The sequence below is a fragment of the Roseitalea sp. MMSF_3546 genome, from assembly GCF_030732865.1.
Lineage (GTDB): Bacteria > Pseudomonadota > Alphaproteobacteria > Rhizobiales > Rhizobiaceae > Roseitalea.
In genome coordinates this window covers 1-48,712 of sequence record NZ_JASHKB010000028.1, presented here as the reverse complement: position 1 = coordinate 48,712, position 48,712 = coordinate 1, and the positions used below count along the sequence as shown (strand labels likewise).

Annotated in this window: 49 protein-coding genes and 1 pseudogene; 33 read left to right on the top strand and 17 right to left on the bottom strand. The window is 65.3% G+C overall.

The features are described 5' to 3' along the window. Positions 1-39 precede the first annotated feature (39 nt). From RBB34_RS17255 to RBB34_RS17235, 5 genes are all read left to right on the top strand, one after another. Positions 40-561 carry a hypothetical protein gene (locus tag RBB34_RS17255; protein ID WP_306120490.1) on the top strand — a complete coding sequence of 174 codons (522 nt, stop codon included), beginning with the start codon at positions 40-42 and terminating at the stop codon, positions 559-561. Further along, positions 558-758 (top strand): hypothetical protein, encoded by a 201-nt coding sequence (locus tag RBB34_RS17250; RefSeq protein ID WP_306120487.1) that lies wholly within the window; start codon positions 558-560, stop codon positions 756-758. Before RBB34_RS17255 ends, RBB34_RS17250 begins: the two co-directional genes overlap by 4 nt. Continuing rightward, positions 751-1,179, top strand: a complete 429-nt coding sequence (locus RBB34_RS17245; RefSeq protein WP_008887425.1) for a DUF6362 family protein — start codon at positions 751-753, stop codon at positions 1,177-1,179. Before RBB34_RS17250 ends, RBB34_RS17245 begins: the two co-directional genes overlap by 8 nt. A gap of 1,142 nt (positions 1,180-2,321) precedes the next feature. Beyond that, complete coding sequence (locus RBB34_RS17240; RefSeq protein ID WP_306120486.1) at positions 2,322-3,653, top strand: DNA methyltransferase; 1,332 nt, start codon at positions 2,322-2,324, stop codon at positions 3,651-3,653. Then, entirely contained in the window at positions 3,650-4,015 is a 366-nt protein-coding gene (locus RBB34_RS17235) for a hypothetical protein (RefSeq protein ID WP_306120485.1), read from the top strand. The genes RBB34_RS17240 and RBB34_RS17235 overlap by 4 nt, the downstream gene beginning before the upstream one ends. A gap of 444 nt (positions 4,016-4,459) precedes the next feature. On the opposite strand, the gene RBB34_RS17230 is transcribed toward RBB34_RS17235, so the two are convergent. From RBB34_RS17230 to RBB34_RS17220, 3 genes are all read right to left on the bottom strand, one after another. Then, a complete protein-coding gene (locus RBB34_RS17230) occupies positions 4,460-5,149 on the bottom strand; it encodes a hypothetical protein (RefSeq protein WP_306120484.1) in 690 nt (229 codons plus the stop codon). 121 nt (positions 5,150-5,270) lie between these two features. Next, positions 5,271-5,792, bottom strand: a complete 522-nt coding sequence (locus RBB34_RS17225) for a DUF3489 domain-containing protein (RefSeq protein ID WP_306120483.1) — start codon at positions 5,790-5,792, stop codon at positions 5,271-5,273. Positions 5,793-5,887: 95 nt separating this feature from the next. Continuing rightward, the gene (locus RBB34_RS17220; protein WP_306120482.1) at positions 5,888-6,160 is read right to left on the bottom strand and encodes a hypothetical protein; all 273 of its coding nucleotides are present in this window, start codon (positions 6,158-6,160) and stop codon (positions 5,888-5,890) included. A 118-nt stretch (positions 6,161-6,278) separates the two neighbouring features. On the opposite strand from RBB34_RS17220, the gene RBB34_RS17215 reads away from it, so the two are divergent. The 26 genes from RBB34_RS17215 (at position 6,279) to RBB34_RS17090 (ending at position 29,559) form a co-directional block, all read left to right on the top strand. After that, positions 6,279-6,827, top strand: a complete 549-nt coding sequence (locus tag RBB34_RS17215) for a hypothetical protein (protein WP_306120481.1) — start codon at positions 6,279-6,281, stop codon at positions 6,825-6,827. Continuing rightward, positions 6,778-8,772 (top strand): phage terminase large subunit family protein, encoded by a 1,995-nt coding sequence (locus RBB34_RS17210; protein WP_306120480.1) that lies wholly within the window; start codon positions 6,778-6,780, stop codon positions 8,770-8,772. Before RBB34_RS17215 ends, RBB34_RS17210 begins: the two co-directional genes overlap by 50 nt. A gap of 2 nt (positions 8,773-8,774) precedes the next feature. Then, entirely contained in the window at positions 8,775-8,981 is a 207-nt protein-coding gene (locus RBB34_RS17205) for a hypothetical protein (RefSeq protein ID WP_093362814.1), read from the top strand. Continuing rightward, positions 8,981-10,525, top strand: a complete 1,545-nt coding sequence (locus RBB34_RS17200; RefSeq protein WP_306120479.1) for a phage portal protein — start codon at positions 8,981-8,983, stop codon at positions 10,523-10,525. The genes RBB34_RS17205 and RBB34_RS17200 overlap by 1 nt, the downstream gene beginning before the upstream one ends. Positions 10,526-10,538: 13 nt before the next feature. Continuing rightward, entirely contained in the window at positions 10,539-12,605 is a 2,067-nt protein-coding gene (locus tag RBB34_RS17195; protein WP_306120478.1) for a prohead protease/major capsid protein fusion protein, read from the top strand. An 83-nt stretch (positions 12,606-12,688) separates the two neighbouring features. Continuing rightward, entirely contained in the window at positions 12,689-13,024 is a 336-nt protein-coding gene (locus RBB34_RS17190; RefSeq protein ID WP_306120477.1) for a DUF2190 family protein, read from the top strand. Further along, a complete protein-coding gene (locus RBB34_RS17185) occupies positions 13,024-13,335 on the top strand; it encodes a hypothetical protein (RefSeq protein WP_306120476.1) in 312 nt (103 codons plus the stop codon). Before RBB34_RS17190 ends, RBB34_RS17185 begins: the two co-directional genes overlap by 1 nt. Before the next feature lie 5 nt (positions 13,336-13,340). Beyond that, positions 13,341-13,973, top strand: coding sequence for a DUF6441 family protein (locus RBB34_RS17180; protein ID WP_306120475.1), 633 nt, complete (start codon positions 13,341-13,343; stop codon positions 13,971-13,973). Between the two features lie 51 nt (positions 13,974-14,024). After that, the gene (locus RBB34_RS17175; protein WP_306120474.1) at positions 14,025-14,873 is read left to right on the top strand and encodes an alpha/beta fold hydrolase; all 849 of its coding nucleotides are present in this window, start codon (positions 14,025-14,027) and stop codon (positions 14,871-14,873) included. Between the two features lie 302 nt (positions 14,874-15,175). Beyond that, positions 15,176-15,631 carry a hypothetical protein gene (locus RBB34_RS17170; RefSeq protein ID WP_306120473.1) on the top strand — a complete coding sequence of 152 codons (456 nt, stop codon included), beginning with the start codon at positions 15,176-15,178 and terminating at the stop codon, positions 15,629-15,631. Between the two features lie 125 nt (positions 15,632-15,756). Continuing rightward, a complete protein-coding gene (locus RBB34_RS17165; protein ID WP_306120472.1) occupies positions 15,757-16,194 on the top strand; it encodes a hypothetical protein in 438 nt (145 codons plus the stop codon). 24 nt (positions 16,195-16,218) lie between these two features. Beyond that, entirely contained in the window at positions 16,219-17,157 is a 939-nt protein-coding gene (locus tag RBB34_RS17160; RefSeq protein WP_306120471.1) for a phage tail tube protein, read from the top strand. 2 nt (positions 17,158-17,159) lie between these two features. Then, positions 17,160-17,597 carry a hypothetical protein gene (locus RBB34_RS17155; protein ID WP_306120470.1) on the top strand — a complete coding sequence of 146 codons (438 nt, stop codon included), beginning with the start codon at positions 17,160-17,162 and terminating at the stop codon, positions 17,595-17,597. 68 nt (positions 17,598-17,665) lie between these two features. Then, a complete protein-coding gene (locus tag RBB34_RS17150; protein WP_306120469.1) occupies positions 17,666-17,824 on the top strand; it encodes a hypothetical protein in 159 nt (52 codons plus the stop codon). Further along, complete coding sequence (locus tag RBB34_RS17145) at positions 17,817-20,231, top strand: phage tail tape measure C-terminal domain-containing protein (RefSeq protein WP_306120468.1); 2,415 nt, start codon at positions 17,817-17,819, stop codon at positions 20,229-20,231. Before RBB34_RS17150 ends, RBB34_RS17145 begins: the two co-directional genes overlap by 8 nt. Further along, positions 20,231-20,857, top strand: coding sequence for a DUF2460 domain-containing protein (locus RBB34_RS17140; RefSeq protein ID WP_306120467.1), 627 nt, complete (start codon positions 20,231-20,233; stop codon positions 20,855-20,857). Before RBB34_RS17145 ends, RBB34_RS17140 begins: the two co-directional genes overlap by 1 nt. Further along, positions 20,854-21,204, top strand: coding sequence for a hypothetical protein (locus RBB34_RS17135; RefSeq protein ID WP_306120466.1), 351 nt, complete (start codon positions 20,854-20,856; stop codon positions 21,202-21,204). The genes RBB34_RS17140 and RBB34_RS17135 overlap by 4 nt, the downstream gene beginning before the upstream one ends. After that, entirely contained in the window at positions 21,197-21,328 is a 132-nt protein-coding gene (locus tag RBB34_RS17130; protein ID WP_306120465.1) for a hypothetical protein, read from the top strand. The genes RBB34_RS17135 and RBB34_RS17130 overlap by 8 nt, the downstream gene beginning before the upstream one ends. A gap of 4 nt (positions 21,329-21,332) precedes the next feature. Continuing rightward, positions 21,333-21,989, top strand: a complete 657-nt coding sequence (locus RBB34_RS17125; RefSeq protein ID WP_306120464.1) for a lysozyme — start codon at positions 21,333-21,335, stop codon at positions 21,987-21,989. 4 nt (positions 21,990-21,993) lie between these two features. After that, a complete protein-coding gene (locus RBB34_RS17120) occupies positions 21,994-22,224 on the top strand; it encodes a hypothetical protein (RefSeq protein WP_306120463.1) in 231 nt (76 codons plus the stop codon). A 204-nt stretch (positions 22,225-22,428) separates the two neighbouring features. Further along, a complete protein-coding gene (locus tag RBB34_RS17115) occupies positions 22,429-22,671 on the top strand; it encodes a hypothetical protein (protein ID WP_306120462.1) in 243 nt (80 codons plus the stop codon). Continuing rightward, the gene (locus tag RBB34_RS17110) at positions 22,668-23,552 is read left to right on the top strand and encodes a DUF2163 domain-containing protein (RefSeq protein ID WP_306120461.1); all 885 of its coding nucleotides are present in this window, start codon (positions 22,668-22,670) and stop codon (positions 23,550-23,552) included. The genes RBB34_RS17115 and RBB34_RS17110 overlap by 4 nt, the downstream gene beginning before the upstream one ends. Beyond that, positions 23,549-23,995 carry an NlpC/P60 family protein gene (locus RBB34_RS17105; RefSeq protein WP_306120460.1) on the top strand — a complete coding sequence of 149 codons (447 nt, stop codon included), beginning with the start codon at positions 23,549-23,551 and terminating at the stop codon, positions 23,993-23,995. Before RBB34_RS17110 ends, RBB34_RS17105 begins: the two co-directional genes overlap by 4 nt. A gap of 105 nt (positions 23,996-24,100) precedes the next feature. Next, positions 24,101-27,973, top strand: a complete 3,873-nt coding sequence (locus tag RBB34_RS17100; protein ID WP_306120459.1) for a glycoside hydrolase TIM-barrel-like domain-containing protein — start codon at positions 24,101-24,103, stop codon at positions 27,971-27,973. A 53-nt stretch (positions 27,974-28,026) separates the two neighbouring features. Beyond that, complete coding sequence (locus RBB34_RS17095) at positions 28,027-28,407, top strand: hypothetical protein (RefSeq protein ID WP_306120458.1); 381 nt, start codon at positions 28,027-28,029, stop codon at positions 28,405-28,407. 75 nt (positions 28,408-28,482) lie between these two features. Further along, the gene (locus tag RBB34_RS17090) at positions 28,483-29,559 is read left to right on the top strand and encodes a DUF2793 domain-containing protein (protein WP_306120457.1); all 1,077 of its coding nucleotides are present in this window, start codon (positions 28,483-28,485) and stop codon (positions 29,557-29,559) included. Between the two features lie 261 nt (positions 29,560-29,820). Here RBB34_RS17090 and RBB34_RS17085 read toward each other — a convergent pair whose 3' ends face one another. The 8 genes from RBB34_RS17085 to RBB34_RS17050 all read right to left on the bottom strand — a co-directional run bounded on the left by RBB34_RS17085 (position 29,821) and on the right by RBB34_RS17050 (position 41,423). Continuing rightward, positions 29,821-32,793: a type I restriction endonuclease subunit R gene (locus tag RBB34_RS17085; protein WP_306120456.1), complete on the bottom strand. Its 2,973-nt coding sequence runs from the start codon at positions 32,791-32,793 to the stop codon at positions 29,821-29,823. Continuing rightward, positions 32,793-33,857, bottom strand: a complete 1,065-nt coding sequence (locus RBB34_RS17080; RefSeq protein ID WP_306120455.1) for a macro domain-containing protein — start codon at positions 33,855-33,857, stop codon at positions 32,793-32,795. The genes RBB34_RS17085 and RBB34_RS17080 overlap by 1 nt, the downstream gene beginning before the upstream one ends. Positions 33,858-33,873: 16 nt before the next feature. After that, positions 33,874-34,533, bottom strand: coding sequence for a DUF4433 domain-containing protein (locus tag RBB34_RS17075; protein WP_306120454.1), 660 nt, complete (start codon positions 34,531-34,533; stop codon positions 33,874-33,876). 2 nt (positions 34,534-34,535) lie between these two features. After that, on the bottom strand, positions 34,536-35,927 hold the full coding sequence (locus RBB34_RS17070) for a restriction endonuclease subunit S (RefSeq protein WP_306120453.1): 1,392 nt from the start codon (positions 35,925-35,927) through the stop codon (positions 34,536-34,538). 1 nt (position 35,928) lies between these two features. After that, positions 35,929-37,725 carry a DUF262 domain-containing protein gene (locus RBB34_RS17065; protein WP_306120452.1) on the bottom strand — a complete coding sequence of 599 codons (1,797 nt, stop codon included), beginning with the start codon at positions 37,723-37,725 and terminating at the stop codon, positions 35,929-35,931. Between the two features lie 3 nt (positions 37,726-37,728). Continuing rightward, a complete protein-coding gene (locus tag RBB34_RS17060; RefSeq protein ID WP_306120451.1) occupies positions 37,729-39,861 on the bottom strand; it encodes a class I SAM-dependent DNA methyltransferase in 2,133 nt (710 codons plus the stop codon). A 13-nt stretch (positions 39,862-39,874) separates the two neighbouring features. After that, positions 39,875-40,069: a helix-turn-helix domain-containing protein gene (locus RBB34_RS17055; protein WP_306120450.1), complete on the bottom strand. Its 195-nt coding sequence runs from the start codon at positions 40,067-40,069 to the stop codon at positions 39,875-39,877. 199 nt (positions 40,070-40,268) lie between these two features. After that, positions 40,269-41,423, bottom strand: coding sequence for a site-specific integrase (locus RBB34_RS17050; protein WP_306120449.1), 1,155 nt, complete (start codon positions 41,421-41,423; stop codon positions 40,269-40,271). A gap of 219 nt (positions 41,424-41,642) precedes the next feature. Here RBB34_RS17050 and RBB34_RS17045 point away from each other — a divergent pair, with 219 nt between their 5' ends. After that, positions 41,643-43,082, top strand: coding sequence for a DUF6880 family protein (locus RBB34_RS17045; protein ID WP_306120448.1), 1,440 nt, complete (start codon positions 41,643-41,645; stop codon positions 43,080-43,082). Between the two features lie 429 nt (positions 43,083-43,511). Here the strand turns inward: RBB34_RS17045 and RBB34_RS17040 are convergent, their stop codons facing one another. Beyond that, positions 43,512-43,754 carry a DUF2285 domain-containing protein gene (locus tag RBB34_RS17040; protein WP_306120447.1) on the bottom strand — a complete coding sequence of 81 codons (243 nt, stop codon included), beginning with the start codon at positions 43,752-43,754 and terminating at the stop codon, positions 43,512-43,514. 84 nt (positions 43,755-43,838) lie between these two features. Here RBB34_RS17040 and RBB34_RS17035 point away from each other — a divergent pair, with 84 nt between their 5' ends. After that, positions 43,839-44,081, top strand: a complete 243-nt coding sequence (locus tag RBB34_RS17035; RefSeq protein WP_346432550.1) for a helix-turn-helix transcriptional regulator — start codon at positions 43,839-43,841, stop codon at positions 44,079-44,081. On the opposite strand, the gene RBB34_RS17030 is transcribed toward RBB34_RS17035, so the two are convergent. The 5 genes and pseudogenes from RBB34_RS17030 to trbL form a co-directional block, all read right to left on the bottom strand. Next, entirely contained in the window at positions 44,068-44,331 is a 264-nt protein-coding gene (locus tag RBB34_RS17030) for a DUF2274 domain-containing protein (protein WP_306120446.1), read from the bottom strand. The two genes, RBB34_RS17035 and RBB34_RS17030, sit on opposite strands and share 14 nt — an antisense overlap. Beyond that, complete coding sequence (locus RBB34_RS17025; RefSeq protein ID WP_306120445.1) at positions 44,328-45,644, bottom strand: TrbI/VirB10 family protein; 1,317 nt, start codon at positions 45,642-45,644, stop codon at positions 44,328-44,330. The genes RBB34_RS17030 and RBB34_RS17025 overlap by 4 nt, the downstream gene beginning before the upstream one ends. Beyond that, entirely contained in the window at positions 45,634-46,692 is a 1,059-nt protein-coding gene (trbG, locus tag RBB34_RS17020; RefSeq protein WP_306120488.1) for a P-type conjugative transfer protein TrbG, read from the bottom strand. Before trbG ends, RBB34_RS17025 begins: the two co-directional genes overlap by 11 nt. A gap of 83 nt (positions 46,693-46,775) precedes the next feature. Continuing rightward, positions 46,776-47,468: pseudogene (trbF, locus tag RBB34_RS17015) on the bottom strand (conjugal transfer protein TrbF); the annotation flags it as partial. A gap of 21 nt (positions 47,469-47,489) precedes the next feature. Next, on the bottom strand, positions 47,490-48,712 hold a 1,223-nt coding region (gene trbL / locus RBB34_RS17010), incomplete at its 5' end, for a P-type conjugative transfer protein TrbL (protein WP_306120443.1).

Genomic DNA, 48,712 nt, shown 5'->3' with positions numbered 1-48,712 from the left:
CCGTGCCGCCCCGGCCTCCCAATCGAAGAGGAGGTCGTCATGGACCGCTCCCCACACATCGCCCCGGCGCCTCTCACGGCTGCCGGCACTCTCGACCGCTGCATTCTCGCGCTCGATCTCGGCACCAGCACCGGCTGGGCATTGCGCTCGGCCGAAGGGCTGATCACCAGCGGGACCGCCTGCTTCCGCCCCGGCCGCTACGACGGCGGCGGCATGCGCTACCTGCGCTTCACGAACTGGCTCACCGAGATCGACCGGCTGTCGGGGCCGATCGCCGCGATCTGGTTCGAGGAAGTGCGCCGCCACGCCGGAACCGATGCGGCCCATGTCTATGGCGGCCTCATGGCCACGCTCACGGCATGGGCGGAACTGCGGGGCGTACCCTATGCCGGCGTTCCTGTCGGCACGATCAAGCGTCACGCCACCGGCAAGGGCAATGCGCCGAAGGCGGCGATGATCGCCGCTGCGCGGGCCCGGGGTTTCAGCCCCGTGGACGACAACGAGGCTGACGCCATCGCGCTTCTGCTCTGGGCGATCGAGACCAACGGGGGTGTCGCATGAGGTGGCATCCCAAGGGCTACGGCGGCCAGCGCCGAGATCCGGAACAGGTGAAGCGCGACGGCTGGCGCGAGCAGGGTGTGCTTGCCGTATCGCTCGAGGACGCGCGGCTGACCTGGCCGGAACGCGAACTCGTCCGCCAGATCGGCGAAAAGCTCTACGGACCGCGCCCCTCCGACGAGGGAGGGCGCCATGGATAAGTGGACCCCGTCCCTCGTCGAGGCCCGTCTCGCCGAAGCGGCCTTCGTGCTCAAGCGCCTGCCCGAGCCGCGACGGCAGGGCTACTTCAGCACGTGGCCCGAGATCATCCATTCCTTCGCCGACAAGGTTGGCCAGGAGCCGAAGCCCATGCGGGTGCTGCCCTCGCCGCAGGCGATCAGCCGGATGGAGGAGACGCTGACCTGGACCGCCTGCCTCGACCCCGTCGACGGCAAGATCGTCTGGATGCGCGCCCATGGTGAGCGGTGGAAGACCATCTGCTGGACGGTCGGGCTGCAGCGCTCGGCCGCCCACCAGCACTGGCTCTACGGGCTTTGCGTCATCTCGCTGAAGCTCAACCGCCGGCGGTTCAACCGCAACCTGTCGAAGCGGCGCGTGATCGAACTGGCCGGTGGCGCGTAACCCTGCGCGCCACAGGGGAAGGTGTGCGGCGGACAGTTTTCGACGGGACAGAAAAGCGGCTCAGAGGCTAGGTTCGGGATAAGCTCGGGAGAGGCGCGCGCAAGCAAAATTCGGCAGGCGTTGACATCGGTCCGCCTGCCGTTCATCGCTTGCGCTGTCGGATGAGTTCTCTAGCCTACGGACTGTAATGAAAGCGCAAAATGTAGCGGCGATCTCCTTTTGCCTCGGTCTTTGCACAAATCTCGTTCAGGCACAGGACCGGGATTTCCGTTGTCTGCCGGGCTTCGACTACTATGAGCGGGTGGGCACATCTTTGGTGATCTGTGGCTGTGGCTACAACTACCATGCAGAAAGCTCTGATGGCACGCACGTCTGCGCTGGAGGGCTCTATGACTACCGGGTGGAAAGCTCGGACGGCAGCTATGTTGCCTGCGGCGGACTGTATGATTACCGGGCTGAGAGTTCCGACGGTTCGCACGTATGCGCCGGAGGGCTTTATGACTACCGGGTCGAAAGCTCCGATGGTAGCTACGTCGCCTGCGGCGGACTGTATGATTACCGTGCGGAGAGTTCTGACGGGACGCATGTTTGTGCTGGAGGTCGCTACGACTACCGAGTGGAAAGCTCGGATGGAAGTCATGTTGCGTGCGGCGGGCTATACGATTACCGGGCCGAAAGCTCGGACGGGACGTACGTTTGCGCAGGGGGCCTCTACGACCACTATCTGGAGAGCTCTGACGGAGGTCATGTAGCCTGTGGCGGGCTCTACCAAGGTATTCGTGAGAGTTCTGATGGTAGCAGCATATGTTGGGGTGGCTGGGCCCCACAGCGGCGGTGATTTCCTCTCTTCAGCTGACCAAAGTTAACTGAGCTACGGTAGACCCGCTTCTAGCTAAAAGCGGTTCCTTCCGGGCGACTTGCGTATGCTGGCGGGCTTGGCTCGGCATTTCGCCAGCGTCAGGGCCGGATTTTTGGGAAGCCACCCGGAAGCCGGAGCCACCCGCCACCCGCACGAACCCCAATGAACGCTGGCCTTTGGGCCGGATACCCCGAATGCCGCTGGACCCCGCGTGGAGTCCGGCGAGGCATCCGGAGTCCGGAGTCCGGCCGGCATCCACCTGATCGACGGAAACCACCCGCCCATGACGTTGAGCTTCGCCCCCGAGCGGATCGAGACTTGGCCGCTGGCCAAGCTCCAGCCCTACGCGAAGAACGCGAAGGTGCATGGCGCCGACCAAGTCGCGAAGATCGCCGCCAGCATGGCGGAGTTCGGCTGGACCGTGCCGTGCCTCGTCGGCGAGGACGGCGAGCTGATCGCCGGCCACGGGCGCGTCCTGGCCGCCACGCAGCTGGGGCTGAGCGAGGCGCCGGTGATCGTGCTCGGGCATCTGACCGAGGCGCAGCGCCGCGCCTATCGCATCGCGGACAATAAGCTGACGGAACTCGGCAGCTGGGACGAGGCGCTTCTGTCGGCCGAGTTGCAGGACCTGCTCGCAGACGATTATGACCTGTCGCTGGTCGGTTTTTCCGATGGCGAACTCGACAAGCTGCTGGCCTTCGATCCGGACGGGGGCGGTGAAGAAGAAGGTGGCGCCGGGGGCTCCGTGCCGCCGGTGACCATCCCCGAACCGCCGCGTAACCCGGCGTCGCGCGCGGGCGATCTGTGGATCCTCGGGGATCATCGACTGCTGTGCGGGGACTCGACCAGCCACGACGATGTCCGCCGCCTGATGAATGGCGAACGCGCGGTCCTGTTCGCGACGGACCCGCCGTATCTCGTGGACTACGACGGCTCGAACCACCCGACGCGGAACAAGGACTGGAGCCAGTCCTACGGCGTCACCTGGGACGACTCGAGCCAGGGGGCCGATCTCTACGACGGGTTCATCGCCGCCGCCGTGGCAGAGGCGATCACGGAGGATGCGGCTTGGTATTGCTGGCATGCCTCGCGCCGCCAGGCGATGCTCGAAGCTTGCTGGGAGAAGGCCGGCGCCTTCGTCCACCAGCAGATCATCTGGGTGAAGGACCGCGGGGTTCTGACCCGGTCGCACTACCTCTGGAAGCACGAGCCCTGTTTCATGGGCTGGCGCCGCCCGAACCGCCCGCCGAAGGTGGCCGAGCAGACGCTGCCGTCGACCTGGGAGATGCCCAGCTTCGCCAAGGACGAGCGCCCCGACCACCCCACGCCGAAGCCGCTCGACGCCTTCGGCATCCCGATGCGCCAGCACGTCGCCCGTGGCGGGCTCTGCTACGAGCCCTTCTCGGGCTCGGGCTCGCAGATCATGGCGGGCGAGGCCAACGGCCGCCGCGTCTTCGCGATGGAAATCAGCCCGGCTTACGTCGACGTCGCCGTGGAGCGCTGGCAGGCCGAGACAGGCCGCGATGCGATACTCGACGGCGATGGTCGGACCTTCGCGGGGTTAAAGGCCGAGCGGCTGGACCTATCCGCGAAGGAGCAGGATGCAGCCGCATGAAACAGAGCCGGGCCATGTCGCTGGTCGAGGCCGTCGCCAACGTGGCGGTCGGCTACGGCGTCGCGGTCGTGACGCAGATCCTGATCTTCCCGGTATTCGGGCTGCACACGACGCTGGCGCAGAACCTGAAGATGGGCGCGGTGTTCACGGTGGTGAGCATCGCACGGTCCTTCGCCCTGCGGCGACTGTTCGAGGCAATTAGACTATACTCAAATAGGCCGAAGAGCTCCGCGTTTCATGCAACTCCTACTATGGAGAAGACGCCCATTGCGCTATCAGGTCTGGAAGGATCCCCAAGACTTCGCCAGCGCCGCCGTCCCTTTCGGCGACGACTCCACTATACTCCGACAAGGCCGCGTTGAATCCTTCCGGATTGACCTCAAACAAGTATGCCAACTCGTTCAAGGCGAAGACGGCAAGCCGAACAGTGTCGTCTTCAACTGCCGCCGTCTCAGACTGTGCTCGCAGTTGTGCGGGTATCGGAATGACAGGGGACCCGTCACTACCATTGGGGATGTGTCGATCAACTCGATTGTGGTAACCATTCGCGCAGTATACTACGTGATAGCTTCTTACGTCGGTCGGAACTTTAAGCCCAAATTCACCAGTTGAACCGTCCGATATTTGAGCATCGACGGGTGAACTGCCATATTCAGGGCAGCTGCCTTGATCAGTTCGTTGGTTCGGTTCCCAAGCTTTAACATCTGAAGAGACCGGAGCACTACTTCCACGCTCGATAACTCGGCCCGGATGAAAGTTGTCGGCAAACGCTATCGAAGGCAAGTGAGCGCTTGTAAGAAGAGCGACTAGGACAGTTTCCTTAGCCGAAAGAGACCGTACAGGCATAGTGCTACTCCTATGGCAAAGATGGCGAATTTTATCGGGATTAGATCGCTCTCGAAGTAGGGGCCATCTGATGATCCCACGACCTGAATATCGCGTTCAGAGATCAATGTTGGCGTATTGCAGATAACCGTCACTGACTGCGGCGAAACGAAATTGTCTATGCGGAGCGTCCGATCTGGCTGATCCCAATCGATTTCTGTCAGAGATGCGCCAACCTCTCGGATATTGCATTCTACAGGTGGTGGAGGCAGAGACAGAGTGATGTGGTCAGCTTCTTCCCAAGAGGCTGACAAGTGCAGGGATTGCGATCCGTTTAGTGCATCACGCGACGCTGTTATCACTAAACGCTCGGTCTGTAGCCATGCAAGCCCGGCAAAAATGGAAGAGCAAACCAGAATTGCTACAGCGGAAACCGCAAACCTCCAGTAACTTGTCGCTTCGCCCTGCTGCTTTGGCGTGAACCCAACTTCTGGCGCCGGGGGATCAGGTGCCAGAGAGCGAGCCAAAATTTCTTGAGCAAGCACGGCAAGGGCCAACGTCGCGATGAGACGCGGGATCAGATCGAGCCCCGTGAAAGTGTCCCATGTTAGGCCAACTGACGCCGCAACAGCGGCCGGTAGCCCAATATACCTTAAAAAGCGCTCGTCCATCCGAGGACATACTCACTTATCCCAAGGGGTGCGTGACACGACTCTACCTGAACACGCACCTCGTTCATAGAAGCTCCTCCAATGGTTTCCACATCTCCGCAACTGCGAGCAGTGGCTCAGCTCAGGGTGTTTGCGGCAGGCTGTAGACCCGCCCGCGCCCCTCGACCTTCTCCGAGGTGATGCTTAGCCCGAGTTTCTTTTTCAGCGCGCCGGACATGGCGCCCCGAACGGTATGTGGCTGCCATCCGGTGGCTTCGACGATCTCGTCGATCGTCGCACCGCCGTCGGCGCGGAGCATCTCGATCAGCGTCTCCTGCTTGGTGCCCTTGCGGCGCTGGACCGGGGCGGGCGGCGTTTCCGCCGGCGGTGTCTCATCCTGCTCGTCCGTGATCCCGAGGGTGCTGTAGGCGAGCGGGGTGGCGCGCAGCGTGATCGGGCCGCGCTCCTCGTCGTGGCGCCAGACCGTGTTGAGGTCCGTGGCGGCGATTTCCTCGATCAGGCCCTGCTTGAGAAGGCTCTTGCAGACGTTGCCGACGGCGCCGCCCTTGAGGCTGGCGGTGACGGGAAAGACCGCCCCGTCCTCGCGCGCGCAGGCGGTGGACAGGATGACGGCTTGGGCGTCTGAAAGCTGGATCTGGGTCATGGGGTCGTCTCCGTATTCGGGCCCGCGACATGCGGCGCCTTCTACGACCCCAAGCCGCGCAGGGCGCGCGGCGGGAGTTCCGGCAGCGCCGGAGATCAGCGGGCGTGCTCGCCCTCACCAAAGGCGCTGTCGGTGATGCGCTTCAGGAGGCTCGCGTAGTGTTCGAGGGTGCCGACCATGGCCCAGCCCGCCTCGTCGGGATGGCAGTTGAAATGGTCGTCGCTGAGCGCCTGCAGGCGAGCGAGCATCTCGTCGATCTCTGCTTTCTTGCCGATGAAGGCGCTCAGGACTGCCTCGCGATTGCGCCGGGCCTTCTCGGCGCGGAGTTCGTGGCGCGGGGTGGTGATCGGGTTCAGGCGCGTGGTCATCGTGGTGGCTCCGGGTGAGTTGCATCGTCCTTGTGATCGGACGTTCGCTCCACGCGCCTGGCTTATCAACTCGATAAGCGCCTGACTTGGAATGATAATCGGGCTTGCGATGCGGGGCATGAGCGAGCGCCAGTACGCCGCCCATGTCGGGCTGTCGCGCGGCGCGATCCAGAAGGCGAAGGCCGCCGGCCGGCTCGTCCTGCACGAGGATGGCAGCATCGACGCCGCGGCCTCGGACCGGCTTCGGACCGAGACGACTGACCCGTCCAAGACCAGGAAGACGCCGGCGCCGAAGCTGAAGCCCGTGCCCGAGGCGGCGGTCTCGGCTGTCGGCGACACACTGCGGGAACAGGGCATGGCTGCGCCGGTCACGGGCGGCGGCACGACGTTCCTGCAGGCGAAGACGGCGCACGAGGTGTTGAAGGCGCAGGAGCGGCGCATCCGGCTCGCGAAGCTGAAGGGCGAGCTCGTCGACCGCGACCGCGCCACGGCGCTGGTCTTCCGGCTCGCGCGCGAGGAACGCGACGCGTGGGTGAACTGGCCGGCGCGGGTGGCTGCGCTGATGGCGGCGGAGTTGGGAACGGAGACGGCGGCCATGCAGAAGGTTCTGGAGGCCCATGTCCGCGCCCATCTCGAGGAACTCGCCCAGCCCCGGATCGCTCTCTGAGGATATCGCCCAGTTCGACGGCGCGGAGGCGCTGCTCCGGGCCTGGGGCCGCGGGCTCACGCCCGATCCCTGGCTGACCGTCTCGGAATGGTCGGACAGGCACCGCTGGCTGAGCTCGCGTGCGAGCGCCGAACCCGGCCGCTACCGCACCGAGCGCACGCCCTACATGCGCGCGATCATGGACGCGCTCTCGCCCGGCGATCCAACCCAGCGGGTCGTGTTCATGAAGGCCGCGCAGGTCGGCGCGACGGAGGCCGGCAACAACTGGATCGGCTTCGTGATCCACCACGCGCCCGGGCCGATGCTCGCCGTCCAGCCGACTGTGGAGCTGGCCAAGCGGAACTCTCGCCAGCGGATCGACCCGCTGATCGAGGAGAGTCCGGCGCTGAAGGAACGCGTCCGCCCCGCGCGGGCGCGCGACAGCGGCAACACGCAGCTGTCGAAGGATTTCCCCGGCGGCGTGCTGGTGATGACCGGCGCCAACTCGGCGGTGGGGCTGCGCTCGATGCCGGCGCGCTACGTCTTCCTCGACGAGGTCGACGCCTATCCGGCCTCGGCTGACGAGGAAGGCGACCCGGTCGGGCTCGCCGAGGCGCGCTCGCTGACCTTTGCGCACCGGCGCAAGGTCTTCCTGGTCTCGACGCCGACGATCCGCGGCGTCAGCCGGATCGAGCGGGAGTACGAGGCGAGCGACCAGCGCCGGTTCTTCGTGCCGTGCCCGCATTGCGGCGCGATGCAGTGGCTGCGCTTCGAGCGGCTGCGCTGGGAGAAGGGCAAACCGGAGACGGCGGCGTATCACTGCGATGCCTGCGACGAGCCCATCGAGGAGCACCACAAGCCGGCGATGCTGGCTGCGGGCGAATGGCGAGCGACCGCAGAGGCCCGGGACGCGCGCACGGTGGGGTTTCATCTCTCGGCGCTCTATTCGCCGCCGGGGTGGAAGAGCTGGGCCGACATCGCGCGGGACAAGGAGACGGCGGTGGGCTCGGACGAGACCGAGCGGGTGTTCCGCAACACGGTGCTTGGCGAGACCTGGATCGAGACCGGCGGCGCGCCCGACTGGCAGCGGATCGCCGAGCGGCGCGAGGACTGGCCGGCGGGCACGGTCCCTGCGGGTGGTCTGTTCCTGACCGCCGGCGCCGACGTGCAGAAGGACCGGATCGAGGTCGATGTCTGGGCCTGGGGCCGCGGGCTGGAAAGCTGGCTCGTCGATCATGTCGTGATCGAGGGTGGGCCAGCACGACCCGAGGCATGGGACGCGTTGACGGATCTGCTGGGCCGCAGCTGGCGGCATGCCGGCGGTGCGGACCTCGGCCTCGCGCGGCTGGCCATCGACACGGGCTACGAGACGGCCGCGGTCTATGGCTGGGCGCGCTCGGTCGGCTTTGCGCAGGTAGCGCCCGTGAAGGGGCTCGAGGGGTTCAACCGGGCGAGCCCGGTCTCGGGGCCGACTTACGTCGACGCGACCGCGGGCGGGAAGCGCCTGCGCCGGGGCGCGCGGCTCTGGACCGTGGCGACTTCGACCTTCAAGGCCGAGACCTACCGCTTTCTGCGGTTGGCCCGGCCGACGGCCGAGGAACTGGAGGATGGCGCGGCGTTCGCGCCCGGCACGGTGCATCTGCCTGGCTGGGCCGACACCGAGTGGATCCGGCAACTGACAGCCGAGCAGTTGGTGACGGTCCGCAACCGGCGCGGCTTCGCGAAGCTCGAATGGCAGAAGCTCCGTGAGCGCAACGAGGCGCTGGACTGCCGGGTCTACGCCCGCGCCGCAGCCTGGATCGCGGGCGCGGATCGCTGGCCCGAGGCGACATGGGCCGATCTGGAAGCGCAGCTCGGCGTGCCGAGCGGCATGGACAGCCCGGCCGGTCTGATCGGGCGGCCCGATACCGGCCCCCAAGGCAAGCGCCGCTCCGACTGGCTCGGGCGACGGGAAGGATGGTTCTGACAATGGCGGACTGGACGGAAGCGGAGCTCGCGGCACTCCGGCGCGCCTATGCGAGCGGGACGACGCGGGTGAGCTATGACGGCAAAACCGTGGACTATGGCTCGGCCGACGACCTGCTGGGGCGCATCCGCACCATCGAGCGCCAGATCGCCGGCGCCACGGCGCGGCCCATCGCGGGCTTCGCCGGCTTCTCGCGCGGGGATCGCTGATGGTCTCTTGGCTCGACAGGGCCATCGCCTCGGTCGCCCCGCGCACGGCCACGCGCCGCGTGCTGGCGCGGCAGGCTTTCGAGGGGCTCGCCCGCTCCTACGAGGGCGCAGCCCGCGGCCGACGCACGGATGGCTGGCACGCGCCGGGATCCTCGGCCGATTCCGAGATCGGCCGGGCCGGCGCGCTGCTGCGCGACAGGATGCGGGATCTCGTGCGGAACAACCCGCACGCGGCCAAGGCGGTCTCGGTGCTCGTGAACAACATCGTGGGTGCTGGGATCATGCCGCGCGCCGCCAGCGGCGACGCCGCGCTCGACCGCGAGGTCGACCGGCTCTTCGAGATCTGGGCGCGGGGCTGCGACGCCGACAGCCAGCTCGACTTCTACGGGCTCCAGACGCTCGCCTGCCGCGAGATGGTCGAGGCCGGCGAGGTGCTGGTCCGCCGCCGTCCGCGCCGCCCCGGCGACGGCATCATGCCGCCGGTCCAGCTTCAGCTGCTCGAGGCCGACTTCCTCGACGCCACCCGCAACGGCGCGCTCGGCGCGGGCCAGGCGGTGCAGGGGATCGAGTTCGACGCGCTCGGCCGGCGGCGGGCCTACTGGCTCTTCGGCGCGCATCCGGGCGACGCCACACTCAGCCTGACGGGCGGGCTTACCAGCCGGGCGGTGCCGGCCAGCGAGATCGCCCATGTCTACGAGAAGCAGCGCACGCAGGCGCGCGGCGTGCCCTGGGGCGCGCCGGTCATCCGCGCCTTGCGCGATCTCGACGATTACGAGGTGGCAGAGATCGTGCGCAAGAAAACGGAAGCCTGCGTCACCGCCATCGTCTTTGGTGACGAGGAAGCGCAGCAGGGCATCGCGCCCGCCGTGGTCGACGCCGACGGCAACCGGGTCGAGCGGTTCGAGCCGGGGCTCATCGCTTATGCCCGCGGGGGCAAGGACATCCGGTTCAACCAGCCGGCGGCCACCGGGGGCTATGGCGAATACAAGCGGGCGAGCCTGCAAACGATCTCTGCCGGCTTCCGCGTGCCCTACGAGCTGCTGACCGGGGATCTCAGCCAGGTGAATTACTCGTCGATCCGCGCGGGGCTCGTGGAGTTCCGCCGGATGATCGACGCGGTGCAGTGGCAGCTGTTCATCCCGATGTTCTGCGCGCCCGTCTGGCGCTGGTTCACGGAAGCGGCGTGGGCGGCAGGGCGCATCCCGACGCCGGACGTGCCGGTGGAATGGTCGCCGCCGAAGTTCGAGGCGGTCGACCCGCAGAAGGACGCGATGGCCGACCTGCTCGCCATCCGCTCCGGCACCATGACGCTGGCCGAGGCCATCGCCCGGCAGGGCCGCAACCCCGACGCTGTGCTGGCCGAGATCGCGGCCACGAACGCCAAGCTCGACGAGCTGGGCCTCGTGCTCGACAGCGACCCGCGCCGGGTCACCAAGACCGGCAGCGCGCAGGCCAGTGCGCCGGCCGACCCCGCGACCGAGCCGGATGACACCGCCTCAAGCAGCGAAGCGGTAGACGACGAAACACCCGGCGACGGGGCCTGACGAGGATCCACTCATGGAGCAGACCATCGAACTGCCGGCATTCCGCCGGTCGGCGGAGCTTGCGCCGAACAGCATCGACCCAGAGACGCGCAGCGTCGAGGTGATCTGGTCGACCGGCGCCCGGGTGCGGCGCGCCGCGCTCTTCGGCGAGCCGCATGACGAGGAACTCAGCATGGCGCCCGAGCATGTGCGGCTCGAGCGGCTGAACGCGGGCGCCCCGTTCCTGAAGGTTCACGAGGCGCACGATCTCGACGCGGTGATCGGCTCGGTCGTGCCGGGCTCGGCGCGGATCGAGAACGGTCAGGGCATCGCCCGCATCCGGCTCTCCGAGCGCGACGCGGTCGGCGATATCTGGCGCGACATCGAGGCCGGGCACATCCGCGCGGTCTCCATCGGCTACCAGGTCCATCGCTTCGAGATCAGCAAGCCCGATGGGCAGCGCGAGCTCTGGCGGGCGGTCGACTGGACCCCGTTCGAGATCTCCGCCGTGCCGGTCGGCGCCGACCCAGCCGCCGGTTTCCGCTCGAACAGCGAACATCACGACTGCGTCCTCCACCGCCGGGACGCCCCCACCAGCGAAGGAGCATCCCCGATGACGGACAAGACCGAGAGCAAGGCTGAGACAGCCGAGCAGAAGAGCAACACCACGGCAGCGCCCGAGGAGACGAGCATGACCGACGACAAGACCGGCGCAGCCGACACCCAGACCCGCGCCGCCGACACCAGGGCCAAGGCAACGAAGTCCGCGCCGGACCCGGCGCCCGAGGATCGCAGCCGCAGCGTCGACACCGACGCGCTGGTCAGCGAGGCCCGCGCGCAGGAGCGGGAGCGCGTCTCCACGATCCATGGTCTCGCCGACAAGCTGCAGCTCGAGCGCGGCTTTGCCGACGACCTGATCAAGCGCGGCGTCTCCATCGACGAAGCCCGCCGGCTGATCCTCGACCAGGTGGCGGCCAAGGCCGACGAGACCCGGACCTTCCCCAATGTCTCGATCCCGCTCGGCGGGCGCGACGCCACGGTCACCCGGCGCGAGGCGATCTCGAACGCGCTCCTGCACCGCTACAGCCCGACGCTCTTCCCGCTGGAGGACGCCGCCCGCGAGTACCGCGGCATGACGCTGATGGAGCTCGCCCGCGAAAGCCTCGAGACGGCGGGCGCCAGCACCCGCGGCCTGTCGCGCGACGAGGTGGCGACGCGCGCGCTGCACTCGACCTCGGACTTCCCCGAGATCCTCGCCGCCGTCACCAACAAGACGCTGCGCCAGGCCTACGAGGCCTATCCGCGCACCTTCCCTCTCTTCTGCCGGCAGGTGCTGGCCACCGACTTCAAGGCGATGCACCGGGTCCAGCTGGGCGAGGCGCCGCAGCTCCTCAAGGTCGGCGAGAGCGGCGAGTTCAAGCGCGGCACGCTCGGCGAGAGCAAGGAGAGCTACCGCATCGAGACCTACGGCCGCGTCGTCGCCATCACCCGGCAGGTGCTGATCAACGACGATCTCGACGCATTCACCCGCATCCCGGCGATGTACGGCAACTCCATCGCGCAGCTGGAATCGGACGTGGTTTGGGACATCGTGACGTCGAACCCGGCCATGGCCGACGGCACGGCGCTGTTCCACGCGACCCACAAGAACCTCGCCGGCTCGGGCGCGGCGCTCGGGGTCGACAGTGTGGGCCTCGCGCGGGCGGCGATGCGCAAGCAGACCGGGCTCGACAAGAAGACGGTGCTGAACATCCGGCCCGCCTTCCTGATCGTGCCGGCCGCGCTGGAGCTGAAGGCAGAACAGCTGGTCGCCCAGAACCTCGTGCCCGCGCAGAGCGGCAATGTCGTGCCGCAGTCGATCCGGACGCTCTCGCCCATCGCCGAGCCGCGGCTCGATGCCGCGAGCGAGACGGCCTGGTACCTGGCGGCGAGCCCGAACCAGATCGACACCATCGAGTACGCCTATCTCGAGGGCCAGCAGGGCGCCTACATCGAGACGCGCAACGGCTTCGACGTCGACGGCGTCGAGATCAAGTGCCGCCTCGACTTCGGCGCCAAGGCCATCGACTGGCGCGGTCTCTACAAGAACCCCGGCGCGTGAGCCGGGCCATCCCCTGAACACTGATCCCTGACGGACGGGCGGCCCGCTCGCCGCCCGTCGTCGTTCCGCGAAAGGAATGCGCGATGAAGAACTACGTCCAACCGGGCAACACCCTCACCCTGACCGCGCCCTATGCCGTGACCTCCGGCGAAGGCATGCTCGTTGGCTCGATCTTCGGCGTGGCCGCTGGGGACGCCGCCAGCGGCGCGACCGTCGAGGCCGCGCTCACAGGCGTCTTCGATCTCACCAAGATCGGCTCGCAGGCCTGGACCGTCGGCGCCAAGGTGTACTGGGACGACACCAACAAGCGCTGCACGACGGTCGCGACCGACAACACGCCTGTAGGCGTTGCCGTCGAGGCGGTGGCGGGCGGGGCCGGCGACACCATTGGCCGGGTGCGCCTGAACGGCAGCTTCTGATGACCGCCTTCGCCGCCGCCCTCGACGCGCTCTTTGCGGACGCGCATCTGGCGCGTGACGTCGTCTACACCGCCGAGGGCGGTGCGCCGGCATTGGTGCGCGCGATCCTTCGCCGTCCCGATGACGTCACGAACTTCGGCGAGGCGCGCATCTGGTCAGAGACCACCCGGCTGGACCTGCGCCTCGCCGAAGTGGCCAACCCGCGTCCCGGCGACCGCATCGAGATCGACGGCGAGGCCTTCCTCATCCAGGGCGAGCCCGTCCGCGACCGCGAGCGGCTCGTCTGGACCGTGGACCTGCGCCCGGCCTGACCGCGATGAAGCTGAAGATCGACATCACGCCCGACCTCGTCGCCGCCATGGCCGCCGAGGTGAGGGCCGGGGAGAAGGCCGTCACCGCCGCCATGCGCGAGGCCGGCACCGGTCTCAAGACCGCCTGGCGTGGCCAGATCACCGGCGCGGGCCTTGGCCGGCGGCTCGTCAACTCGATCCGGAGCCAGACCTATCCGAAGGCCGGCGAGAGCCTGAACGCCGCGGCGCTCGTCTGGGCCAAGGCCCCGGTGATCGTCGGCGCCCACGACACCGGCCCGCTGATCCGCTCGAAGGACGGCTTCTGGCTCGCGATCCCGACAGAAGCCGCTGGCCGAGGCCTCCGAGGCGCCAAGCTCACCCCCGGCGAGTGGGAACGGCGCCGCGGGCTGCGCCTCCGCTTCGTTTATCGGCGCCGCGGCCCGAGCCTGCTCGTCGCCGACCGGGCCCGCATCAACACCCGCGGTCAGGCGGTGGCGTCGCGCGCGAAGACCGGCCGCAACCAGGTCACCGCACCGATCTTCCTGCTGGTGCCCCAGGTGAAGTTGCCGAAGCGGCTGGATCTGGATCGGGATGCCGCGCGGGCGCACGACAGCGTGCCGGGGTTGATCGTCGCGAACTGGTTGGAATGCAAATCGTGAAGTGCTCGTCGCGAGGGGAGCCAGACATTGATGTCTTAATCGCACGGATGCATGCTCACCATCATGGAGTACTATACCGAATCTAACCACTTCATAGGCCGCCGGATTGGTCGCGGTTTGGGGACAACGGCGCACTGGTCCAAGGCTCTGCCAGACCATTTGATCGTTTTCATTCACGGCTTCACTGGTACGGCCGAGGGAACTTGGTTTGACGTTGCTTCGGAGCTACGCGATGATGTGGCATTCAAGCATACCGACGTATTGTTTATCGGATATGACAGCACAAAGTCTCGTGCGCTTATTTCTGCGCGACTTATCGGGGGAATACTTAGGGAATTCATCACATCACCTGGGGATCAAGCAAATAAGCACCTTTACTTCATAAAGAGAAGGCCAGATTTCAGATACAAACGTGTATTAATTGTCTGCCATTCGCTTGGTGCGGCACTAATGCGACGGATCGCCGTCGATCTCGCACAACGACAGTCTCAGGAGTTTGACGATATTGAGATTGTGCTCTTCGCACCTGCCCACAAAGGCGCTTCGCTTCACACGCTGTCTGAAGATATAATCTCACGCGGGTTCGGTGGAAGTCTATTGGCATGGTTTCGCAATCTTTTTAATTTCAGGAAGCAAGTGCTTCTAGACTTGAGTCCAGGTAGCGAGTTCGTCGCCGCGCTGGAAGCCGACACGAATACTGAGATTGCCCGACGGGGGAGACTGAGTCTTTTGGTGGCCAAGTCAACATTCTTTGGTGTCTATGAGAATGTTGTCGAAGTAGCAGATTTTGCGCAAGATCCAATTTTTGAAACGCTTGAGAATGAAGACCACACAACGCTTGTGAAAACGTCAAATCAAAGGCGTCATGTGCTGCAGGTCTGTCAGGAATTTGTCTCATGAGCGTCGTATTTGAGTATATATCACGAAACTATATACTCGATTATGAGTACATGGCTCTAAAGCTGCCAATCTTGGGCAGAGCTGGGGCACGCTACCTTTTACATCGAGACTCGCACTTCAAGCATCGCGTTTTCCTAATGTTTCGCCAAAAGTGGTTTCTGTTACTCTGTGTGGTTCAATCCGAGCCAATGCGAACCTTGAACCACAGGCTAAGAGTTCCTCTGAGTAACAGAGAAATACTTAGGGTGACTCTCGAGGCGCAGTATAATTCATTCGGGTTTGACAGAGATGCAGAGTTTAGATTGCTTGAGTCGATCTGGAGGAATATCGAACCCCTTCAAGCGGAGTTGATAGCAAACGTCCTGGGTAGTTTCGATATTCACTTGGTGGATGGTCTTTCCATCATGATGGATCGTGCAAGGGCTATCGAACAAATTAATGATCCCAGAGATCTCGACCTAACATTCGAAATCGCGACTTTCTCTCACTTAGACTCTGTATTTCAGACTTTGAAGAAACGTGCCCCTCAAGCTTGTGATCTCTTGATTCCATATGTTAAGTATAAGTACGGCGTGTTTCTAGCAAATTTGAATTATCCAACTTTCGCTATGAGAAATGCAATCGAGAGCAAGGTTGGTGGAAAAAAGGCGAGTATATATGGTGAGCAGCTGGAGACAGCGTTGCGTGGACTAGATTATATTAGCTTTGCTGAATTGCCTTCTGTACTTTTCGATTTTGGCCGATCTGAAAGCACTTGAATTCGTGGCGAAGTGCATTCGGCTCTTGAGCTAGGTGCAATATTCTCGAAGGCTTTCATCGCCGCACTCAAAGTTCCAAACCATCTGCCAGAGAATTGGAATAAAAGCTGTCCCCATGGGCAGTCATGCCGAAGCAACGACCGATGCCTAACCCTCGCGAAACCATCCTCGCCGCGCTGCACGCGCGGCTCTCGGCGCTGCCCGCCACCGCCCTGCGAGGTGAGGTGCTGCCCGAGCGTGTCCCGACCGAGGGGTTGCTGATCCTGCGCGACGGTGAGCCCGGAGAACCGGAAGTCACGCTCTCGCCGCTACGCTACCACTACCAGCACCGGGCCGAGATCGAGGCGGTCGTTCAAGGCGCTGCACGTGACACCGCCTTCGACGCGCTGACCGCCAGCATCGGCGCGGTGCTCGCCGCGGACCGGACGCTGGGCGGGCTCTGCGACTGGGTCGAGGCCGAAGCCCCGCGCCCCGTGGACCTGCCGGTCGAGGGCGCGGCGAGCCTGAAGGCCGCCGTGATCCCGGTGGTGCTGCACTATTCCACGGCCGACCAACTGGCCTGACCCCGACAACCCGAGGAGAACACCATGGCACGAGCCCAGGGGGCGCGGGCGCTGATGGCGCTTGCGTTCGAGACCGTCTATGGCACGCCGCCCGTGGGCGGCTTCACGAAGATGCCGTTCGCCAGCACCTCGCTCGGCGCCGAGCAGCCGCTGCTGAACTCCGAGCTTCTCGGCTACGGCCGCGATCCGCTGGCGCCGATCAAGGACGCGGTGACGGCGGATGGCGATGTCGTCGTGCCGCTCGACGCCGAAGCCCTCGGCTTCTGGCTGAAGGCGGCCTTCGGGTCACCGACGACGACAGGCACCGGCCCCTGGACGCACGAGTTCCAGTCGGGGTCCTGGACGCTGCCGAGCATGTCCATCGAGACCGGCATGCCGGAGGTGCCGCGCTATGCGATTTATTCTGGCTGCGTCCTCGACCAGCTGACCTGGCAGATGCAGCGCTCGGGGCTGCTGACGGCCACCGCGCGGCTGGTGGCGCAGGGCGAGACGGTCGGCACGACGACCAGCGCAGGGACATCCGCCGCGCTCGAGCTGAAGCGCTTCGGGCACTTCAACGGCGCGATCACCCGTAACGGGTCCGCGCTCGGCAACGTGGTCTCGGCCGAGATCACCTATGCCAACAACCTCGACCGGATCGAAACCATCCGCTCGGACGGGCGCATCGACGGAGCGGACCCGTCCATCGCCGCGCTGACCGGCCGGATCGAGGTGCGCTTCGCCGACCAGACGCTGGTGACGCAGGCGATCAACGGCGAGGCCTGCGAGATGGAGTTCGCCTACATCCTGCCGTCCGGCGAGAGCTTCACCTTCACCGTGCACGCTGTCTACCTGCCGCGCCCCCGCATCGAAATTTCCGGGCCGCAGGGGGTGCAGGCCACCTTCGACTGGCAGGCCGCCCGCGACAGCGTCGTCGGCCGTATGTGCACGGCGACCCTGATCAACGACATCGAGGTGTACTGACGATGCTCACGCTCGACCTGACCAACGCCCCGCGCTGGCACGATCTCGCTACCGGCGTCCGCGTGCAGCTCCGCCCGCTGACCACCGCGCTGATGGTGGCGACGCGGAGCGACCCGGCCGTCGAGGCAGTGCCCGAGGAGGCGTCCGACGAGGAACGCGCGGTCGCCTTCGCCAAGGCGCTGGCGCGGCGGGCCGTGCTCGCCTGGGAGGGCGTGGGCGATGCCGACGGCAAACCCATCGGCCCGAGCCCGGAGGCCATCGATGCACTGCTCGACGTCTGGCCAATCTTCGAAGCGTTCCAGCTGACCTACGTCTCCAAGGGTCTGCTGCTGGAGCAGGAAAAAAACGCCTCCGCGCTCTCGCCGACTGGTCCTTCGGCGGGGGCGAGCGATACTGCCAAGCCTGCGCGCAAGCCTGCCCGGACTGCCCGGCGCGGCTGAACCGTCCGGAAACTCCGGAGGGTTGGCAGGTCTGGGATCTCGCTGGCCGTCTGAGTGGCCAGCTGCGCGTGTTGCCCGGAGCGGTGATTGGCTGGGACTTCTCTGCGGCGCTGGCGCTCGGTGACGCTCTCGGCGTGCCGCCGCTCGCCATGGCCGAACTGCTGCCCGTCATCGAGGCGGTGATGGTGGCCAAGCTCAACGAACAGATGGAACGCCCCGATGGCTGAAAAGCGTGTGTCCGTCCGCCTCGCCGCGGTCGGCGGGCGACAGGTGCGCGCCGAACTGGAAGGCGTGGGCGAGGCTGGCGTCCGCGGCTTCGGCCGGCTCAGCCGCGAGATGGAGGCGGCCAACGCCCGGCTCGCCGGCTTTGCGCGCCGAGTCCGCGTGGCGACTGCAGCTGCGGTCGCTGCCGCCACGGCTGCCGGCGTTGCCATGGTCCGCTCCGGCCTGCAGACGGTGGATGCGCAGGCGAAGCTGGCGCAGTCGCTCGGCACCACCGTCGCCTCGATCCAGACGCTGGAGCGCGCGGGCGAGCTGGCGGGCGTGTCGATGTCCGGCATCGAACAGGCGACCAAGGATCTCACCCGTCGGCTCAGCCAGGCGGCCGCCGGCAGCGGTCCCGCGGTGCAGGCGCTCGAGCAGCTGGGGCTCTCGGCGTCCGATCTGTTGACCCTGCCGCTCGACGAACGCGTCGGCGCGATCAACGCCGCCATCGTGAGCTTCGTGCCCGCCGCCGAGCGCGCTGCCGTGGCAGGCCAGCTCTTCGGCGAGGAAGGCTCCATCGCCATGTCGCGGATCGACACGGCGACGCTGCGCCACGCGACGGAGGATGTCCTCGCCTTCGGTGTCGTCGTCTCGGAGCAGGACGCCGACCAGATCGAGCGGACGAACGACGCCATCTCAAGGCTCGGTCTGATCTGGCGCGGGCTTTCGAACCAGCTCGCTGTCGCCGCAGCCCCCGCGCTGGAGGCCGTCGCCAACGCCATGGCGATGGTCGCCAGCCGCACCGGCCCGCTCGGCATCGCGATCCGCGGCCTCTTCGACAACGTCGGCCGCCTGACGACCTATGCCGCAACTTTCGCGGCCTTCCTCGCGGGACGTTGGGTCGCCGGTATGGCCGCCGCGGCACTCTCCGTCCGTGGTCTCGCCACGGCGCTCGTCGTCCTGCGCGGCGCGCTGATCCGGACCGGGATCGGCGCCCTGATCGTAGGAGCGGGCGAGCTGGTCTACCAGTTCACGCGCCTTGTGTCCGGCGCGGGCGGGTTCGGCGAGGCCATGTCGTTCCTGAAGGACCTCGCGGTCGAAGTCTGGGAGCGGATCCGAATCGGGGCGGCGGCGGCGGGCGCGGCCGCCACGGCAATGTTCTTCGACCTGAAGGCCGACGCCGCCTCGGGCATGCAGAGCGCCATCGAGAGCGTGGTGGGCTTCGGCAACACGGCGGCGAACACGTTTGAAGGCGCTTTTGAGGCGATCAAGGCCATCTGGGGTCTGCTGCCTGCCGCCATCGGCGATCTGGCGTTCCAGGCCGCCAACAGCCTGGTCGATGGCGTCGAGGCGATGCTGAACGGCGTGGTCTCGCGGATCAACGGCTTCATCGGCGGCATCAACCAGGGGCTGGAAGCCCTCGGGTCCGAGCGGCGCATCTCGCTGGTGCCGGACCTCGACCTCGGCGAGATCGAGAACCGTTTTGAGGGTGCAGCCACGGCCGCGACCACCGCAGCGCAGTCGGCGTTCGACCGGGCCTTCGAGGACAATCCGCTCACCGCGCCCAATCTCGGACTCACGGAGGCGGCGAACCGGGCACTCGAGTCGGCGAATGTCTACCGCGGCGCCGCGCGCGATCTGGCCGAAGGGGCTCGTGCCCCGCTGGAGAGCTGGCAGGCGCTGCGCGATGCGGTGCGCGGCACCGACGATGCGAGTGCAGATGCGCTGACCGAGGCCACGGCTGCGGCCGAGCGGTTCCAGACCGCACTCGATGGCGCCGGAAGCGCAGCAACCGACGCCGGCGCTGCCGCGGGTGCAGCGGCGGCTGCGGCCGGGCCCAACGTCGAAACGGCGGTCAATGGCTGGCAGGCGGTCACGGCTGCGCTCTCGGACTACGCCAGCAAGGCCCGCGCGATCGGCGGCGATATCGGCCAAAGCCTCGTCGGCGCCTTCCAGTCGGCCGAGAATGCCGTCGGCCAGTTCGTGAAGACCGGCAAGCTGAACTTCCGCGATCTGGTGACCTCGCTGCTCGCCGATCTCGCCCAACTCGCGGCGCGACGGTTCATCCTGGGGCCAATCGCCAATGCACTCTCGGGCGTGTTTTCTGGAGCGGGCGGGATCTTCGCCAATATCCTGCACGCGGGCGGCATCGTCGGATCGTCCGGCCCCTCGCGCATGGTCCCGGCCATGGCCTTCGCCGCCGCGCCCCGGATGCATTCAGGCGGTGCGGTCGGCCTTCGCCACGACGAGGTGCCAGCGATCCTGCAGCGGGGCGAGCGGGTGCTGTCGCGGCGCGAGGCGCAAAGCTACGGCGCGGGCGGGGTCAACGTCACCATCATGGCGCGTGACGCCGAGAGCTTCCGGCAGTCCCGCACCCAAGTCGCCGCCGACATCGCCCGCGCTGTCTCGCTCGGGCGGAGGGGCATGTGATGGCGTTCCACGAGGTCCGCTTCCCGGACAACATCAGTCGCGGCGCGCGGGGCGGGCCCGAGCGGCGCACACAAATCGTCGAGCTTGCCTCCGGCGACGAGGAGCGCAATGCAAGCTGGGCGAACTCCCGTCGGCGCTACGACGTCGCCTATGGCATCCGTCGCGCCGACGATCTGGCGGCAGCCGTCGCCTTCTTCGAGGCGCGAAACGGCCGCCTGCATGGCTTCCGCTTCAGGGACTGGGGCGATTTCAAATCGTGCCTGCCGTCCCAGACGCCATTGCCCACCGACCAGGTGATCGGCACCGGCGACGGCACGACGACAGCCTTCCAGCTGGTGAAGCGCTACGCGTCTGGCAGTCAGACATGGGTGCGCACGATCACCAAGCCGGTGGCGGGGACGGTGCGCATCGCCTTCGACGGTGCGGAGGAAGTCGGCGGCTGGACCGTCGACACGACCACCGGTGTGGTCACTCTCGCCACTGCGCCCGAGGCGAGCGTCGCCATCACCGCGGGCTTCGAGTTCGACGTGCCTGTCCGCTTCGACACCGATGCGCTCGACGTGACGCTCGACCTCGAGCGGCTCGGCTCGATCACGTCCATTCCGCTTCTGGAGATCCGGCGATGAACGACACCGGTAACTTCGTCGCGGCCGTGCTGCGCGAGCTCGCGGCCTCAACGGCCGTGATCCTCGCCGCCTGGGGCGCGCTCGGCGGCGCCACGAACGCGCTGACCACGAAGATGCGGCTGCGCGATGCGCTACGGCACATCCTCCTCGGCGGTCTGATCGCGGCCGGGATGGGCAGCCTGTCGATGGCCGTCATCACAAGCTGGATGGGCCTGCCACCGGAGGCGATCCCGGCAGGCGGCGCGGCAGGGTCCGCCGCCTATCTCGTGGGCGTCTTAGGGCCTGCCTTCATCGAAGTGCTGCTCGCCCGCCTGCGCCGCGCCAAGCAGGGCGACGGCGATGAATGAACTCATTCGCCTCGCGCGCTCCCTCCGCTGCGACCCCGCGGATGCCCGACAGGCCTTTACCCATCGTCTGCGCATCGGTCTTGCCGTGGCCGCACTGATCCTGATCCTCTCGCTTTTCCGGTAATCCCATGCAAATGACCGACCTTGGCCTGCTGGCCCTCGTCCGGCACGAAGGACTCGTGCCCGGACCCTATCTCGATGTGAAACAGGTCTGGACCTTCGGCATCGGCCACACGGCCGCGGCCGGCTCGCCCGATCCCGCCACCATGCCACGCGGCATGCCCGCCGATTTGGACGCCGGGATCCGCGAGGCGTTCAGGGTCTTCCGGGCCGACCTCGCGCGCTACGAGACCGCCGTCCAGCGGGCCGTGAAGGTGCCGCTGGCGCCGCACGAGTTCGATGCACTGGTCTCGTTCCACTACAATACCGGCGGCATCGCAAAGGCCGCGCTGACCCGACATCTCAATGCCGGCAATCGCGTTGCAGCGGCCGACGCGTTTCTGAACTGGCGGCGACCGGCCTCGATCATCCCGCGGCGGAAAGCCGAGCGCGACCTGTTCCGCCATGGCCGCTATCCGGGCGGCACGATCCCGGTCTGGTCTGTGGACCGCACGGGCCGCGTGGACTTCTCCCGGCCGATCCGCCGTCTGACCCAAGACGAGGCTCTGGCATTGGCTCGAGGGCCGTCGCCGACGCCTCCAGTCCTCAAGCCTGTACCCGACACGCCGACCGGCTGGCTCGCCCGGCTGGTCGCCTTCTTCTCCACCCTGATCCGGAGGGCCTGATCCCATGCGCTACGTCCGACCCAACTCGCTCACCTGGTGGGCGGGACTTCTCGCCATGCTCACCGGCACCGCCTCCTTCGCGCTGCCCGCCACCGGGCCGCTCGGGGAACTGTCCCGGCTCGTCGCGCTGCTCGCCGGCTCGGGTGATGCCTCGCCCGCAGGGCTGATGTTCCTCGGGCTCGGCCTCATCGGCCTGCGCGACCGGATCGAGCGCGGGTTCCGCGGCAATGCCTGAGTTCCTCGCAGGTCTGTTCGTGGGTGGCTTTCTCTGCGTTTTCGTCGTCGCCCTCTGCATGGCCGCCGCACGCGGGGAGCGGGACGATGGCTGAACTCCTCATCTGGCTGGTCGCGGCTCTCGGCGCGGTCGGAGGTGTCGTCCTTGGCCGGGTCTGGGGGCGCGCGGAAGGGGAGCGCGTGGGCAAACGGGAGGCGGAACGCGATGCGATGGAAGACAAGAACGAGCGCGTCGAGCGTGGGCGGGCTGCGGTCCGCGATGGCCGCGGTTCTGGCGATCCCGCTGACCGGCTGCGCCGCAACGATGGGCGGTGGTGACGCCGGCTGCGCCTCCTACGCCGAGGCGCGGCTGGCCCGACCACCCGCCAAGACGGTCGGCCCCGTGCCGCCGGACTGGGCCGACTGGATCGCCGATCTCGATGACCGCATGACGGGAACCTGCCGATGAAATCCCTCTCGGCCTCCCTGCAAGCCCATCTCGACGAGGGCACGACCACGCTCGCCTGGTGCTGGCGGATCACCCGTGCCGACGGCGTCACTTTCGGCTTCACCGACCATGACCGAACGCTCAGTTTCGACGGTACGGACTTCGAGCGCGAGAGCGGCCTGACCGCGTCCGAGGTGCGCTCCGGCTCGGACCTGTCCGTCGACGCGCAGGACGCGGAAGGCGTGCTGACCTCCGACCGGATCACCGAGACCGACATCCTCGACGGCCGCTGGGACAACGCCGAGGTCGAGGTCTGGCGCGTGAACTGGACCGACACCGCGCAGCGCGTGCTGATGCGGCGCGGGGCCATCGGCCAGATCCGGCGCGGGCGTCTGGCCTTCGTCGCCGAGGTCCGCTCACTCGCGCATGTGTTGGGCCAGACGGTCGGGCGGACGTTCCAGGCGACCTGCGACGCCGCGCTCGGGGACGCGCGCTGCGGCGTCGATCTGGAGGGCCCGGCCTACAAGGGCACGGGCGCAGTGATCGATCTGCTGCGCGACCGGTCCTTCACCGCCTCGGGCCTCGGCGGCTTCGCCTCCGGCTGGTTCACCTTCGGCACGCTGGAATGGACCAGCGGAGCGAACGCCGGACGACGCACCGAGGTCTTGGGCCATAACGTGACGGACGGCATCGCGGTGCTGACGCTGCTCGAAGCGCCGGTGCGCGCGATCGCCGAGGGCGACGGTTTCACCATCCGCGCGGGCTGCGACAAGCGCATGGAGACCTGCGGGGCGAAGTTCGCCAACACCGCCAACTTCAGGGGCTTCCCGCATATCCCCGGCCAGGATGCCGTGCTGCGTTACGCCACCAAGGACGGTGGCCACGAGGGAGGCGTCTTATGACGCAACCCCTCGCATTGGCCGACCCGGCGCGCGTCATCGCCATCGCGCGCTCCTGGCTCGGCACGCCTTATCACGACCAGGCGAGCCTGCGCGGCGTCGGCTGCGACTGCCTCGGCCTCGCGCGGGGCGTCTGGCGCGAGGTCGTCGGCCCCGAGCCATTCCCGATCCCGCCCTACAGCCGCGACTGGGGCGAGACCGGCCCGCGCGAGGTTCTGGCGGACGGCGCGCGGCGCATGATGATCGAGGTGGAACCGGCAATGGCCAGTCCCGGCGCGCTGGTCCTCTTTCGCATGAAGCCCCGCGCCATCGCCAAGCATGTCGGGATCCTGACTGGCCCCGACAGCTTCCTCCACGCCTACGAGCGGCTCGGCGTGATCGAGGAACCGCTCACGCAATCCTGGCGGCGGCGCATCGCCTTCGCCTTCCTGTTCCCGCAACGCTGAGACCTCGACATGGCGACTCTCGTCCTCGGTGCCGCTGGCGCCGCCATTGGCGGCAGCATCGGCGGCGCGATCCTCGGTGTCAGCGCGGCGACCATCGGCGGCTTCGTGGGCTCCACCATCGGCTCGGTCGTCGACAGCTGGATCGTCTCCTCGCTCGCGCCGACCCAGCGGATTGAGGGGCCGCGGCTCGACAGCTTCCGGATCACGTCCTCGACCGAGGGGGCCGTCATCCCGCGCGTCTACGGCCGGATGCGCATGGGCGGGAACGTGATCTGGGCGACCGACTTCCGCGAGGAAACGAAGACCACCACGCAGGGCGGCGGCAAGGGCGGCGGGGGTGGCGGAAAGGTCAAGACCACCGAATACCTCTACTACGCCAGCTTCGCGGTCGCGCTCTGCGAGGGCCCGATCACCGGCATCGGGCGCATCTGGGCGGACGGCAAGCTCCTCGACACTGCCGGGATCACCTGGCGCTGGTATCCGGGTGACGAGAGCCAGACGGCCGATCCGTTCATCGCGGCGAAGATGGGCGCCGCGAACACCCCGGCCTATCGCGGGACGGCCTATGTCGTCTTCGAGGAGCTGCCTCTCGGCAATTACGGCAACCGCCTGCCGCAGCTCTCCTTCGAGGTGTTCCGTCCGCTCGCCGATCCGGACACCGCTGAGGGGCTGACGCAGGCCGTTACCATGATCCCCGCCTCGGGCGAGTTCACCTACGCCACGACGGGCATCCGGAAGGGCAGCGGCGGCGCACAGATCCCCGAGAACCTGAACGCGCTCTCGGACACCGCCGACATGGTGGTGGCGCTGGACCGCTTGCAGGCCATGGCGCCGAAGGTGGAGAGCGTCAGCCTTGTGGTGGCCTGGTTCGGGAGCGACCTGCGCGTTGGCGAGTGCACCATCCGGCCGGGCGTCGAGGTCTCGGAAAAGTCCACGAGCCCGCAGACATGGAGCGTGAACGGCGTGAGCCGGTCCGCCGCCCATCTCGTGAGCCGCGATGACCAGGACCGGCCGGTCTATGGCGGCACGCCGGCTGACTTCGCGGTGGTGCAGGCGATCAAGGAGATGAAGGCCCGCGGGCTGCGGGTGACCTTCTATCCCTTCATCCTGATGGACGTTCCGCCCGAAAACACCCTCCCGAACCCGTACTCCGACAACGCCGCCGAGACGGGCCAGCCGGTCTTCCCTTGGCGCGGCCGGATCACCTGTTCACCGGCGGCGGGCTATGTCGGCAGCGTGGACAAGACGGCCGCGGCGGCATCGCAGGTCTCCGCCTTCTTCGGCAGCGCCAGCTCGTCGGACTTTGCTGTCTCGGGCGAAACCGTGACGTGGACTGGCGCGGCAGACGACTGGGGTCTGCGCCGCATGGTACTGCACTACGCTCATCTCTGCGCAGCGGCGGGCGGCGTCGACGCCTTCCTGATCGGCACGGAGATGCGCGGGCTCACCACGATCCGCTCGGGCGCCAGCGCCTATCCGGCGGTGCAGGCGTTCAAGGACTTGACGGCCGACGTGCGGAGCATCGTCGGACCGGGCACGGCGATCAGCTATGCCGCCGACTGGTCGGAGTATTTCGGCCACCAGCCCGGCGACGGTTCGGGCGACGTGTTCTTCCACCTCGACCCGCTCTGGGCCGATCCGGAGATCGATTTCGTAGGCATCGACAACTACATGCCGCTCTCCGACTGGCGCGACGGGTTCGAGCATGCGGACGCGGCCGAGGGCTGGCCCGCGATCTACGACCGCGCCTATCTGCAGGCGAACATCGCAGGCGGAGAAGGCTTCGACTGGTTCTATGCCAGCGCGGCCGACCGCTCAGGGCAGGTCCGCTCCTCGATCACGGACGGCGCCTCGGGCAAGCCGTGGGTCTTCCGCTACAAGGATCTGCGTGCCTGGTGGTCGAACGCGCATTACGACCGTCCGGGCGGGGTCGAGAGCGGCGCGCCGACAGCGTGGACGCCCGAGTCCAAGCCGATCTGGTTCACCGAGCTCGGATGTCCGGCCATCGACCGCGGTACGAACCAGCCGAACGTCTTCTTCGACCCGAAGTCCTCGGAAAGCTTCACACCGCATTTCTCGCGCGGCTGGCGCGATGACGCGATCCAGCGGGCCTATCTCGAGGCGACCTATCTCTGGTGGGGCGAGGCCGCGAACAACCCGATCTCGTCGGTCTACGGCGGCCGGATGGTGCATGTGCCGGAATGCGCAGCGTGGACCTGGGACGCGCGGCCCTATCCCTTCTTTCCGGCGCTGACCGACGTCTGGACGGACGGCGCGAACTGGCGGCTCGGCCACTGGCTGACCGGCCGGCTCGGCGCAGTGTCGCTCGCCGCGCTGGTCCGGCACCTCTGCCTGCGCGCGGGCCTGCCCGAGTCCCTGATCGACGTCACCGGACTCTGGGGCGCGGTCGAGGGTTACGCCATCGGCGCGCTGGAGAGCCCGCGGGCCTCGATCACCACGCTGTCGCGCCATTTCGGCTTCGACGCCGTCGAGACCGAGGGCGTGATTCGCTTCGTCATGCGCGGCCGGGCGCCGGTGGCGAGCGTCGCGCAGGACGATCTCGTCGCCGCGCGCGAGGGCGACATGCTCGAACTCACACGCGGCCAGGAGACGGAGCTGCCGCAGGCCCTGAAACGGCAGGTCGCCCGTGCAGATGAGGACTATGAGGCCGCGCAGGTCGAGGCCCGGCGCATCACCGTCGACACGACGCGGATCGCGTCCGAGTCCTTCCCCATGGCGGTGCCGCCCGAGGAAGCGGAGCGCCGCTGCCGCCGGGCGCTGATGGAGGCCTGGACCGGCCGCGAGAGTGCGGTCTTCCGCCTGCCGCCGTCGCGCCTCGCGCTCGACCCGGCCGATGTCGTCACCTTTGCCCATGACGACCGCGCCGTCCCGCTGCGGCTCATTTCCATCGCCGATGGGGATGCCCGCGGCGTCGAGGCGGTGCGCCAGGACCGGGAGGCCTACGATCTGCCGCCCGGCGCGCCGCGGCCCTCGGCACTGTCGCAGGCGATCGTCTTCGGCGCTCCCGAGGTGGTGCTCCTCGACCTGCCGCAGCTGACCGAGGACCAGCCTGCTCATCGGCCGTTCTTGGCAGCCCATGCCGTTCCCTGGCCGGGCGAGATCGCGGTGTTCCGCAGCCCCTCGACGGACGGGTTCGAGCTGCTCACGAGCTTCGGGACGCGGGCCCGGATCGGCGCGCTGGTCTCGGATTTCTATGCTGGCCCCATCTCGCGCTTCGACCTCGGCAACGTGCTTGTTGTCGATCTGCTCACCGGCACGCTGGAGAGCGTCACTGACCTTACCCTGTTCGGCGGAGCGAACGCGCTGGCCATCGAAAGCGCGCCCGGCGTCTGGGAGATCGTGCAGGCGGGCGCGGCCGAGCTGCTGGCGCCTGGCCGGTATCGGCTGACCCGCTTGCTGCGGGGGCAGCGCGGCACGGAAGGTGCCATCGGCAATCCGACGCCCGCTGGCGCGCGGGTGGTGGTGCTCGACGACAGCCTTTCCTCGCTGCCGATCGCCGAGGCCGATCTCGGCATACCTTGGAACTGGCGCATCGGCCCGGCCAGCCGCCCGGTCAGCGACGAGACCTATGTGGCGCAGGCCTTCACGCCCGCAGGCGTCGGGCTGCGGCCGTTCTCCGTCGCCCATGTCGAGCAGCCATGGCGCAAGCCACGCACGCCCGGGGACCTGACGATCCGCTGGACACGCCGGTCCCGTGCACTCGCCGCCGACAGCTGGGGCGCGGTCGAGGTGCCGATGGCCGAGGAACTGGAGGCCTACGAGGTCGAGATCCTCGATGGGGCGACCGTGAAGCGGGTGCTGAGCACCGCGACTACCAGAGTGGTCTACACCTCAGCCCAGCAGACCGCCGACTGGGGCGCGCCGCTTGGACCAGGCGACACGCTCGACATCCGCATCTTCCAGCTCTCCGCCCTCGTCGGGCGGCGTGCGTCAAAGACCGTGACGCTGAGCTTCTGAGGCGGCGCAATGAGTTCTGGCCGGCCGCGCGCTCTCCGGCGTAGGCTCGGGACATGCGCCCCGAAGACGACGACCGGATTGCCGCCCAGCTTGCCAGAGTGATGGCCGTGGCCTGCGTGCGCAACACGCAGCTCGAGACCCTGCATGCCGGCCTGACGCCCGTCTCGCACACCGGCGATGGCAGCGACGTTGTCGTCGTGGACGCGGACGGAAACCGCATTCCGTGGTCCGAGGTCTCGCGGATCAATGACGACGAGATGCGCGCACTGATGCGCGAGATCGTGGACCGGCTCTACACCTTCCATCTGAGGATCGACGATCCCGCATTCCGAGCCGAGATCGAACGCTGGGCTGCAATGACCGCGAAGTGGGATGCGCCGAAGCCCGATCCGGCTCTCTCGGCCATCCCTGCGGAGACGCCCGACCGCGGGTAGACCGCCACCTCCCATCGCCGCGCCTTCATCCGCCGCCTGCCATGCAGGCGGCGTTCTTCGTTCTGGAGACCGCCCATGTCCGACACGACGACCCAACTCCTGCTGCCCTACATCCTCGCGGCGCAGGCCCAGAAGCACGTCACCCACAACGAGGCGCTGCGGATCCTCGACGGACTCGTCCAGCTCTCGGTGCTCGACAGAGACCTGACTGCGCCGCCCGCCAGCCCCACCGATGGCGACCGCTACATCGTCGCCTCCGGCGCGACGGGCGACTGGTTGGGCTGGGACCTGAACGTCGCCCTCTGGACCGATGGCGCCTGGCTGCGCCTGCCGCCCCGGACCGGCTGGCGCGCATGGGTCGAGGACGAGGGACTGCTGCTGGTCTACGACGGGTCCGGATGGGTCGGGACAACCCCGGCATCGCTGCAGAGCCTCGCGCTGCTGGGCCTCGGCACCACGGCCGATGCCGCAAACCCGTTCTCGGCCAAGCTCAACGCCGCGCTCTGGACGGCGAAAACCGTCGCCGAGGGTGGCACCGGCGATCTGTTCTACACCATGAACAAGGAGGCCGCGGGCGACGATCTCGGCCTGACGCTCCAGACCGGATTCGTAACCAAGGCGCTGGTGGGGCTGTTCGGCTCGGACCGCTTCCGGCTGGCAGTCTCGGCCGATGGCAGCACCTTCTTCGACGGGCTGAGCGTCGACAACGCCACCGGCATCGTCGACCAGCCGCGGCAGCCCCGGTTCAAGGCGTACACGAACTACGACAACTACGTCGGCGTGGGAACCTGGACGAAGATCGGCCTGAATAACACCGACTATAACGATCAGGGCGCTTTCGACGCCGCGAACAACCACTTCGTGGCGCCCGTCGACGGCACCTACCTCTTCGGTGCCACGCTCCTCTACAAAGTGAACGCCAGCACGTCGGCGCGGATGAGGGGGCGGCTCGCCCTGAACGGCACGACGGAGATCCGCGGCTCGTTCGGCGAGATCAGCGGCGCGCATGTTTCCGAGGCCACCGCGCTCTGGCTGCAGACAATGGTTGTCCTCACCGCCGGTGACACGGTCGAGCTGCAGGGCAACTTCCGCGCCGCGGACGGCTACTTCGCCGCCGACCAGACATCGTTCTGGGGCTGCAAGGTTGGCTAAGCCAATTTAGAGCGTTGATATTAAATGAAAAAAGAGCGTTCTGAGTGATGCGCAGAATTGCTGGAGAGACTGAAGTGACGCCTAAACACCCACTTGTTACCGTTCAGCTCACTGGTCAGGACGGGAACGCCTTCATGGTTCTTGGCCAATGCCAGCGAGCCGCAAAAGAGGCCGGCCTTTCCGAAGAGCAGATCAGTGATTTCTTTCGGGAAGCGACAAGCGGGGATCACGAGCATCTCCTACGAACCGCCATGCGCTGGTTCAACTGCGAATAGAAACTGAACTGTTCGTTGACGCTGCGTCCGCATATGTCGCCGAAAATATCGTCTCCGAAAGCCACTTCTTGAAGGATGGGTTGTCACTGAATTGCTTGAAGAGCTCCGTATGGTCGGAGAGTAGTTCGATGACGGCACGTTCAAGCGCCTTATCGTGCTCGATGCGCGCGTTTTGTTTGTCCGAGTTTTTCATGGCGTTCTGGTAGGCCTTGTCTGCGGAGACCTTCGCCGGAAGCTCCTCCGCAATGACCTTGCCGATCTTGTCTTTGTCCTTCCATTCGATGTTGCCGAACATCTCATTGAAGGTTTTCAGGATGTTGCTCAACAGATCGAGCTCAGGCTCGGGTTTACGACCGCCGCCAGCAGCAGGAACCGGTCCGATTTCGGCGTCCGCGTCCGGCAGCACGATGGCCATGGTTGCTTGGGCTTCGACGCGGTAGCTGTCCATGTCGATCGCTTCGAGGATCCCCTTGGACAGGTCCTGCTCTTCAGGCGCCGGTAGCTTGGGTGTCAGGAAGTTGAGGAAGATAGACAGCTTCTCCCAATCCGCATTGCTATAGGGGAGGATCGCGGCCAGGAAGCCGTATGTCCTCGTGAACGCCTTCGCCTTGCCCTTGAAATCGACCTGCCCATCCTCATCGAGGTCGCTCTTGTAGACGGAGACACAGGCGTCGAGTATCGGATCGAGCTTGTCCCGATCCGCTCCGCCTAGGTAGAGCGCCACCAAGTCCTCCACCTGGTCCCATGAATAGACCTGATAGCCATCCAGCGCGGCCTTCAGGTCGTGAAGCTTGTTGGGGTCGGTTTCCTCGCTGAGGATCGTGGTCCGGTAGTAGGGCTCGAAGGACGTCTTGATGGCCTCAAAATCGTTCATGAAATCCAGCACGAAAGTATCGTGCTTCTGCGGATGCGCCCGGTTCAAGCGCGACAGCGTTTGAACCGCCTTCACGCCGGACAGCGTCTTGTCCACATACATTGTGTGCAGGAGCGGCTCGTCGTAGCCGGTCTGGAACTTGTCCGCGACAATCAGAAACCGGTACGGGTCCTTCTGGATCAGCTCCTCGATCTGGCTGCTTGGAAAGCCGTTCAACGTCGCTTCGGTGACCTTTTGGCCGACGTATTCATGCTCGCCCGAAAAGGCGACGATGGCCTGATAGGGGCTTTTGCGCTCCTTCAGATATCCTTGGAAGGCGTGGAAGTACTGGATTGCACGCTGAATCCCGTTGGTGATGACCATCGCACGGGCTGCGCTGCCGATTTTGCGATGCGATATGACTTGTTCGTGGAAGTGATCGACCATGATCTCGGCCTTCTTTCGGATCGCATGGTCATGGGATTCCACATACTTGCGCAGCTTCTTCTGGGCGCGCTTGGTGTCGAACTTGGGGTCGTCCTCCACGGTCTTCATGAGCCGGTAGTAGCTGTCGACCGGCGTGTAGTGTTTCAGCACGTCGAGGATGAAGCCCTCCTGTATCGCCTGCTTCATCGAGTAGCTGTGGAAGGGTATGTGCTTGATCTTGTCTCCCTGCGGAACCGGCGCGCCGAACACCTCCAGCGTCTTGTTCTTGGGCGTGGCTGTGAACGCGAAATAGCTGGCGTTCGGCAGCACCTTCCGTGCTTCCATGAGACGGTTAATGGCATCCTCGACCGTCTCCTCTTCGTGCTCGGCGCCGTTCGCGGCGAGCGCGATGTTCATCTTCGCCGCGGTCCGGCCGCCCTGGCTGGAATGGGCTTCGTCGATGATGATGGCGAAGGTTCGCCCGCGATGCTCGTCGCCGATCTCGTCGAGGATAAAGGGGAATTTCTGAACTGTGGTGATGATGATCTTCTTGCCGGCCTTCAGAAAGGCTCGCAGGTCGCCCGACTTTTCGGCATGGCCTACGACAGACGATACCTGAGCGAACTGTTTAATCGTATCCCGGATCTGCTTGTCCAGCACACGCCGGTCTGTGACCACGATGACCGAGTCGAAGGTCGTTTTGCCGCCTGTTTCTAACCCAATCATCTGGTGGGCGAGCCAGGCAATCGAGTTGCTCTTGCCCGATCCGGCCGAGTGCTGGATCAGGTAGCGCTTGCCGGCCCCTCTTGCTTCGGCGTCGGCCAGCAGCTTTCGCACCACGTCTAGCTGATGGAAGCGCGGGAATACCTGCTTCGGCGGCTTTTTCTTGCCGCGCTCGTCGACCTCCTCGACCACCTGGGCGTAGTTTTCCAGGATGTCGGTGAGGTTCCGCTTCGTCAGGTATTCCTTCCAGAGATAGTCGGTCTTCAGCCCGTACGGATTCGGCGGGTTTCCCGCCCCGTCGTTCCAGCCCTTGTTGAACGGCAAGAACCAAGACGCCTTGCCCTTCAGGTGGGTACACATCCGCACCTCATGATCGTCCACGGCGAAATGGACAACGCAGCGGCCGAACTGGAACAGAAGCTCCTTTGGATCACGATCCCGTTTGTACTGCTCGATCGCGTCCTCGACAGTCTGTTTGGTCAGGCTGTTCTTCAGCTCGAAGGTGGCGACGGGCAGGCCGTTGATGAACAGCCCCACGTCCAGCGACAGCTTGGTCGCGTCCTTGGAATAATGCAGCTGTCGGGTGACGCTGAAGATGTTGGCGGCGAACAGCGCTTCAGCCTTGGCGTTGCCCGGCGTGGGCGTGCCGAAGAACAGCTCCACCGACCCGGGGCCGTGCTTCACGCCATTGCGCAGAACATCGATCACCCCGCGTTTGGCGATCTCGCCCTGCAGCCGATGAAGGAACTGCAGCCGCTTCGGCCCGTCATCACCAATGCCCAGCGCCTCGACCACTTCCGGCTGCGTCGCATGCAGGAAGTCGAACAGCTTCGCCAGGTCTACGGCGTGATCGCGGTCGAAGTCCTTCGATTCCCCCGCGACGTAGCCGGCCTCGTCGATCAGAGACCGGACGATGAGCGCCTCGAGGCCCTTCTCGCTGGTATCCGTAACGGCCATCAGTGTGCGACCAGCGCGTCGGGGCCGATCCAGCCCTTGCTCCTCAAGACGTCCGCTGCCAGCGCGATCTGTCGGCGCGTGAAATGGCGTTTGCGGTCGTTCCACCCGTAGATGCGCTCGACGACATCGTCCATCGTCTCGGCCTGTTCGGTCGTGATGACCCAATGCACAGTCGAGAGGAGTTCGAGCCCGAACGGCGTCTCGAACCCGGAGACAAGATCGGCGACACGATCGAACCGGGCGTGCGTCTCCGGATGGATACGCAGGAACTCGTCGGCATCCTGAACGGCGCCGGGCACCAGTTCGAGCTGCTTGTCGGGCGCATCACCGCCGTCCCGATAGCCCGACACGAAGTACCCTTCGATTTCCCGGAGCACATGCGAGAGATTCTCGGCGTAGGGGCCGTAGTGGCCTTTGACCACCCGGAGCCGGTCCAGAGAGTCCTCGCCGCTGGCCTTCATGAAGTACATGAGCTTGTGCACCTCGAGCAGGGTGACGAACGGGTCGAGCAAGCCGCCGAGGTAGCGATGCATCAGGCCCACCAGTGCCGCCCTGCCTGGGGTCATGTTCGGCGCCGTCTGACGCTTCGCGATCTGCTGCGGGGCGGGGGCGCCGCCGGGCTCGAAGATCACCACACGCACGTCGTTGAAGCCGCGTAGGGCCTCCTCGATCCGCGGGCGGACCTTCTTCCAGTCGAGGCCACCGAGCCCGCTGCCGAGAGGTGGGATGGCGATGGAGCGAATGCCCTTCTCACGGATCACGCGCTCGAGGTCGACCAGCCCGGCGTCGATATCCTCCATCCGGCTCTTGCCGCGCCAGTGCCGCTTGGTTGGGAAGTTGATGATGTAGCGCGGGCTGGTGAGCTGATTGGTCTCGGTCACGAACATGCGCCCCGGCTGCACCTCGTCACGCTTGCAGGCGCGGGCGTATTCCTCGAAATTCGCGGGGAAGGCGTTCTTGAATTGCAGCGCAATACCGCGCCCCATTACGCCAACGCAATTGACCGTATTGACGAGGGCGTCGGCATCTTCGGCCAATATGTCGCCCGTCTTGTATTCGAACATCGGTGCCTCCCTCCCTCTAGTAATACCAGTCAGGTTTGATTTCGACATGGGGTTTGTGTGCTGCCGCCTGAAGCGCGGCCCTGACTTGCCCGTAAACCTGCTGCGATCCTACACCAATTCGGCTGACCAATTCCCAAGGAAACGACTGTTCTACAAGGAATTCTGCCTGCTTACCTTCCTTCTTGCCGCGCCAATCCCGGGCCTGAACGGCGTCCCAGTCGATCTCTCCAAGCTGGGCGAGGTCCGCGCGATCCTCGAAGTAGAAGGCGCCTGCGTTCGACAAGGTGAAGGCCCACCGGCGGGCGTTGCCGTTCGCCCATGCCACCGTGCCCGCCAGATCGGCCTCAAGATGCACGATGGGGCCCTGACCACCGCGATAGGTCAGCTCCTCGTGGTTCGCGCAGTGGATCAGGTAGAGCATGATCGAGCGCGGGCAGAAGTAGAACGGAACGCACTGGCCGACGAAGAGGCCCGGATGGCTCGTCAGCGTCAGGCGTGTCAGCCTACGCTGCTTGATGCTGCCCATCCCGATCGTGGTGCCCATACCATTTGCTGGATTGGCCGCCTGGCGCCGGATGATCTCGGCATCGCACAGGAGGCCGCCCTCGGCGATTATCGAGGGCAGCCGGTCCACGTGCACGATGTGATAGATCTTCGGGGCGGCGGGGGGCGGCATGGTCAGTCAAGGGCCTCTGCCAGTTCGTCCGTGTCCTCGGCCTCCAGATCCTCGTCCAGCGCATCGTCCTCGTCGGCGATGGGCTCGTCCGCGGAAGCGACGATCTCGATGTGGCGCACGTCCAACTTGCCAGTGATAACGTCGGCGATCAGACGCTCACGGTACTCTTGGATGAGACGAATTTCCTGATCGGCGCGCTTCTTTGCTTCCTGCAACGGCCGGGTCTGATCATGAATCCAGGCAAGGATTTCTCTCTGTTCGTCAATTCCTGGATACGCAAGCCAGCAATCCCCTAGCGCCTCGCGGTTGATCTTGGGCATCGCAACGCGCATCGAGCAATCGACGGCGTAGGTTGTGAATTCGTAAGAGAGTAGGAGCTTTAGAAAGAACTCCGATAGGACCTCGCTATTGTTTGGCTTGATGGGGTACATATCGGCGCTGCAGAGCCCATCGACAGGCGATATTGCAGCCTTTCTCAAGTGAGGCCGGATCTTGCTGTAGACAATCTCGCCGGCGGAAACCTCATACTTCCCGCTGTCTGCGCCTTGAGATTGGGCGCTCTCGAATGAATGAATTTCACCGCTAGCTGAGGCGATGTGGTTTGGCGCAATGAGAATTTTGTCCTTGTGCTCACTCAAACGCGGATCGACCTGACCCTGCCGAATTCTGGCTAGGAACTTGAAGCGCTTCAGCCGCCAGCCTGATGGGACGTTGGGCATCCAATAAAGGCCCGTGGGCTCCAGCTTTGTATTGGGGTTCAGGCCGCGCGTGACGGCCCGGTTGATGATCGCCTGCTTCTGCTCGTTCAACAGCCCGATCAGCCGCCGCTTGTTGCGGATCAGGCGAGTTGTTCGTCGGCCGTGATCGTCGAGGAAGTCGGCGATGTGGGTCTGCTCGTCCGTGGGAGGAAAAGCCGACGGCATTTGCTTGAACTCGTCCCAATACAGCCGGTTGCGGACAGAGACGATCCCGCGCGAGAACTTGTTCACCTCGCGCATGTAGGCGGAGGTGCGGAACAGATAGGTGTAGAAGCGCGGATCGACCTCGGGGAACGGCCGAGCGACCACGTAGGCGGGGCTGATGAGGCCGTCCACCGGCGCGACGCCCACTGCGCCCTGCCACATGCGCATCATGTTGTACGCAACGTCGCCCTTGGCGGCACGCTTGTACTTGCTGCGGTCCGCCATCTGCTGCTTTCGGGCGCCATTCTCCATGTCGCGCACCCGAACGCCGGTCCGCAACGAAACCTCGAGGATCGGCAAATCCTCGAACCCGGTCTCGACCCTCTCGGCGAACAGGCGGCCGTTGCGGCGCACGTCCCAGTGCTCGGGGATAGCCCCTAGCCACGGCAGTCCGCTGTTGCGATAGGAGGGATAGCCCTTCAACGCCTCCATCTTAAAGACCCTCGAAGTAGGTCTTGATCCTCGTCGCCATCAGATGGCGGCGCATTTCGAGGAAGTCGCCGAAGTCGGGGATGTCGCCATCGAGCATTGTGTCGGGCACGCAGCTCATGGCGAGGTTCGCGCGCAGCTCCTCCATCTCGGTGATGCCGCCGTATTTCTTGGGCCCGCCGTTGCACTGCTCGGCCAGCTCGGCGAAGTACACTGCGGGCGCCTTGTCGCCGATGGCGATGTTGATCTCGCTCTGGGCCAGCACGAAGTTGGCGATCTGATTGTAGCGCCCACGCGTGAGCCCCTGGTTCTTGAGGTGGTTGCGCGGATAGACGTGGTGCACGTCGCTGCGGTTCAACAGCAGGTCGCGCACCGTGATGTCCCGCGACAGGAAGCCGAGATCCCCCAGCTTCGCCTGCGCCGCCTGATAGACCAGGAAATAGGGGCTGGAGGCTGATGAGGTCTCCATCTCCTGCGGCAGCAGCGTGGTCCAGAAGCTCTCGGGCAGCTCGGCGTCGATCACCGCGTCGCTGTAGGTCAAGAGCCCACGCGCCTCGATCTGGCGGATGTCGAAGTCGAAGGCCGTCTCGGGGCTGCCCGAGTAGCGCCCCCTGAGCAGGGACATGACATACCAGCGCCGCACCAGCCGCTCGATGTCGGCGGCCGGCATGCCCTCAGCCCGCCCGCGCAGATAGAGTATGTAGGCGAAGTTGATCGCGTTCTGGCTTCGGATCAGGTTCGACGTGATGAAGCCGGCCGACCGCAGGATCATAGTGAGGCGGTCGAAATGCGTCTTGTTCATGAAGTTGAGGACGCCGGTCTTGAGCCTGGCGAACGCTTCCTCGGCGACGGCTTCCTCGTACTGCTTCGTCTCGAAGTTCCGCCCGGACAGCAGCGCGACGAGGTCCTGCAGCTTGCCGCGCCGGAACTCGGACGTGAACGCCACGCGCAGCATGTCGGTGTAGGAGGGGTCGTAGAGGTCGTCGTTGACGTCCTTCAGCCACCGCATCTTGGGCAGGAACTCGGATGAGGCGAACGCCTTGTCACCCTTCTCGATGCGGGAGAGGAACTCGGGCGCAACGGCCAGATGGCAGAAGTAGTCAATGGCCTTGCGAAGCATGTTGCCGCCGTAGGTGTCGTTCGCGGCGATCTTCGACATGGCAAAGTCCGCCTGGCTGAGCGACGCACCGGCCGAGTTCACACGGATGAAGATCTCGGTCACGGTTTCGATGTCGAGGTCTTCGGCCAGCTCGATGATGCCGACGTGGTTGTTGATGATCTTCCGCACGCGCTCGAGGATGCGCGAGACCTTCTTTCGGTCGGCATCGGGGTTTCGCTCGGAATAGTCATCGGTCAGCTCAGTGAGGCTGGCGTCTGGCGAGAAGACCGCGGACAGATCGGGGATCCACGCAGAGTCCTTCCTGATCGCCGGGTTCGAAACCTCGAACCGCTCCTCGACCGGATGAAAGGCGATCCTGATGCGGACGGTCTCGTAGTCCTTGGTCAGTACCTCCTGGCCCAGCAGGGCCGCCATCAGCGCCGTGACCCGCTGCTGCCCGTCGATCAGGATGCGCTTGCCCGACGACGTCGAGCCATCCTTCAGTCGGACAGAGGGATTGCGCCAGGCGATGAGGTAGCCGACCGGATACCCCTGATAGAGCGAGTCCAGCAGGTTGCGGACCTTGGTCGCGTCCCACACGAACGGCCGCTGGATCTCGGGGATCGCGATCTCGCCGGACTTCACCCATGTGAGAAGCGTTTCGATCGGGTGCGGCGTAACGGAATAGCGTTGAGTGGCCATGAATCAGTGCCCCCCCACAAGGACGTCCTCGAGCAGGCCCTCGGTCTCCTTCTCCAGCGCGCGAATATCCGCTTCGATCTCATCAAGAGTGCGCAGGGGCTGCGGCTTGTAGAAATGCCGCGTGAACGAGATCTCGTATCCGATCACCGTCTTCGAGGCATCGATCCAGGCATCCGGGGCGTGTGGTAGGACTTCGCGGCGGAAGAAAGCTTCGATGCCGCCATCTTCTAGGAACGGCACCTGTTCGGTATCGCGGAGCTCGGTGTCCGGCTCGTACTCGACGGCCGCGGCCCTGCCGTCGATGGTCGTGTGGTAACTGCCATACAGCGCATCATTCGTCGCATCCGCGCCGACTTTGAGTTTCGAGGTCTTGCGGATCACAGGTTCTGCCGAGGGGTCCTTCTCCCCGAGTGCCGACATGAGCAGCTTCTGGCGCTTCGCCGTCATGCGAAGGCCAAGCGCGCTGGCGGCTTCCTCCACCTCGGCCAAGAATACATTGAAGTCCATGTGCGGGCCGGGGCCGCGAGCTTCCGCCACCGCTTCGACAGCGTCTAGCAGATCTCGGTCCCCTGCTTCAGCGCACGCCTTGCGGAAGGTCCGAAGACGGCCGTCTGTCAGCTCCGCCTTCAGGCGCAAGGGACGCTCGACCGTGATCTTCCAATAGCCGAACGCGTCGTTCGGGAAGATCTTCGATGTCTCGTCCTCCTTGAGCTGGAGAAACGCGTCGGAGATGCGCTTGATGTCCTCAGGCGCGAGTTCGCAGTTCTTCTTTCCGAGGTTCTTTCGAAGCGGCTTGAACCACGACGTTGCGTCGATGAGCTGCACCTTGCCCTTGCGGCTCGCCGGCTTGCGATTGCTCAGTACCCAGATGTAGGTCGCGATCCCTGTATTGTAGAAAATGTTCAGAGGCAGGGCGATGATGGCTTCCAGCCAGTCGTTCTCGATTATCCAGCGGCGGACGTTGCTTTCGCCGGAGCCCGCATCTCCAGTGAATAGCGAGGAACCGTTGTGGACCTCCGCGATCCGGCTCCCCAGCGGCGATGCCGTCTTCATCTTGCTGAGCATGTTGGCCAGGAACACCATCTGGCCATCGCTGGAGCGGGTGATCAGGCTGTACTCCGAGTCGCCGCCATGCTCGATCACAAAGCGCGGGTCGCGGATCTCCTTCTTCCCTCCCATCCGCTCCAAGTCGGTCTTCCACGACTTGCCATAGGGCGGGTTGGAGAGCATGAAGTCGAATTCGCGAGACGGGAAAGCATCGGAGGAAAGCGTGGAGCCGAACCTCATGTTCTCGGCCTCGATGCCTTCGCCCTTAAGGATCAGGTCGGCTTTGCTGATCGCGAAGGTCTCTGGCTGCGACTCCTGACCATAGAGGTGGACCGAAACTTCCTTTCCGTGATCGGTAGCCAGTTTGACCAGCGTCTCTTCCGCGACGGTCAACATGCCCCCCGTACCGCAGGCGCCATCATAGACGAGATAGGTCCCTGACTGGATGTCGTCGGCGACCGGCATGAAGATGAGGTACGCCATGAGTTCCACCACGTCGCGCGGGGTGAAATGTTCACCGGCTTCCTCATTGTTCTCTTCGTTGAACCTCCGGATGAGCTCCTCGAAAATCGTGCCCATCGAGTGATTGTCGAGGCCCGGAAGCCTGACAGTGCCATCCGTGTGCAGCACGGGCTTGGGACTGAGATTGACCGAAGGGTCGAGGAACTTTTCGATTAGGAACCCGAGCGCATCGGCTTCGATCAGCGTCGGAATCTGATTGCGGAACTTGAACTTGTCCAGAACCTCTTGGACATTAGGCGAAAACCCGTCGAGGTATGCTTCGAAGTCCACCTTGAGCTGCTGACGGCGCGCTCGGGATGCGAGATCACGCAGCCTGAACGGGGAGGTGTTGTAGAACGCTTCGCCTGATGCTTGGCATAGCGCCGCATGCTGGTTCGCCACACCTGCCTTGTCGAGTTGCGCCTTCATCGCAAGAACCGCATCCTTGGTCGGCTCCAGTACAGCATCAAGTCGACGAATAACTGTCATTGGGAGAATGACGTCGCGATACTTTCCGCGGACGTAGACATCTCGCAGGACGTCGTCTGCGATGTTCCAGATGAAATTGCTGATATTAAGATTGCTCACCGACCGCCCCTCATTACTCATTCCGTGCAGCTCGTTTCTGCTGATCAATCCAGGTATCGAGATCCGACCGTTTGAAACGCCACGCGCCGGCAACCTTGAAGCCTGGAAGGTCTCCTCGCTTGGCAAGCCGATAGACAGTCTTCTCGTCTACGTTCAGATAGCCAGCCACGTCCCGCACGGTCATGGCTTGGTCGGGGACGTTGGGCATGTTCACGACCTCTAGGTTTTCAAGACCATAACAGGGCAAACTGGGTTAAACCAGTCCAGACTGGGCCTATGAATTCGTGTCCGTCCCGCATGATCGCGGGCACGGATATGCGTAGCCGAGGCTTGTTCCTGCCCTTCCTGCTCCGAAGTCGGCGGGTCGCCGGCAGATCAGTCACCGATAGGGGCGCGTCGGGGCGCGATTATCCCAGGGATTGCCTGAGGTTCTGTGCCACCGCATCGGCAGCCATCCGCACCGGCTCGGCCGCGAGGTGAGCGTAGCGCGCCGTGGTCTGGACCTGCGTGTGACCAAGGAGCTTCCCGATCATCGGCAGGCCCTGACCCGAGGCGACGGCGGTCGACGCGAAGGTGTGGCGCAGGTCGTGGATGCGGACGTCCTTCACGCCGGCGCGGGCGCGGACGCGCTGCCAAAAGGGTTGGAGATCGCTCAGACGCTTGCCTGGCAGGGTGCCGGCGATGACCCAAGGGTTGCCTTCGATGCGCTGGGCGTCGCGGAGCAGGTCGACGGCGGGCTGGCCGAGATGGACGACCTTGGCGCCGGACTTGGAATCCGGAAGGCGCAGAACGCGCTCGGCTAGATCGACGTATGCCCACTTCAACGTCATGATCTCGTTCAGCCGACATCCGGTCAGGATCAGCAGACGCGCGGCGAGGATGGCCGACGGCAGTTCGATCCCCTCCGCCTCCATCTCGCGCAGCACCTCACCGATCCGGCGGAGTTCGGCAGCGCTGAGAAAGCGCTCGCGCTTCTCCTCGGGGTATTTCCGGATATGCTTTCGCGGGTTGGTGCCGTCCGGACGCAGCCCCCACATCTCGGCGAGGCTGAACATCTTCGAGACCACTTCGAGGCAGCGGTTCGCCTGATATGGGATGTGGCGGAGGTTGTGGTGGAACTTCGCTACGTCCGCCCGGGTGATGCCCGTGACCGTCAGCTGCCCGAGCGCGGGCAGGATGAAACGTTCGAGGTTCCGGCGATACTCCTTGGCCGTGCTCGCCTTCACGCGGATCGCGATGTGCTCCTTGTCGAACCGCTCGGCCAGCTCCTTCACCGTGATCGCCTTGCGCCCCGCGTCCCGCTCGGCGGCGGGGTCCGCGCCATTGCGCGCGGCAGCGACAATGGAGATGGCGCGGTTGCGCGCCTGCTCGCAGGTCAGGACCGTGCTGGGCCCGAGGCTGATCCGCCGGGACCGGCGTCCGGCGCGGTACTGGACCACGTAGCCCTTGCGCCCGCTCGGCAGCACGCGCAGCCCGAAGCCGGGGACCTCGCTGTCCCAGACGAAGTATTCGGCGGAGCGGGCTTCTGCGGCGTCGACGAGGCGTTTGGTGATCTTGGGCATGGCGCTCTTCGGTAATTCTTTCGCCGTTCCACAGTGCTGAAGGGCGGGCGACAGTCAACGAACACATTGAAATCTCGAAGAAAAAGGAAGTTTCTCGCGTTTCCGCGCAAGGCGTTTCGACGCGATGGTGCGGGAAATCGACGAGCCGCGCGAATCAGAACGCAGGTTCCGGTGCCCGCGGGCTGCTGTTAGGCTCGGGGAAAAGAAACTGGCGATCCGATGGCGTCCAAGACCACCCTCAATGCGACGAACCTCGAAGCGCTGGGCGCAGAGCGCCTGGCACAATTGCTGATCGAGGTCAGCACCGGCAACGCAGCCGCCAAACGCAAGCTGCGGCTCGCGCTGGCCGGGGCCCAGAGCCCGAGGGAGGCGGCGCGGGAGATCACCAAGCGGCTTACTAGCATCGCCCGCGCCCGCAGCTTCATCACCTGGAAGAACCGCAAGGCGCTGGTCACCGATCTTGAAACCCAGCGACGCGCCATCGTTGAGCAGATCGCACCCGCCGATCCGGACGAGGCGCTGACGCTCATGTGGCGGTTCATGGCGCTCGCCACGCCCGTCTTCGAGCGCTGCGACGACTCCAGCGGCACGGTCATCAGCATCTTCCACCAGGCCTGTGCAGATCTGGGTCAGCTCGCCGAGAGGGTCCGGCCGGATCCGCAGGCGCTCGCCGGCGCTGTTCTCGATGCGCTGCAGGACAACGGCTACGGCCAGTATGATGGTCTGGTCGGCATCATGGCGCCGGCGCTCGGCGACGAGGGGTTGGCGGCCCTGAAATCGATGATCCAAGAACTCGGTCGTTCGCCTGTGCCAGTTCCGCCGAAAGACCAATGGAAAGCGGTGGGCTGGGGCACGGGCGGCACCACCTACGAGCACGAGATGCGGGCGCGTGAGCGCACCAGCACGGTCGCCATGGCGCTCAAGGACATTGCGGACGCGCAGGGCGACGTCGACGGCTTCATCGCCCAGTACGATCCGAAGACCCGCAAGGTGCCGCAGATCGCAGCCGAGATCGCGCAGCGTCTGCTGGCGGCCGGCAGGGCGGGCGAGGCGCTGGGGTTCCTCGAGCGCGCGGAGCTCGGCGACGGGCTGCGGGTTCCTCTGGCCTGGCAGGACATTCGCCTGCAGACGCTGGAGGCGCTGGGTCGCGGCGAGGAGGCGCAGACGTTCCGGTGGGACTGCTTCGAGCGCACGCTCTCCGACAGCTACCTGCGGGCCTATCTCAAGCGGCTTCCCGACTTCGACGACATCGAAGCCGAGGAGCGCGCGATGGCGCACGCCATGGCCTATCCGAGCCTTCTCCACGCCCTGCAGTTCTTCCTCGACTGGCCGGCGCTGGATTGCGCCGCCGACCTCCTGGTGGCCCGACACGACGAGATCGACGGCGACCACTACGAGTATCTCGCCCCCGCAGCGGAAGCCCTGTCAGAGCGTCATCCGCTGGCCGCGACGATGGTGCTCCGCGCGATGATCGACTTCACGCTCACCAGGTCGCGGGCGAAGCGGTATCGCTATGCGGCCGAGCACATGGTTGCCTGCGCCCGGCTCGCGGGCGACATCCCGGACTTCGGCGCGTTGGAGACGCACGACGCCTACGTCGCCAGGTTGAAGGAGGAGCACTGCAGGAAGTTCGGCTTCTGGTCGCTCACCGCCGCCTGATGGTCGTGCTACCGGAAAATCAGCTCTCGGCCCGTTGGAAGCATTATGGAAGCACGCGGCCGAAAAACACTGCGCAATCTCGACAGATTGTGCGCAGCGGGGCCTCGGCTTCGGGATCGACAAGTGTCGGAAATTTCGCAAGAACTCGCGGTTCCGAGTGATTGTTCATGGTTCGTTCGGCACGACTCATAACCTGAAGGTCGCAGGTTCAAATCCTGCCCCCGCAACCAAACAAGTCATTGATATTGAACGATATTTCAGCCCGCCATCTAGGCGGGCTTTTTGCGTTTATGAGGAAAGTCGCCACTAAGTCGCCACGGTGATTCCAATTCCGAGCAATTTTTGTCCACAGATCTATGTGCCCGCGTCAGGCGTGAAACGCCGTGGATCTCGTCCGAACATCGCGACGGAAGCGATTTGCACGCTGTCTCAGAGAAGTTGGCGGTAGCCAGCTGCAATCATCCAGCGCGCGCGATCGAGATGTGATTTATGACGACGCTCCGCCCATTGCCGATCTGCGCCGACGTGTTCCTTGAACAGGTGTGGGTAGCTGTCATCCCAAAGGACGCCGGCGTCGTCGGCGTCGATCAGCATAATGTACAGTTTGAAACACCGCCGATCGTAGTCGGTCAGCGTTTCGCCGGTGGGAGCCAGATCGCGAAAAATGGGCATTGGGCAATGACGCGTGTGAGGATGCTCTAAACCCAAACTGGGATAATCCGAATCTAGGATTACCGAAAGAGCCGATTTCAAGAATTGATCGGCTTTTCGATGCCCGGCTCTCTCGGCAGTGCGCGATATCAGGAAATGACGGAGCGGCTTATCGCGGCGCGGACCGATGCCGGCATGACCCAGGCACAGGTCGCAGACCGGTTGGGCAAGCCGCAGTCATTCGTTGCCAAGTACGAGGGCGGCGAGCGTCGACTCGACGTGGTCGAGTTCGTAGATATCTGCAAGGTGCTGGGCATCGCACCTAGCCACGTCGTCAAAGACTTCTAACATCGTCAGCTTTGCGGGAAGGGGATTTGGCGCGGTCGTCTTCGCGCAACAATTTCTGGAACTCCCGATCCGATGCCAGAAACGCCTCCAGCATGTACGGGATCAGATCGGCCAGCGCTTCCTTCTTGCCGTATTCCTTCGCATACAACGCGGCGTAGGCGTCCAATTGCCTTTTCAAGTCGGCACTGGCCACAAAGCTCAGTTTGGTGGTCTCCCGATCGGGCAGCTTCGGCAGTTTGAGCGGGCTCATGACCGATCACCTGCCGACCGGTAAGGCGACAGGACAATGTCGCGGTTGACGATGACGCGCAGCGGCCAGCCGGGCCGCACGGTGATGGCGGGCGGGATGTCGAGGTTGCGTTCAACGATGCGCTGACCGGCGCGATCGACATTTTCCTGGGTGCTCTCCCGAATGGCCGCGACGAGGCTTGTGCCCGACCCCGATCGGGTATCGCTTTCACTGTTTCCGAGCGACAGTTCCGTGCCGACACCGAGCAGGGTGGAGAGTGCGATGCCGCGCAGCAGCTGCCAGGTATGTATGTCGACCCTGTCGGCAAGTCCGGTATAGCCTTCGGTGTCGGTAGCCGGCAGATTGGCGATGAGGATGGATGAACCGTCGGGGCGAATGAGCCGCTGCCAGACGACGAGCGCGCGTTCCTGGCCGAAGGCGACGACGCTGTCATAGCGCCCGATCAGCCGCGTGCCTTGCGGGACCAGCAGATATTGGCCGCTGACGGTATCGAACACGTTCTCCGTGACCTGCGCGATGACCACGCCCGGCAGATCGGAATTGAGCCCGGTGACGAGGCTGGCGGGAATGATCGTGCCGGCCATGAGCTGGTAGGGCGAGACGGGCGTTTGTTCCGCATGAGGATTGTAAATCGCGTCGTCCGGACCAGCATCGAGGAAGGCCTGCTTGCTCCGTTGCCCGCCCGGATCGGGCGCGGACGGACTCAAGCTCTGTCCCGACGGCGTCAGTGCATCGAGCGCGGCCAACATGGTAGCGTCCGGCGCCGACGCTGTTTCTGACGATCCGTCTGACGGCGTGGTCCGCGCATCTGCCGTTCCCGGTTGCTCCGTTGCCAGTGCATTGGCCTGCCGGGTGCGGATCGCAAAGAACAGATCGGATTCCTGCGCCTGCGCGGCCATGCGGGCGAGGCGGATCCTTTCGGACCGCTGAAACTCTTCTTCCGGATCGGGCCGATAGGAGGGCAAAGGCCGGCGCCGTTCCGGCGCGATGCCGAGATCGCGTTCGACTTGGGTGATGGCACGGCCGAGATCGCCGCGATTGGGCGGACCCAAATGTGGAATGCCGTCATAGGTGGAGGGCAGGCGCGCCAACCCATCCGGCATCGGGGATCGTCCGGTCTGCAGAAGTTCGGTCGGTTGCGAAGCGTTCCATTGCGGTGGATCAAGCGCGAACAGGACGGCGCCGGCGATCAGGGCGAGCGCTAGCGCGCTACCGGCATAGAGCACCTTGCGGTTGATGCGGGTAACGGGCCGCGGCCGGGCTCGCAGCGCCAGCCGTTCGGGATCGATCTTGTCTTTGGGCTCACCGGTCATCGGATTGCCTCAGGCCATGCCATGCCGTGCGCAGCGTGCGCGGGGATCGCCAAGTGGCATCGGTGCGGATGATGCGGACAATCCGCTGCGGATCTGTGCCAAGCCGCAGCTCGGCGGCAGCGAAGAGCCGGTCGACCACGTAATAGTTGCCCTGGACGCGATAGTTGACGAGCGCCGGTTCGCCCCGGTCACCGATGACGAAGAGCGGCGGCGCCTCGCCCTGGCGCAGGCCGGACGGGAACTGGATATAGACCTTGGCGCCGTCATCAAAGGCGCGGACAGGCTTCCAGGGCGCGTCGCCCTCGATCCGGTAGCGGAAGCGCAGCCGGTCAAGCTGCAGGCCGGTATCGATCGTCAGCCTGGCCTGCTCCGTAGCGGCCTGGTTGCGCTTGCGCAGCGCGATCAGGTCGGAATGCGGGTAGATCCAGGAGACCGAAGCCATATAGGTCTCCTCCGTTGAACGCATCTCTAGATGATAGGTGCGCCGGTCCGTGGCGATGACGAGATTGGTCATGAGGTCCGGCGCGATCGGCTTGACCAGGATATGGACGCGCGCCTGGGCACCGTCGCCGCTGATCGTATCGCCGACCACCCAACGGACCGTGTCGCCGGCCGAAACCGAAACCAGCTTCTCGCCCGGCTCCAGCGCGATGTCCGAGACCTGATTGACGGCCGTATAGAGCTGGTAGAGTGCGCCCTGGACATAGGGGTAGTTCTGGATCGCGTTCACATAGCCGTCCTTGGTCGGCTGGATCTTGGCGGCTTCATTGGCATCGGTGACGCGACGCTCGGGCGGACGCGTGTCCCTTGCGGCTTTCTCGCTCTTTGCCGGCATCGGTTTGAGCTGGCCGGGCAACGGCAATGGTTCGGGGACGGTGACCAGCTTCACCGGCGGTTCGGCCTCAGGCTGATAGACGGCCGTGTCGAACTCGAGATCATCATAGGTGATCTCGGGTACCTTTGGCTTGGTCGCGCAGGCCGACAGCGACAGCGCCACGGTCAGAACAAGAAGGCTGGGTCCGCCACGCGGGCGGGATCGATCAAACATCATGGCGTGTCTCCGGAAGGCGGGGTGGGGATTGTGCGGTCGGGGCCCGATGCTGGATCGGAACGCGGAGGACCGGATAGTCGGCCGGGCGCGGTGTCGAGGTCGCGCGACCAGTTGAGGTCAGTGACGTAGATGCCGAGTGGATTCTTTCTGAGCGTCTCGGCATCGCGTGGCGGTTCGATCGCGACCGTCGCCAGAGCTGTCCAGCGTTCGGTGCCGCCAAGTGCGCCGTTCAAATAGCGCCGTTCGAGCCAGCGGACCTGGAAACTGGTGTCGGAGGCACGCACCACGCTGGTCACCTCGACGGCGACGGTCTCACGGCCGATCCGTTCGAACGGATCGTTGTCGCGGGCGAAAGCGTTCAGCGTGTTGGCTGCGCGCGCCGTGACATAATCATAGGCCGACAGCCAGTTCTTGCGCACGACCACAGGATCGATGGCGAGCGATCGGACGCGCTCGATCATCAGCGCCGGATGGAAGGCGACCTGGGCATCGTTCGGCCGATAGTCCTGAATGGCCGGACGGACCGCGCGGGCGCTGCCTTCGGCTTCCAGTTCGACGACATAGGGTGTGATCCGGGACTGGCCGGCCTGCCAGATGACGCTGCCGGCGAGCAGCAGGGACAGGCCGAGCGAGCCGAACGCCATCATGCGCCAGTTTTTGGCGCGGGCGAGCGCGTCGCCCATGCGCGTGTCCCAGACCTGGGCGGCTTTCTGATAGGGCGTGACCGGTTCGGGTGTCTCGCCATAGCGGTTGCGTGGGCGTCGGAAACGCATCGTGTCGGTTCTCCTTTGGGATCATCGGTCGGGATCGAGGCGCGGGCCCTCGCCATGCCCGCCGCGATCGCCGTCGCGCAGGCTGTGCACGGCGACCTGGCCGGCCTCGCGCATTTGCTGGCGGCGGTGCATCTGGCGGGCCCAGGCGGGCGGTTCGGACGGGTTGGCGGACACGGCTCCCGCGCCGCGGCCGAAGCCGTTGTGACCGCCGGACTTGTTCGCGCGGAAGCCTTCGGCCTGCCCCGACCGGAAGGCGTCGCGGGCCGGTGCGGTCATGCGGGAGGCCGCAGTGTTGGCGGCAGCTCCTATGGTGGCCCTGGACACACCCGCCATGCCGCCGCTTTCAAAGCCGGCCGTTGTCCTTCCGGCGAGTGAGGCCCCAGCGCGCACGGCGCCGCCCGCCGTCCCAGTCGCCATACCCGCAGCGCCGCGGACGGCCATGCCGCTTGCAAGACCTGCGCCAGCGACTCCGATCGCGGTTCCCGCAGCGGCGCCGGCGCCCAGTTGCGGCGCACCGGAGACAAGCCCGGCGGCGATGCCGGGCACGAAGATGGCGAGACCGAAGACGGCGATGGCGGCGAGGATGACCGAGGCGGCATGACGCAGATCGATGTCGCCGGTGGGCGGAACGGCGATGTCGCCGAACAAGGTCGAGCCAATGCCGACGACGATCGCCAGCACCATCAGCTCGATGCCGGCGGTGATGACATTGCCGAGGACGCGTTCGGCGAGGAAGGCCGTCTTGCCGAAGAGGGCAAAAGGCACCAGCACGAAGCCGGCGAGCGTCGTCAACTTGAACTCGATGATGGTGATGAAGAGCTGGACGGAAAGAACGAAGAAGGCGAGCAGCACGATCGCCCAGGCCATCAGCAGCACGATGATGGTGACGAAGTTCTCGAAAAAGGTCGTAAAGCCGATCAACTCGCCGGCGGCTTCCAGAAGCGGCCATGAGGCGGCAAAACCGGTCTCGGCCACAAAACCGGGACGCATCAGCTGGTCGGGGCCGAACGGGGCGGCACCGGCCCTCAGACCAAGGCCAGCGAAGCTGCGAAAGACGATATCGGCCAGCGCCTGGAAATTGTTCAGAAGCAGCGCGAAGAAGCCGACGTAGAGCACCTTGCGCAGGAACTGGGCGATGACGTTCTGTTCGCCCATCAAGGCCCAGAACGTAAGCGTCCGGTCAGGCGTTGTGGTGGTCAGTTCAGACCACAGCACTTCTTGTATTTTTTGCCCGATCCACAGGG

What these genes read in the sequence shown, in the direction of transcription:
- RBB34_RS17120 (WP_306120463.1), top strand. Translation starts at nt 21,994, where the DNA reads ATGCGCTACGTCCGACCCAACTCGCTCACCTGGTGGGCGGGACTTCTC.
- RBB34_RS17230 (WP_306120484.1), bottom strand. Translation starts at nt 5,149, where the DNA reads ATGGACGAGCGCTTTTTAAGGTATATTGGGCTACCGGCCGCTGTTGCG.
- RBB34_RS17225 (WP_306120483.1), bottom strand. Translation starts at nt 5,792, where the DNA reads ATGACCCAGATCCAGCTTTCAGACGCCCAAGCCGTCATCCTGTCCACC.
- RBB34_RS17205 (WP_093362814.1), top strand. Translation starts at nt 8,775, where the DNA reads ATGGCGGACTGGACGGAAGCGGAGCTCGCGGCACTCCGGCGCGCCTAT.
- RBB34_RS17055 (WP_306120450.1), bottom strand. Translation starts at nt 40,069, where the DNA reads ATGCCCAACGTCCCCGACCAAGCCATGACCGTGCGGGACGTGGCTGGC.
- RBB34_RS17065 (WP_306120452.1), bottom strand. Translation starts at nt 37,725, where the DNA reads ATGGCCACTCAACGCTATTCCGTTACGCCGCACCCGATCGAAACGCTT.
- RBB34_RS17070 (WP_306120453.1), bottom strand. Translation starts at nt 35,927, where the DNA reads ATGGAGGCGTTGAAGGGCTATCCCTCCTATCGCAACAGCGGACTGCCG.
- RBB34_RS17095 (WP_306120458.1), top strand. Translation starts at nt 28,027, where the DNA reads ATGCGCCCCGAAGACGACGACCGGATTGCCGCCCAGCTTGCCAGAGTG.
- RBB34_RS17030 (WP_306120446.1), bottom strand. Translation starts at nt 44,331, where the DNA reads ATGAGCCCGCTCAAACTGCCGAAGCTGCCCGATCGGGAGACCACCAAA.
- RBB34_RS17125 (WP_306120464.1), top strand. Translation starts at nt 21,333, where the DNA reads ATGCAAATGACCGACCTTGGCCTGCTGGCCCTCGTCCGGCACGAAGGA.
- RBB34_RS17235 (WP_306120485.1), top strand. Translation starts at nt 3,650, where the DNA reads ATGAAACAGAGCCGGGCCATGTCGCTGGTCGAGGCCGTCGCCAACGTG.
- RBB34_RS17195 (WP_306120478.1), top strand. Translation starts at nt 10,539, where the DNA reads ATGGAGCAGACCATCGAACTGCCGGCATTCCGCCGGTCGGCGGAGCTT.
- RBB34_RS17110 (WP_306120461.1), top strand. Translation starts at nt 22,668, where the DNA reads ATGAAATCCCTCTCGGCCTCCCTGCAAGCCCATCTCGACGAGGGCACG.
- RBB34_RS17140 (WP_306120467.1), top strand. Translation starts at nt 20,231, where the DNA reads ATGGCGTTCCACGAGGTCCGCTTCCCGGACAACATCAGTCGCGGCGCG.
- RBB34_RS17130 (WP_306120465.1), top strand. Translation starts at nt 21,197, where the DNA reads ATGAATGAACTCATTCGCCTCGCGCGCTCCCTCCGCTGCGACCCCGCG.
- RBB34_RS17160 (WP_306120471.1), top strand. Translation starts at nt 16,219, where the DNA reads ATGGCACGAGCCCAGGGGGCGCGGGCGCTGATGGCGCTTGCGTTCGAG.
- RBB34_RS17190 (WP_306120477.1), top strand. Translation starts at nt 12,689, where the DNA reads ATGAAGAACTACGTCCAACCGGGCAACACCCTCACCCTGACCGCGCCC.
- RBB34_RS17040 (WP_306120447.1), bottom strand. Translation starts at nt 43,754, where the DNA reads ATGCCCATTTTTCGCGATCTGGCTCCCACCGGCGAAACGCTGACCGAC.
- RBB34_RS17180 (WP_306120475.1), top strand. Translation starts at nt 13,341, where the DNA reads ATGAAGCTGAAGATCGACATCACGCCCGACCTCGTCGCCGCCATGGCC.
- RBB34_RS17175 (WP_306120474.1), top strand. Translation starts at nt 14,025, where the DNA reads ATGCTCACCATCATGGAGTACTATACCGAATCTAACCACTTCATAGGC.
- RBB34_RS17250 (WP_306120487.1), top strand. Translation starts at nt 558, where the DNA reads ATGAGGTGGCATCCCAAGGGCTACGGCGGCCAGCGCCGAGATCCGGAA.
- RBB34_RS17085 (WP_306120456.1), bottom strand. Translation starts at nt 32,793, where the DNA reads ATGGCCGTTACGGATACCAGCGAGAAGGGCCTCGAGGCGCTCATCGTC.
- RBB34_RS17200 (WP_306120479.1), top strand. Translation starts at nt 8,981, where the DNA reads ATGGTCTCTTGGCTCGACAGGGCCATCGCCTCGGTCGCCCCGCGCACG.
- RBB34_RS17155 (WP_306120470.1), top strand. Translation starts at nt 17,160, where the DNA reads ATGCTCACGCTCGACCTGACCAACGCCCCGCGCTGGCACGATCTCGCT.
- RBB34_RS17105 (WP_306120460.1), top strand. Translation starts at nt 23,549, where the DNA reads ATGACGCAACCCCTCGCATTGGCCGACCCGGCGCGCGTCATCGCCATC.
- RBB34_RS17165 (WP_306120472.1), top strand. Translation starts at nt 15,757, where the DNA reads ATGCCGAAGCAACGACCGATGCCTAACCCTCGCGAAACCATCCTCGCC.
- RBB34_RS17080 (WP_306120455.1), bottom strand. Translation starts at nt 33,857, where the DNA reads ATGTTCGAATACAAGACGGGCGACATATTGGCCGAAGATGCCGACGCC.
- RBB34_RS17210 (WP_306120480.1), top strand. Translation starts at nt 6,778, where the DNA reads ATGTCCGCGCCCATCTCGAGGAACTCGCCCAGCCCCGGATCGCTCTCT.
- RBB34_RS17220 (WP_306120482.1), bottom strand. Translation starts at nt 6,160, where the DNA reads ATGACCACGCGCCTGAACCCGATCACCACCCCGCGCCACGAACTCCGC.
- RBB34_RS17215 (WP_306120481.1), top strand. Translation starts at nt 6,279, where the DNA reads ATGAGCGAGCGCCAGTACGCCGCCCATGTCGGGCTGTCGCGCGGCGCG.
- RBB34_RS17240 (WP_306120486.1), top strand. Translation starts at nt 2,322, where the DNA reads ATGACGTTGAGCTTCGCCCCCGAGCGGATCGAGACTTGGCCGCTGGCC.
- RBB34_RS17135 (WP_306120466.1), top strand. Translation starts at nt 20,854, where the DNA reads ATGAACGACACCGGTAACTTCGTCGCGGCCGTGCTGCGCGAGCTCGCG.
- trbG (WP_306120488.1), bottom strand. Translation starts at nt 46,692, where the DNA reads ATGTTTGATCGATCCCGCCCGCGTGGCGGACCCAGCCTTCTTGTTCTG.
- RBB34_RS17050 (WP_306120449.1), bottom strand. Translation starts at nt 41,423, where the DNA reads ATGCCCAAGATCACCAAACGCCTCGTCGACGCCGCAGAAGCCCGCTCC.
- RBB34_RS17075 (WP_306120454.1), bottom strand. Translation starts at nt 34,533, where the DNA reads ATGCCGCCCCCCGCCGCCCCGAAGATCTATCACATCGTGCACGTGGAC.
- RBB34_RS17145 (WP_306120468.1), top strand. Translation starts at nt 17,817, where the DNA reads ATGGCTGAAAAGCGTGTGTCCGTCCGCCTCGCCGCGGTCGGCGGGCGA.
- RBB34_RS17185 (WP_306120476.1), top strand. Translation starts at nt 13,024, where the DNA reads ATGACCGCCTTCGCCGCCGCCCTCGACGCGCTCTTTGCGGACGCGCAT.
- RBB34_RS17045 (WP_306120448.1), top strand. Translation starts at nt 41,643, where the DNA reads ATGGCGTCCAAGACCACCCTCAATGCGACGAACCTCGAAGCGCTGGGC.
- RBB34_RS17115 (WP_306120462.1), top strand. Translation starts at nt 22,429, where the DNA reads ATGCGATGGAAGACAAGAACGAGCGCGTCGAGCGTGGGCGGGCTGCGG.
- RBB34_RS17255 (WP_306120490.1), top strand. Translation starts at nt 40, where the DNA reads ATGGACCGCTCCCCACACATCGCCCCGGCGCCTCTCACGGCTGCCGGC.
- RBB34_RS17025 (WP_306120445.1), bottom strand. Translation starts at nt 45,644, where the DNA reads ATGACCGGTGAGCCCAAAGACAAGATCGATCCCGAACGGCTGGCGCTG.
- RBB34_RS17090 (WP_306120457.1), top strand. Translation starts at nt 28,483, where the DNA reads ATGTCCGACACGACGACCCAACTCCTGCTGCCCTACATCCTCGCGGCG.
- RBB34_RS17245 (WP_008887425.1), top strand. Translation starts at nt 751, where the DNA reads ATGGATAAGTGGACCCCGTCCCTCGTCGAGGCCCGTCTCGCCGAAGCG.